We start from the raw sequence: 57671 nt of genomic DNA, 5'->3' as shown, positions 1-57671 counted from the left end.
GGCCGGGTGTCTCCGTAGCCAACAGCAATAAAGCGTTTACTGTCAAGGCCTGTGCCTGCCAGATACCGTATGACGCTGCTTGCCCGCGCGGCAGATAGCTCCCAATTTGACGGATATCGGTAGGTGGCGATCGGCCTGTTGTCCGTGTGCCCCTCTACCTTCACAAGGTTCGGCATGTCGGCCAGCAAAGACCCCACCTTATCGAGAAAGCCGCTGTCCTTGTCTACGATTTCCGCTTCACCCGATTCAAACAGCACCTGCTCCTGAAGGACCAGCACCACCCCGCGCTCTGTCCGGTTGGCCACAATAACATCCTCAAGGCCGTTCTTTTCAAGATAGCCTTCCACTTCCTGCAGAAGGTTCTCCAGCCTCTCCTCTTCCTGCCTGTCCGATTCAGGCCCCTGATTCACGACATTATCGTCATTTTCAGTAGGATTTTCAAATGGGATGATCGATGGATAAAAATCCATGAACTGCTTGTCCTGAAACGATTCAGAAACCGCCTTGAATTTGACGATATCGATCTGTGACATTGAGAATAACAAAATAAAGAATACGAGAATCAGTGTGACAAGATCGGAGAATGTCACCATCCACCTCGGCGCACCCTTCGGCTCTGTTCTGGGGCGTCTATTAATCGCCATATTCTAAGGCCTCCGCTGATGCTTGAGCCTCATACTTCTCTTTTCTTTCCTGAGCAGAAAGGAAAGCGCCCAGCTTTTCTTCCAGCAGTCTCGGATTCTGCCCTGCCTGCACCCCCAGAACACCTTCAATGATGATTTGCTTCTGAAACACTTCCTTCTCCGTTTTCAGGAGAAGCTTGGCTGCCATCGGCAGGAAAACAAGATTGGCCAAAAGCGAACCATATAAGGTGGTGAGAAGGGCGATTGCCATATTCGGACCGAGGCTTGCAGGATCATTCAGATTCTTCAGCATCAGCACAAGTCCTATAAGAGTCCCGATCATCCCCCAGGCAGGTGCATATTCCCCCGCTTTATCCAGGATGCTCCTGCCCTTCCGATGTCTTTCCTCCATCGCCGCAATTTCGGCATTCATAATATCATTAATTACATCCGGCTCCAGCCCGTCGACCGCCAGCATGACACCCTTCCTGACAAAAGGATCTTCCATCTGTTCAATCTCGGGTTCCAGAGACAGCAGCCCTTCCCGGCGGGCCTTGTCCGATAGCTTGACAAATACATCGATGATCTCGGCCAAATTCTTTTCATCATTTGAAAAAGATTGGCGGACCACTGTAAAGGAATGCTTGATGTCCCTCAATGGAAAACTGACCAGCAGGCCGGAAACCAGTCCGCCAAGGACAATCAGTATAGAGGCGGGATCCACAAATGACAGAAAGCCGCTGAATCCCCCGTTTGTCATAATTCCAAAAACCAGCATTGCAAAACCGATAAACAAGCCAATCGGTGTAAGAGTATCGAGCTTTCTCATAATTCCTCTCCCTGGTCAGCTTATAATCCAATAACGCCTGTAGGCAGAATTTTCGGGCCCTGCCCTAATTCTGCCCGCTCTCTCTTTATATCGGCGCTATTATTATTTTGTTGAGTCGCGATATTCAATCCGGTGAGGCAGGACGACAATGTTTTCTGTTACTTTCTCTTTGTTCATGTATTTGGTCAAAAGGCGCATGGCAACCGCCCCGATATCATAAAGCGGCTGTACGACGCTCGTCAGCTGCGGCCTTACCATTAATGCAAGGCGCGTGTTGTCTGAGCTGATGACTTCAACGTCGTTAGGAACAGAAAAGCCTTTGTCCTCTGCACCATGGACGACGCCCAGCGCCATTTCATCAGAACCGGCAAAGATGGCTGTCGGCTTTGCAGATGCTTCGATCAGCTTTTCAAAAGCTTCTATTCCGGAATCGTACGTATAATCTCCTTCTGCAACGAGCTCTTCCTTATATTCAATGCCCGCTTCACTGAGTGCCCTTTTGTAGCCGGCAAGCTTTTTCGCCTCATTGATCGGTTCATGCAGCGGACCGATTGCAATCCCGATCTGCTTATGGCCTTTTTCAATGAAAGTCTGTACCGCATCATAAGCGGCCTGCTCGTAATTGATATTTACAGAAGGAATTTTCTCTGATTCCTCAATGGAACCGGCCAGAACGATCGGCACCGGGGATTTTTCGAATTCCTCCACATGTTCAGGCGTAATATTTCCGCCCATGAACACGATTCCATCCACTTGCTTGCCGAGCATTGTATTCAGCAGGTGAAGCTCTTTATCTTTATTCTGGTCAGAATTGCTCAGGATAATATTGTACTTGTACATCGTTGCAATATCCTCGATGCCCCTTGCCAGCTCTGCAAAGAAGGTGCTTGAAATATCCGGGATGATGACACCCACAGTGGTCGTTTTCTTGCTGGCAAGTCCCCTGGCGACAGCATTAGGGCGGTATCCGAGCCTCTCGATGACCTCAAGCACCTTTTTCCTTGTCGCTGGTTTTACATTTGGATTCCCGTTCACTACCCGGGAAACCGTTGCCATTGAAACATTTGCTTCACGGGCAACATCATAGATTGTTACATTCATTTAAAACACTCCTTTTTCACTTGAACATTCCTCTTTTATCACACTGTCTCGGTATTCTTTGCCAGTCAGCTTTATTAATAAAAGGCTTTGTTAAAATTGTTATTGATTTTGGGCTCATTTTAGCCAGATATTCATCCTGCAGCCAAGAAAGCGAGCTTTCTAGGCTGCAGGATGAATATCTGGCAGCATTTCAGCTGTGCTGAAATGCGTGTGAAACAAAGTTTCACACGAATGAGCCCAAAATCATCAAGGTACACTAACACAGCCTAATAAAAAGAAAAATATAATATAATTTTGCCATACATTTTTAAGTTCATTACTTATGTTGTCCTGATATTCCAAACAGTAACGCAATTTTCCTGCTTGTGAATAACTAAACTTGTCTAATTATGTCTTTAATCATACGACAGACAGGCGTTTGCCGCAATGTAAAGCCCTTTTATTTTACAAAAAAGCGGGGAATTATTCAAAGACATCACTCCGTAAATGCCAAAACCTCTTTATTTTGTGCAAATATTCTTCCTGTCATAGAAAAGGGCTCCCCTGAAAAAAATCAGAAGAGCCCTTTTTATATAGCCGGCTAAGGAATATCCCAGCAGCCTCTGCCTTATACTTTTACAAAGGATGAAGCCTTGAGCTGTGCCATGAAATCGTCAAACTGATTCAGGTCCATCTGCTGTGCTGAATCTGAGAGAGCCACCGCAGGATCAGGGTGGACTTCGGCCATGACGCCGTCTGCGCCGATTGCAAGCGCTGCTTTGGCAGTTGGAAGTAGCAGATCCCTTCTTCCTGTTGAGTGGGTGACATCGACCATAACAGGAAGATGCGTTTCCTGCTTCAGGATTGGCACCGCAGAAATATCAAGGGTATTTCTTGTTGCACGTTCATATGTGCGGATTCCCCTCTCGCAGAGGATGATCTGCCCATTGCCCTGAGCCATGATATATTCAGCAGCATTGATGAATTCTTCAATGGTAGCCGCAAGGCCCCTCTTAAGCAATACCGGTTTATTGGCTGCACCCGCTGCTTTCAGGAGCTCAAAGTTCTGCATATTCCTTGCACCGATCTGGATGACATCCAGATATTCTGAAGCCGTTTCGATATCAGCCGGATTGACTATCTCACTGATGACGGCCAGGTCATACTCATCTGCAACCCTCTTAAGGATTTTCAGGCCTTCAAGTCCCAGCCCCTGGAAATCATAAGGAGAGGTTCTAGGCTTGTAGGCACCGCCGCGGAGAAGCTTCATGCCTTTAGCCTTTACGGCTGCCGCAACTGTAGCCACCTGTTCATAGGACTCGACAGCACATGGTCCAAAGACAAAGTGCGGGTTGCCGTCGCCGATTTTTTCGCCTCTTAAATCGACAATGGTATTTTCAGGCTTTTTCTTCCGGGATACAAGGAGCGCTTTGCGGTGGTCATCTTTCTGCAGTTCAAGCCCTGCCTTAAAGATTTCCTTGAAAAGATGCTCGATCGTTGAGTTTTCAAACGGCCCTTCGTTATGTTCTTTAATGGAATCCAGCATTTTTCTTTCACGGACAGGGTCATAGCGGTTAACTCCTTGAGTTTCCTTAACCCTACCGATTTCCTGAACAAGGCTTGCCCTCTCGCTGATCAATGATAAAAGCTGAAGATTGATTTCCTCTACTCGTTCGCGCAGCTGATCTAATTCTTTATTGCTCATCATGTCCCGTCCCTTCTCTTTGGCTGAACCGAAGTATTGCGCCTTAAATTAGTATCCGCAACGGTTCTTCTTTATCGGCCTGTTAAAATATGATACATTTTTTATAATTAGGGATTATTATATATGAATTAACTGCCAATGTCACGTATTTTTTCTTTATTAGTTAAACGCTTTTAAGCATTAAAGAAATATATCTGTGCAGATGGGCTTAAGTTTCCTCTATCCTGTAAAAGAAGGTGCATCCTTTGCTTAAAAATAAAATATTTGCCCTTGATATCGGTACCCGTTCAGTGGTCGGAATCATCCTGGAAGAGCAGGACGGGCAGTTCAAAGTAATAGATATCCACACGAAAGAACATAAAGAACGCGCCATGCTTGATGGACAGATCCATGACGTCATCTCTGTATCCAAAATCATCACTGAGATTAAGGAAGACCTTGAAGCCGCCCACGGCCCCTTAAAAAAAGTCTGCGTTGCAGCTGCCGGAAGGGCCCTCAAAACTAAAAGGGCTCAGGCATCCGTCAACATCACCGGCAAGCCGATAATACAGAAGGATGATATCCTTCACCTTGAGCTGAGCGCGGTACAGCAGGCGCAGGCAGAAGTAGCGGAAGAGCAGAAGACGGATAAAAGCCACTATTATTATTGTGTCGGATACTCTGTGCTGCATTACAGGCTGGATGGTGAAGAAATTGGCAATCTCATTGATCAGCAGGGAGAAGAAGCTTCAGTCGATATCATCGCAACATTCCTTCCCAGAGTGGTCGTTGAGTCGCTGATTTCTGCCCTCCACCGTGCCGGCCTTGAAATGCAGGCTCTTACACTCGAGCCTATTGCCGCCATCAATGTCCTCATCCCGCCTTCCATGAGGAGGCTGAACGTTGCGCTTGTTGACATCGGGGCAGGTACTTCGGATATTGCCCTGACAGATACCGGAACTGTCATTGCTTATGGTATGGTCCCTGTAGCAGGGGATGAGATTACGGAATCGCTCAGTGATCAGCTTCTTCTCGATTTCCCTTTGGCTGAAGAAGCAAAACGGAGTCTGCTTGATCACAGTACGATCAAAACGACAGATATTCTCGGCTTTGAAACAGAATGGGCAAGTGAAGATATTATTTCACAAATTGAACCGGCAATCGAAAAGCTTGCAGATTCGATTTGTAATGAAATTCTGCAGCTCAATAATCATAAATCTCCCAAGGCCGTAATGCTTGTAGGGGGCGGGAGTCTTACGCCGCGCCTGCCGCAAATGGTGGCAGCCCGCCTGCATCTCCCGGAGAACCGGGTTGCTATCAGGGGAATTGATGCAGTCGCTTCCCTGGCCTTCGCCGATCATATATTAAAAGGTCCTGATCTTGTCACACCGGTTGGGATAGCGATAGCGGCCTTGCAGTCTCCTGTCCAATACAGGACAATCTATGTAAATGACCTGCCTGTCCGCCTTTTTGAAGTGAAAAAATTGACAGTGGGCGACTGCCTCCTTGCTGCCGGAATCAAAATGAGCAAGCTGTATGGAAAGCCTGGAATGGCCAAAATCATTTCCCTGAATGGCCTCAGCATTACGATACCCGGAGAGCACGGCAATCCGCCTGTTCTTCTGCAAAATGGCTCTGCCTGTTCTCTGGATGACGGGGTCAGGGATGGAGATATGCTGACAGTTGCCAGGGGAGCTGATGGAAGAGCATCTTTTCTTAAAGTTAAAGATCTGGTCGATACCATTCCGGATAAACACGTAAAAGTTAACGGGAAGGACTATACCGTCCAAGCAATCATTTCCAAGAACGGTATAGCAGCGTCTCCGGATGATTCTGTGGAGGACCGCGACAAAATTGAATGCAGAAGTGCTGACAGCATTGAATCGGTATTAAAGGCTCTGAGCTTGGAAGACTTATTAAAAAGCATAAAGCCATTCCATCTGAGAATTAACGGGAAAGAAACTTACATCCCTTCCCTTTCCGGAAGGCTCACCCGAAACGGGATCGATGCAAAGCCCGGAAGCAGCTGTGAGGACAGGGACGTAATCGAGGCCGCCGGAAGGAATCAGACAACAGTGGCTGAATTGGCTGAAAAGAAGCAGCTCTCACTGGAACGGACATTGCCAGTCTTCTTTAATGGAGAGCGCATTACCCTAAAGAGGGAGGCAGTCGAGATCTGGCGCGGAGATATGAAACTGGATGCTGAAAGTATCATCAGGAGCGGGGATTCGATCCTGATCAGGCAACTGCCTGAAGAACCATTCATTTTCCAGGATCTTTTCACTTATGTTGAAGTAAAGCCGCCCGCTCATGCAGCCGGCAGCTTTGAATTGATTAAGAACGGAAGGAAATGTTCCTTCCATGAACCGGTAAACGCAGGGGACACCCTCCATATCCACTGGCCTGAGCATATTAAGGTTAAATAAATCAGAAAGGCCGTCCCTTTACGGGAACGGCCTTTTTGTATTCAGCTGTTTTCACTTACAGCCTTTGCCAGTGAATCCTCTGTTATTTTCCAATGGGATGCATGCCATACAACGTCTTTGTTCGAGAAAAGGATCGCCTGGGGAGATTCATGCTTGATATGATACTCCTCAGCCACATGATTGGAAACCGGACGGGCACCCTGTACAGTCAGAAAATAAGCAGGAACGCTGCTGTTTGCAGACGTGAAGCTTTCATACTCTTCATACGCCGCCTGGCTGACAGGGCAGGTGGTGCTGTGCTTCAGCAGAAAGACCGGGCTCTTTTCTTCTAAAATGCTATTAAATTCTTCAATTGAATGTATTTGTTTCATCTTATTTCCTCCTGAAATTAAGAATGCGGCAGAGTCATTTTAACACTCCGCCGCCTGATTTCCTAATTATCGGTATTTCATTTCTGTTTCATCAAAAGCGTTCTTTGTTTCCTCCAGCTTCTGCTGTATGCTTTCCCCATCCTCTTCTGAAAGCATTGCAGCCGAGCCGGAAGGCACTGTTTCGGTGAACGCCTCCTCTTCTTCGCTGGAATCATCAGATTGGCTGCCGGACTTTCCTGACATGCCCTTCACCTTTTCAACCAGGCCTGAAGACTGCTTGGATACGCTCTGGGTGAGAGTGCTGGTCTTTTCTTTTGCTGCAGAAGCCAGCTCAGACCCTTTTGTCATAGCCGTCTCTTTAAGATGGCCGGTTTTTTCCTTCAGCACTGCAGCCTGCTCATTCAGGTCTGTCCTCAGCTCTTTCCCTGTCTTGGGAGCCAGGAATAACGCTGCTGCTGCCCCCACCATTCCGCCGACAAGGGCACCAATCAGAAAATCCTTGGAATTAATATTGTCTTCCTGCCTTGTTTCGTTTGCCTGCGTATTCATTCTTTCATTGTAAGCCATGTGGGATCCTCCTACACTTCCATTAATATTTTGCTCTTTCTCTTTCCCGGGCTCTCACAGCCGCTCTTTCTACTGCTCTCTCTGCGGGCGGTATATCTTCAATATGGTTTTGAAGCGGAGAAGACTGCTGCTTGCGGAGCTTCCACTTGTCTTTCAGCTCAAGGAATACATTGCTCCATTGCACCACCTGGGAGATTTTATCCTTGTTTTGTTCAACCTGCGTATTAACAGAAGAAGAAATAGACTGAATCGTGCCGTTGAACTTCCTAACAGAATCTCCGACATCCCTTACCGCGTTGACAACCCCATTAAGGCTTTCCGATTTCTGCTGAATGTCGCTTGCAAGGGCATTCGTCTTATGAAGCAGAACAGTGGTCTCACGGGTTACACCGTCCAGCTGCTGTTCAAGTCCATCTAAGGTAGTAGACACACTATCCAAGGTAGTCGCCAGGGATTTCAATGTCCGGGACAGGAAAATGACGAGCACTAAAAAGGCTACTGCTATTAAAGCCACGCTCAAATATAGAATAATTTCCAAAAGAAGCACCTCCATGATTGTTATATATTTATTCTATTACCCGGGGATAAGCACCCTAAACCAAGGGCGTCCTTGTAAGTAATTCCATTATGCGGCTTTAATCTCCTGCTTTTTACGGCATATTGCTTTTCAATTTTCAGGCTGTGTTAAACATTACTGCTGAATCTATGGCTCATTTAGCCAGATGTTTATCCATCCGCTGAAAGACGTGTGAACCAGAGTTAAACACCGATGAGCCCACAGAACACTAACAGAGCTTAATTCTAAGATAGACTATGTACGAAAAACATTATATCCATCAGCATGGAGCTTATGCAAGTCCCATCAGGTGAATAGCCTTCAGCGCAATCATTTACAGCAGAAAAAAACTTTTTCGGGTACAATAATAGCTGTACGAAGAAATGAAGGAGGAATCAGGATGAAAGATCCCCGGATTCAAACATTGGCAAAAAATTTGATTAATTATTCAGTGCGCCTTCAAAAAGGCGAGAAGGTCTTGATCGAGAACTTTGGTCTCCAGCGTGAGCTTGTTACTGCACTTGTTGCAGAAGCATATGCAGCGGGAGGCTATCCATTTGTGCTTCTGAAAGACCAGCAGGTTGACAGGGCGCTTTTACTTGGGGCTCAGGATGAGCAGTTCAATATGATGGCTGACTTTGAAGCGAACGTGATGGGCAAGATGGATGCTTATATTGGCCTGAGATCCGGAGATAACATCAATGAACATGCCGATGTGCCGGATGATAAAATGAAAATCCACGGCAGCACGATCGGCAAGAAAGTCCACAGGGAAATCCGCGTGCCAAAAACAAAATGGGTTGTACTGAGATATCCTAACGCTTCAATGGCACAGCTTGCGAAAATGAGCACAGAGGCGTTCGAGGATTTCTATTTTGATGTCTGCAATCTGGATTACGGCAAGATGGACAAAGCGATGGACAGCCTTGTAGAGCTTATGGACAAAACAGACAAAGTAAGGCTGACCGGCCCTGGGACAGACTTGACTTTCTCCATTAAGGATATTCCGGCAATTAAATGCTCCGGGCAGATGAATATCCCTGACGGCGAAGTCTATACGGCTCCTGTGAAAGATTCTGTTAACGGCGTTATTACATATAATACCCCATCGCCTTATCACGGATTTACTTTTGAAAATGTCAAACTCACCTTTAAGGATGGAAAGATTGTTGAGGCTACAGCAAATGATACAGACAGGATCAACAAGATCTTTGATACAGATGAAGGCGCCCGCTATATCGGGGAATTTGCCATCGGCGTGAACCCTTATATCCTCCATCCGATGCAGGACATTCTGTTTGATGAAAAAATCGATGGAAGTTTCCACTTTACGCCAGGGCAATGCTATGATGAAGCCTATAACGGCAATTCCTCCAATATTCACTGGGATATGGTCAACATCCAGCGCCCGGACTATGGCGGAGGGGAAATCTACTTTGACGATGTTCTGATCCGCAAGGACGGAAGATTCGTAATCCCGGAACTCGAAGCATTGAATCCGGAGAACCTTAAATAGAGCAAACAAAAAGGATGCAGCAAAATCTGCATCCTTTTTCTATGTAGCCAGCCGGACGGATCCGGAGAGCGCCGTGAGACAGCCTGCCCAGCGCTCCTGCACGGAACTTATAAGGTGCCCTCGTAGGCTTCCTGGAATTTCTGGATGTCTCCCGCTCCCATAAAGAGGATGACACTGTTTTCGTGCTGTTTCAGCGCACTTGTATCTTCTTCTTTTATGATCTCTGAGCTTGGGATCCTGTCCTGAAGATCTGTGATGGTCAGCTTTCCATGGTTTTCCCTTGCTGAGCCAAAAATATCGCAAAGATAAACTTTATCAGCTTTATTAAGGCTTTCCGCAAAGTCATCCAGGAACGTCTGTGTCCTTGTAAAGGTATGAGGCTGGAATACAGCCACTATTTCTTTTTCCGGATATTTCTGCCTGGCTGCCTCAACCGTCGCTCGTATCTCCGTCGGGTGATGGGCATAGTCGTCAATGATAACCTGGCCAGCCACTTTCTTCTCCGAAAATCTTCTTTTCACTCCCTCAAATGACAGCAGGAGATCTTTGACGATTTCCGAACCAATTTCTTCATAATGGCAAAGTGCGATAACGGCCAATGAATTCAGTACATTATGGTCGCCGAACTGAGGGATTGAGAAAGTATCATAAAAAGTGTTGCGCACAAAAACATCAAAGGTTGTTCCTTCCGTGCTTTTGACGACATTGCGGGCCTGGAAGTCATTCTCCTCGCCAAAGCCGTAGAACAGGACAGGAACCTTTGCCTGGATCTTTTGCAGCTGCTCATCATCTCCGCATGCAAAAATACCCTTATTCACCTGCCATGACATCTCCTGGAATGCAGAGAACACATCATCAATATTGGCGAAATAATCAGGGTGGTCAAAATCTATATTCGTCATGATTGCATAATCAGGGAAATATGAAAGAAAATGCCTTCTATATTCGCAGGCTTCAAAAACGAAATATTCAGCATCGGCATCCCCTCTGCCCGTTCCGTCCCCAATGAGGAAGGAAGTAGGTCTTGCTCCCTTCATAACATGGGCCAGCAGCCCTGTAGTGGAGGTCTTGCCATGCGCCCCAGTAACAGCTACACTGGTAAACTTCTTCATAAAGTCTCCAAGGAAGCGGTGGTAGCGGACGATCGGAAGGCCGAGCTTCATGGCTTCCTGGATTTCTTCATGCGTATCCGGGTACGCATTGCCTGCTATAACGGTCATTCCAGGCTGTATGTTTTCCTTTTGGAAAGGAAGGATCTTTATTCCTGACTGTTCAAGCGAAATCTGTGTAAAAAAACGCTTTTCTACATCAGATCCCTGAACATGATAATTCATATCATGAAGGACTTGAGCCAAGGCGCTCATTCCAGACCCTTTTATACCTACAAAATGGTAAATAGTCATATAAAGAACCTCCAACTGTCGTCTATCTGTAACACAGTATATGATATCTGAATATATTTTGCTCATAACTTCATTACGGACAAACGTTTCCTGCATAAGCAGATTAAAGTATTATATCATCTTTCAAGCACAAACACTATGTAGCACTTGGCCCAGCCAGCCATAAGAAGCGGTTAGCATGGGCTTAGGCCGGCATCATATGGATAAAATTAGCAGACATAGCAGCAGGGAAGGTCTCAAATAGCCCCCTCCCTGAACAGTAAAACAAGAGCAGACTTTTTTAAAAACGCCCTCCAGGTCATGCCTTCCCCAGAAGCCATCAATTCTTTGTACCGCTCAACAACGGCGTCTGCATTGTTCATTGGAAAAGCAGGACCAAAACAAAAATTCCGGGTGAAAACCGGTATGCACCTGATCCAATAGGAGCGCCTCTCCTCAAGATTGATGCTGTCTGCAGCCTTCAGCTGAAGCTTTTCCCCGCTCAGGATGTCAAAGGCAGCAAGATTCTCTCCTTCTGCCCTTTCAATCTTTACAGGCTGGAGGACAGAGCTGAGGAAAAGGGCTCCCTGAATGAGATCAGCCTCGGCCAATTGGCCGGAGTCCCGGCGGAGGAAAAGGTTAAACATCGTGGAGCCCCTGATGCTTATATAATCGAATAAGAACCAGTCCTCAAACACATCTTCCTGTTCACTGCTGAAAGGGATTCCGCCCGGGAGGCCCGCTGTTTCCCGGAAAATATGGCGGGCACGGACCTTTTCCCTAATGTTGGCATTCACTGCAGAATCCCTCTGTGCTTTCCTGTAAAGGGCCAGAGCATTCTCTTCGCCTATGGCCTGTTTTTGTTTGCGGTAGGCTTCCAAGTCTTCTATTGAATTCTCCATATCCGGCTCCTCCTCCCATTCCACAGGGCCGAAAATGAATCAGAGCTCTACCTTTTCCAGCCGCGGATTCGGCCTGTATCGCCTTCCTGCTTTTGCCGCATGCTTGCCATTGATCAGCACATTGTCTCCTGTGAAGCCGATATTGATTTTCAGCAGGCTGTTGCCGATGCCGTATGTATCGACAGGCACACCGTTTTCTTCAAAATCCTGGATTCTTGTTTCATTAAAGCCGCCGCTGACGACAATTTTAACATGATTGAACCCTTCATCATCCAGCGCTTTCCGCAATGCAAAAATCAGTTCTGCATTAACTCCTCTCGGATCAAAGGTCCCGAGAAGATGCTGATTCCTCAGGAAATATTGGTCGATCATTGTCCTGGAGGTATCAACACGGACACCCTTCAGCTCATCGCCGAATTCTCTCGCAACCTTCAGGGAATCTGTTATGGCATCATTATTATAATCAACAAGCGCAATCAGGGCATCCTCAGGGTATGTCTCCTGATATGCTTTGGTTGCTGCCACCAGATCCCCGTCAAACATCTGGATAAGGGCATGCGGCATCGTCCCCATCCCCTGCTTGCCCCACCATTCGTTCATGGCATGGGTAGCCTGGGCAGTCGCCCCGCCTATATGGGCGGCATAGCCGTCTCCGGCCTGGGTGATATAATGGTCATCCCGGTCACCCATGAAAATGACCTGCTTTTGCCTGCCTGACGTTCCTGCCGCCTTGACCGTGTTATACACATTAGTGGCAACAGAAGTCCTTCTTGCCAGGATGCCGTCAATGATCCCCTCAAGATAGCCGAAGCTCTGATAGGGACCGGTAATCGTCATGACCGTTTCGAATGGGCTGATTTTATCTCCGTCTTTTAAAGAAAAGATCTCCAGCTCCTCCGGATTTTCTGCAAAAGTATGGATCAGTGCAATCACTTCATCGGTGCCGCAAAGGACAGCATGGCTTTTCTGGAAAAATTGCATTGTCACGATATTATCTTTGTGATGTTTCCTGACAATTTCCCGTGTCTTTAAGAAATAGACAGCTGAAAACCAGCCGTCTCTTACTCTTTCATCAAATTTAAAAGTCTTATTTGTAAGCCGCTTGATCTTGCCTTGAATCTTTAGCTCAATTTCTTTCATCCTAAAGCTCCTCATACCAAATCAGTTATAACTACCGTTATTTTTAGTATTCTTTACATGCATGTAAAGAATACCACGTATTATATCATTGTACTAGTGTCTTGCATGGCTTCAAGGTCTGTTTCCGTGATCAGCACATCACGCGGCTTGCTTCCTTTTGCCTCAGAAATGTAGCCGCAGTCCTCCATCATGCCAATCAGCCTTGCAGCACGGTTATAGCCGATCTTAAAGCGCCTCTGGACACTTGAGGTCGATGCGCTGCCCTGATCGACAACATACTCGCACGCCTCGTAGAAAAGCTCATCTTCCTCCTCGGTTGCCTGTGCTTTTTTCAGGAGCTCTTCCTGTTCAAATAAATAATCCGGCTTACGCTGGCTCCTCGCATGGGCGACGACTTCATCAATCTCTGCATCGGACACATAAGTTCCCTGAAGCCTGACCGGCTTTGATGACCCATTTTCCAGGAAAAGCATATCTCCCCTGCCCAGGAGCTTTTCGGCACCGCTGATGTCAATGATGGTGCGTGAATCCACCTGAGAGGATACTGAAAACGCCACCCTTGTCGGAACATTGGCTTTAATCAGGCCGGTAATGACATCAACAGACGGCCTTTGTGTGGCGATGATCAAATGAATGCCGCATGCCCTCGCCTTTTGGGCGATCCGGCAGATTGCTTCCTCAACATCTGCCGGAGACATCATCATCAGGTCGGCAAGCTCATCAATGACAATGACAATGAACGGAAGCTTGTCAGAATAGCGCTTATGCTGTTCAGCCACCTGATTGAAGCGGTTGATATCCCTGACTCCTGCGTGGGCAAACAGCTCATAGCGGCGCTCCATCTCTTCCACCGCCCATTTCAGTGCTGCAGTGGCGGCCTTCACATCTGTAATGACCGGGCTGACGAGATGGGGTATCTGGTTGTATGGAGCAAGCTCGACCATTTTCGGATCGATCAGCAGCAGCTTCAGCTCATCCGGCGATGCCTTATATAGAAGGCTGACAAGAATTGAGTTGATGCAGACGCTTTTTCCGGATCCGGTTGCACCGGCAATCAGTCCATGGGGCATCTTCCTGAGATCAGTGACGATCGGGCTTCCCGAGATGTCCAGCCCAAGGACTGCCGTCAAAGGCGATTCGCCATCCCTGAACACAGGAGTGTTGATGATCTCACTGATCAATACCGGTCTGCTCTTCTGGTTCGGAACCTCAATTCCGATTGTATGCTTGCCCGGGATCGGCGCTTCCATCCGGATATCCCTGGCAGCCAGGCTGAGCTTGATATCATCAGTCAGGTTCGTGATTTTATTCACTTTCACGCCGGGCTCAGGCTGAACCTCAAATCGGGTAACAGAAGGCCCCTGGGTCACATTAACAACCTTTGCCCTGACATTGAAATTCTTCAGTGTCAGATTAAGGAATTCCTCCTGCTCCAGCAGCCACTCCTCATTGTCCTCAGGAATGACTGGGGGGGCAAGCAGGCTTTTTGCCGGGAATTCATAAGATTTGTATTTCGGCTCTCCTGTCTGTTCTAAAAGGGCAGGTTCCGCCGGCTGGCCATCCAGATGGAATCCGTCCGGTTTCTGATGGCTCCATGCTTGTGACTGTTCATCTGGCTCTTCAGCCTGCTGCTGTGATTGAACGGGTTCTGACGCTAACACAGTTTCATTGGACTGTGAAGCATATTTATAATCAGAAGCGCGGACATTTTCCTCCTGGCATACCTGTTCATTTGTATTTGCAGGTGCTTCATTCCCAATTGCTTCTTCTGTATTTTCCCGGGTGACAGGCATTTGTTTTACACCGGCATTTTGTTCTTTTATCTTTTGCTCTGCAATCCTTCTATCCTGCTTCAGCATAATCACATTGAATGGCAGGGGCGATCTTGGCTTTGGCTTAGGCTCTTCTTCAGCCTTGGCCGGTATGTCCCCGCTGGTTTCCCCGGCCCTTTCCTCTTCAGTTTCCGGCTCAGCCTCATACAGTTGCAGGGCAGATGCTGCTTCATGCAGGCCCGTTTCCCGGGAACCCTGTTCACCTTTCACAGAACCCATTTGGAGCTCAGCATTTTTTTCTTCATGGTTCTGGGACAGTTCTGCCTCTTCTGCTGACACCTCTTTAAGATCTTCTGCTCCTTTATCAATTTCAGCCTTATCCAGAGAATCCTCAGGATCGTCCGCAGATTCCGGCACTGCTGCCAAATTAAGCAGAGCCGGCTCTGTTCCGGCTGGGTTATATGGAATATTATATTCTTCAGTTTCTATTCCAGTCAGCTCAGCATCTTCGAGCAGAGATGCATCATTTCTGCCAGCCGCCAGCGGTCCACCGGCATCATCATCCAGCGGTCCACCGGCATCATCATCCAGCGCTTCATCCGCCTCAAAATCTAAATTGGAAGCCGGGGCAGTATTATAGCCGGCCACTGGAATGCTGCTGTCCGGAACCTCGGGGTTACTGCTGGCAATCCCTGTGTCAACGTCAGCCAGCGGCGGGGTTTCAAAGCTCCTGTCAGCTTCAATCCTGTTTGCTTTCACATCTGCGTAGGAATCCCCACTTTCAGGCATCACATGCTCCTGCCCAGCTTCTGTTGTCACGATATGTTCATCTTCCTGCAATTCTGCAGAAAAAGCTTTCTCAGCAGCTGGATTGAAAAGGCCGCCGGTATATGTGTCCTTATCCATGATCATACCAGGACTTTCTTCCGCCCTGCCTGGCACGGCAGATGCTTCTTCGTATCCTACCCGTAAATCAGGGCTGATGGTTCCCTTCAGGTCAGTGATGCCTTCCGGCTGCTCTTCAGGCACTGGCTCCAGCGTATGATCCAAAATTTTGCTTTCTTCTTCCCGGCCGCCGCCAAGGACCGTTTTCTTCAGGAAATCAATATCATCGAAAAATGGCGCGTTTTTCTCCTGTCCGAAGCTATTCATCTCATAGACTACCGATTCATCCTTTTTCTTTGGCCGTTCGAACCCGTATATCGGTGAAGGAATTTCCGTTGGCCTGAAGGGGCGCCGGTGGCGGTTGTCTATCGGCGCCTCGCTTTTGCTTTTTTTGGATGGCTCCGAAAAATATTCCTGCTGCTCCGAATAAGATTCCTGCTGCTCCGGCTGACGTTTATTTCTTTTTCCTTGATTAGGATTATCATTCAGCGGGCCGGACTTTTCCCGCTCATGATTCCAGGTTCCTGACGCCGGCCGCTCCCTTTGGCTACTCCGCGGATTTTGTCCAGGACTTTCCGGCTTTTCTCCGGGTCTCCTTTCCTTACCCGGGGAGCCTTCATCAGGGATAAGCGGAAATCTGAACTGACCCTTAGGGTACTGGTAGAGAATCCTGGCCTCGATCTCACGGCCATCTCTGTCTTTTTTCGGTTTTGCCGGTTCTATGTACGGCTGCTCTTCTTCCGTTTCTTTATACTCGTCTTCATTATTAAACACGCGGAATAGTTTTTTTATCCAACTCAATATTAATCACTCTTTCTTAAAGGCTGTTTAGGCAAAGCTGTCGGTGTATTTGGATGCTCAATTTCCTGGTACAAAGGCAGAATAACCCTTAAGCTGCAGATAAAAGAGCAGCTTATTTTTCCTACCCCTTTATTTTATCAGCTATTCATAAAAATTCGAGTCAAAAAGAGAGAATGAGCCTTTTTATAGGCTTTATGGGTTAAATTGCCACAGTTTGAACCCGCATGCTTATACTTTTGGCATAATCAGTTTAACATCGGGTTTACAACTGTTACAGGCAGTGTAACCTGCAGGCTTCTCCCTGTTAATCAGATATAAAAAAAGGACCACATTCTGTGATCCTTCCCCAGTCACTTTTTCTTATTTTTGCCGAGTATGAAAATCGGCTCAAGCTCCCCGTTTTCATAAAGAAATGATAATGCCGTAATCGGCACCCTGCCGCTTGCAAAGAAGCTCATATTCATCTGGGCGAGGATATCATAGCCCGTATTATTCCGCACATCCGCTATGATCAGGACGTCCTGATGGGGAACGGCAAGTGCCATCTCACCGGTTATCTGCTGCTCCATCGTCTTCAGAAAAGCTTCATTGAGAATGCGGCTCGCATCATAGCCGTCATTTGCATTCAGAAAATAAAAGATATTGCCGGCCACTTCGTCCTTTTTAAACCCTGTGGACAGGGACCTGACATTAAATAAGGCAATCTCCCTGATCCTTTCAGCTGTCCAGCCCTCTTTTTTCATGAGCACTGAATCAATGAGCCTGTAGGTTCTGCCCTGGTCAAGGGCATAATAAATCCTTGTTTCTGCTGTATGTTCGTCAAACAGAAACTGAATTCCCTCTTCGGATTCCTGCGGAAAAGACGTTGACCTGATGACAGGGAAGATATTTTTTTCATGGCCTTCAAGCCCGGATTCTCCCGACATAGCCTTTAGGCCTTCTTCCACATAATAAGCCACCTCTTCAATCGCCTTGTCCTTCTGCTCCTGCCATTTAGCAATGATCCCAGGCAGCGAAATGGTGATCCCTTTGCCTGTTTCTTTATTTTCGATCCGAAGGGTATCTTTTTGTTTATCAAATAAGAAAGACCGATTCTCAGCATCCAGCCTCTTGGTTAATTCATTCTTCATTTTCCTGCTGTCCATTTTCATCCCTTTTCCCTCCTTACGGGAAATTTCTGCAGTTTCCATTGTACAATAGAAAGCCCTCCATCTCAAAGGAGACGGAGGGCGAAAGATATCAGCGGCTGAGGCCGGCGATGAAATTCTCGATTTCTTCCTGTGTTTTCCTATCCTTGCTGACAAAGCGGCCTGATTCCTCTCCATCCCTGAAAGCAATGAAGCTAGGGATGCCGAAGATATCGAGCTGCCCGCATAGATCAATATATTCATCCCGGTCTACATATACAAAGGTATAATCGCTGAACTTCTCTTCTACCTCTGGAAGGATCGGTTCGATGATGCGGCAGTCAGGGCACCAGTCTGCTGAAAACATAAAAATATGCTGTCCCTCATTTTTCATTTGCTCAAACTGGTCCATTGATTCAAGCTTTTTCATTTCTTTCTCCTCCTGTCTGGATCAGCATATCGCCATGTTTGATCCAGCCTTTTTTCCTCATATACTCAGATAATAACAAGCTTATTGCGGCTGGTCCAACAAAATGCAACATGACTATTTTCAGGAGGACAGCCGAGCTGAATCCCATCGCGGTCACTGTCATGATCTGCCCCACAAGGCCTGCAGTCCCCATTCCCGCACCAGCCGCATTGTTCTCGAGTACAAATAAAGTGGTACCGAGCGGTGCAAGAACAGCCCCCGCAATGGTCGGCGGAAGAAGGATCATCGGGTTCCTTATGATATTGGGCACCTGCAGCATTGAAGTTCCAAGCCCCTGGGCAATGAGGCCGCCTACCTTATTTTCCCTGTAGCTGCTGACTGCAAAACCGACCATTTGGGCCGCACATCCGATTGTTGCTGCCCCTGCTGCAAGCCCGTGCAAATCAAGCATCAGCGCAATGGCTGCACTGGAGATAGGCGCTGTAAGGGCGAGGCCCATCAGCACTGCTACAATGATCCCCATCAATATCGGCCTTTGCTCCGTCCCCCACATGATCATGCTTCCAAGACCCTTTAACAGGAAGTTTATTCCTGGTCCGATCAACATTGCTGTTCCATATCCAGCCAGTATTGTAACAAAAGGGGTAACAATAATATCAATTTTCGTCTCCTTGCTGACAAGCTTCCCAATCTCTACAGATATCAAGGCAGCGGCAAAGCTTCCTGCCGGTCCGCCCAGCGCGGCCCCTGCTGCCCCGCTTGCAATCGCAGCGAACAGTACCAGGGGCGGTGCATTTAATCCAAAAGCAACAGCAACGCCGATTGCCGGCCCCATGAGCCCCATCGCAAGCGTCCCCATCTCTATGAAGAAACTCCCGCCATAACCTGCCGGCAGCTGTTCTCCCACTGTCTTGATGATCAGTCCTATAATCAGTGAAGAAAACAAGCCTAATGCCATGCTGCTCAATGCATCTATAAAGTAAACCCTCGCAGACAGGCTGACCCCTTTTCTCTTCAAAAATTCTCTCATGTAAAATCCCCCGTTCATTCTTCATTGTCATGTGTCAAGACAGATGTTACAACCTATATTGTAAGCATGGCTGGGGTAAAAAGGAAGGAAAAAATACCGGAACCCTCCTAGTATGAGCTCATCATGCTCCGTGAAATCTGCTTTTCCCTGTTTTTTTGATTGGAAGCTGCTGCTGACCTTGTAGTAGTGTTAGCCAAGTATGCTGAAATAAGCCCAAGATCAATATAGAACACTACCCTGACATTTAATAAATATGCGCAAAAAAAATAGCAAAGGGTTCGCCCTTTGCTTGTTGTTAAGGAATTTATAAATTGTAAGATTTGTGGAGCTTGCGCTTTTGTTCGTTATTTTATCTGGACAGAGTTGACGATATCAATCATCATCGAAGCATCTGCTTTCAGGCTGGATGTCTTTGTTTCCGCTGTAATCTTGACCCCATCAGCTCCGACAATCAATTCGCTTCTGTCATCATCCAGCTTTTTAATAAGAATAAACCCGAATCTTCCATCATATTGGAAGGTTTCATCCACCTCATAGCTTTCGTTCTGAAGTTTAGCAGACTCATAAACCACCTTGCTGCCTTTGCCCTCATTCTGGTTATAAAACAGGATATATGTTTTGCTTCCATTTTTTAATATAAGATTGTTTGGGCTTTCTTCTTCAACCTCGACGCCAAAAGGCAAATAATAGTCTATCTCTTCATTTTTATTATTTGCATCCTTGGGCTTTTGGGTGAAAGCGGTCTCCGCTGCCCTCTTTGCTTCCTTCTGCTCTTCTTGGAAGGATGCAGAGCAGGCGCTCAGGAACAGAACGGAACACATCATAAGCAAGGCGGTGATGCTGATTTTTTTCATACTATTTTCCTCCCTGCTGGAAAAAATATCGGCCTTTTCTATCATAACTGTCTTTTTAATTATCTGACAACCCCCCTTGCCGCTTTTTCAGGACTGTGGACGGTTTGTTATTAACAGAAGTGGTAAAATGTAAGATATCTGCCAAAGAGGAGGAAATATGATGAAATTGACAGTTTATCTGGCAGGCGAGATTCATACTGACTGGAGAGGAGAGCTGAAGGAAAAAGCAAAAGCCCTTCAGCTTCCAGTCCATTTTGTCGGACCAATGGAAAACCATGAGCGCTCTGATAAGATCGGAGAAGAAATACTTGGGGAGCAGCCGGGCCCTGTTTACCTTGATCAGGCTTCTTCAAGCATCAACAATCTGCGGACCCAGCTGCTGATGGAAAAATCAGACCTGGTCATCGCCCTGTTCGGTGAGCAGTATAAGCAATGGAACACGAGCATGGATGCCAGCACTGCCGCTGCACTAAAAAAGCCGCTGATCCTGATCAGGCCCGAAAAACTGCACCACCCGCTTAAAGAGCTGTCACAAAAAGCAAACGTGACAGTCGAAACGGTTAACCAGGCCATCAAAATCCTTTCTTATGTCTTTGAAGAGAGCTGAAATGCGGAGGGCGCTTGCTCAGCCCCTACAAGCATAAGACGAGCAGGATGAAAGGTTGTTCTTTAACCTTTTAGCCTGATTGGCTTATGACTCGAGGCTCTAGCCGCTGGAGCTGGACAATCGATATGCGGAAGCGGCTTGCTTAATAAAAAGCAAGGGAGAGGTTCACAGCCTCTCCCTTTTCCTGTTCCCATACTCAAACTGTCCGGCCAGCAGTCTGACAACATGCGCAAACATTTCTGCCCTGTCGACCCTGCCATTTGTAAAAACACCGATGGCGCCTTCTTTTTTCCGGATGTTTTCTTTTTGGGCATATGCATCCATGACAGGCCCAAGCTCACGGCCTGCGAGCAGCTCTTCGGAAATCTCCTGCGGAAGAGGGATCCTGGCCCCGCCGGCGACGATTGTTTCTTTGCCTTTTTGCGCAAGCGCCCCCCAATTGCAGAGAAATAAACCTGCTGCTGTGTTCTGGACCCCGCCTTCGAGACCGATCCCTATATCCCCGCTTCCTTCTCTCAGTGCCAGTTCCGCTCTTTGTACAGCCCCTTTGATCGTTTCGTCATCTGTAAAAGGCTGGTCGCTCACACCGGAAGGTACATCAACAGGAATGACTTTAAAGCTGCTTTCATTGAAAATAGCTTCCACCGCGCTAATTTTCGCCGGATTTTTAGAACCTATTATAATTTTCATAGAGCTGCCCTCCTTTTTTCACTGCTTGTTTCTATATTGCCCGAATGGCACACTGAAAAGAGGCAGCACTGCTGCTGCCCCCTCGCTTTTGTTTTTACACGTTTTCGCGGATGGATGCGACAGTGGTTTTGTCGCAGGATTTAACAAGCTTGACCAGAAGCTCCTTCGCTGCCGCATAATCATCCACATGGATAATGGAAGCGTGGGTATGGATATAACGGGAGCAAATGCCGACTACCGCACTTGGGACTCCTTCATTTGAAGTGTGGACACGCCCTGCATCTGTTCCGCCCTGGGAAACAAAATACTGGTAAGGCACATTATTCTTTTCAGCTGTATCCAGTACAAATTCCCTCATGCCGCGGTGCGTAACCATGGAGCGGTCCAAAATGCGGAGCAGCGCGCCTTTCCCAAGCTGGCCGAATTCCCTTTTATCGCCTGTCATGTCATTCGCAGGGCTTGCATCAAGTGCAAAGAAAATATCAGGCTTGATCATATTGGCGGCTGTCTGCGCACCTCTTAATCCGACTTCTTCCTGGACTGTCGCACCGGAATAAAGGATATTCGGCAGTTTTTCGTCTTTCAATTCTTCCAGAAGCTCAACCGCGAGACCGCATCCATAACGGTTATCCCAGGCCTTTGCCATTATTTTCTTTTCATTTGCCATTGGTGTGAACGGACAAATCGGCAGGATCTGCTGGCCTGGCTTAATGCCGATCCTTTCTGCATCTGCACGGTCATCTGCACCGATATCAATCAGCATATTTTTAATATCCATTGGCTTGCTGCGCTTGGCTTCATCCAGCAGGTGTGGAGGGATGGATCCAATGACGCCTGTGACTGGCCCATTATTGGTCATGATCTGCACCCTCTGGGCAAGAAGAACCTGGCTCCACCAGCCGCCAAGGGTCTGGAAGCGGATCATACCGTTATCGGTAACGGAGGTGACCATGAAGCCAACTTCATCCATATGGCCTGCAACCATTACAGCCGGCCCTTCCTCATCTCCCCTCTTTACTCCAAATACTCCCCCAAGCTTGTCCTGGACCACTTCATCTGCATACTGGCCAAGCTGCTCACGCATAAACTTGCGGACCAAATGTTCATTTCCCGGCGCTCCCGGCAATTCTGTCAGTGTTTTAAAAAGCTGTAATGTTTTATTGTTCATTGTACCTGCTCCTTTAATGGGTTTTATCTCTTTCTTATTATGTATACATTTATTTTACAGAACTTTCATACCTCTTACCACCTTTTCCTCTTACCTTGGCCCGGCATGCGGCCCCAAGTACCATCACTTTATGTGAATCGCTTTAATATATCCGGTTACATTTGGTAGAATGGAATAATGAACAACTATGCTGGAAAAAGACGGAGGGGCAGACTATGAACTGGAAATCATTTTTGCTTGGTGTTGGAGTCGGAGTAGCAGGCGGCTTGGCTGCAAAGGAATTATTGGCAGATAAAACAGCGGTATCTCCAGAAAAAGCGCTTGATCAGGCTAAAGCCGCTTTCAAGAAAAATGGCCCAATCAGCGGATCATGGATACATATGCAGCCTGAGCCTTATGAAAAGCACGGTCTTAGCTATACTGTCTATAAAGGCGGCATCTCACGGACTGCTGACGGAGCGGTATCACAATACGAATTTGTCTCAGACAGCCGCACCGGAACGATATTGGATGCCTACCCGCTGTCTTAGAGATTGCAAGCATGTAAAAGGCCGGATTCTTTTGTTCCGGCCTTTTACATGCCTTTTTTATCTGGTTCGTTTCAGCTCTTCCTTCAGCTGTTTATCTCCACCCCATTTTATCGCCCGGTAATAGGCATCATGATAAAACGTGAACCATGCATCCCTGCTGATTCCGTACTCAAGCCACTTCTGCTTTGCAGCGATTGAGTCCATCGGATAATCGTCAAAAGCAAGCACCCATAGAACATTCTGGTGGGCATGAGTCGGCATGATGTCAGCCATATGAACGATTGTTTCCCCTTCTTCCTCGATGAGAATAATGGAATGCCCATCACTGTGGCCGCCTGTGTGGACCATTCTTACTGGGCCGAAGCTCCATTCATCTTCAAATGTGACTACCTGGCCCTCTATTCCGCTCCAGTTCTCTTTCCAGTATGTATTCCTGGACCGGATGTTCGGATTGCGCATCTCTTCCCATTCGGTTTCCGATACAATAATCCTTGCATTGGGGAACACAGATACAAATTCTTCCCCTTCAAGCCTGGTAAGGCCGCATGCATGGTCGAAATGCAGATGGGTCATCAGTACATAATCGATATCCTCCGGGCCAAGGTTAAGCTCTCCTAGAGATTTTTCAAGGCTGGATTCTTCTGTCACTCCGTAGTTCCGCTTTTGCTTTTCGTTAAGCTTGCCGGAACCTATGCCTGTTTCTATGAGCATCTTTTTCCCGTTAGCTTCTACAAGGATTGGATCTGTCCTAAGCTCGATCTGGTTTTTTTCATTGCAGGGGTATTTCTTTTCCCACAGTGCTTTTGGAACAACGCCGAACATGGCGCCGCCATCCAATTGTGTGACTCCTCCGTTCAGCCACGTAAGCTTAACCGTTTTCAATTTTAAAGTTTCCATGTGCACACTCCCTTTTTCAGCAGATTGTATGTATACTTGTTAGTTTATCATTTAGAGGGGAGTTGGTGGAATATTTGCTCAATATTCCCAGCATAAAATAAGTTACATCAGAATTATTGATATGTATTGAATTTAGGAAGATTCTTGGTTTTTATCTTTAAAAAACTTAGTTGCATACCCAAGGTTATTGAACCTGTTAATTGGAGTGGAAGGCACGCAGACTCCTGCGGGAAGTAGCGGCAAGGCTGAGACCCCGCATGAGCGTAGCGAAGAGGAGGCTCAGCGTCGCCCCGCGGAAAGCGAAGTGCCTGGAACGGAAATTAACAGCCCATTTAAAAAGCTAAACAAATGAACGATTGTTGTGGCCTTTCACAGTAAATCCTAAAAAACATAAACAAAGAAGGAGCACGAAATGTCCGTACTCCTTTTGTCTATACCAAAGCCGCCCGCGAGCAGCTTTCTGCAATTTTATTGATATCTCACTTCAGAGCGGTAGATTCTGCTGCCTCTGCCGGAGAATTTTTCTTCGTATTCGGTCATGATATTGCCTTCATAGCCGCTGTTGTGAAGGTCGAGGCTGACGTAAGTGAGGAGAAGTCCATATTCGGAGAAGCTTGTAAGTGAATATTCGAACAGTCCCTGGTTGTCAGTCTTGAAATGGATTTCCCCTTGATCCACAAGGATGCTTTTGTAGACATCAAGAAAACTTTTAAATGTGAGCCTTCTTTTTTCATGCCGGGTCTTTGGCCAAGGGTCTGAGAAATTAAGATAAACCCTGTCTACATCCCCTTTATTAAAATACTCCGCCAGGTTTTTGGCATTGGCATTCATCAGCTTCAGATTGGGAAGTTCTTCTTCAATAAGCTTATCAAGGGCAGTAACGATAACGCTTTCTGCCAATTCTATTCCGATATAGTTGATATGAGGATTGGCCTTAGCCATCCCGGTGATGAACCGGCCTTTCCCTGTACCTATCTCAATATGGAGAGGCTGGTCTGCCCCAAATACTTCAGCCCATTTTCCTTTATACTGATCCGGCTCCAGGATGACATATTGCGGATGCTGCATTAATTTATCTTTAGCCCAAGGCTTGTTTCTTTGTCTCATGAGGACACCCCTAAATAATAATATCGTTCAAACAATACCATGCCTTCCCAAACGATGCAACCCTCGTTCAGGAAGGATCGGGGAGCATATGGCCGCATATGTAAGGGCACTGTCTGTTAAAGCGTGTTCATCTTATGATACCGGAAATATCTCCTGTATATCACACGAGAATGCATTTTTCATTTATGGGATGTTTTGTTAAGGTTTTAAGAGTGTACGCGAACGGGAAAACGCTGCCTGTCAGGCTTTGCCTTCAGGCATAAAAAGGAGCTGAATTAGCATGAAAAAATTGATTGAGACAGGATTGGAAATAGCCGTCCTTTTAGTTATAGGCATTATGTTCCTTGGCTACAGTGTGACTGTCTATCCTTATGAGAAGCTTAAAAACAGAAAATGGACTCAGAAAGTCAGATCAAAGAGGCAGAGCCTTTATATCGGCAAGCCTGTCAACCATGCATAAGCGCTAAGCTGATGAATAATAAAAAAAAGGAATTCACATGATAAATGTGAATTCCTTTTTTTGTTGGTCCCTCAATTCCATTCATGTACAAATAGAAAGGATGCTGAATCATATGCCGCTGTGCCATACAGATCAATTAACCCTGCTGAGGGATATATTAAGCAGCCATCAGACAGACTGCTGCGGATCGGTTTCAGAGTGTGAACAATTGGAGCGTTTGGTGAAATCCCTCATGGTCAACGCAAACATCGGCCAGGAGGTCAGGACAGTGTTGGAGCAGGTTTACAGCTACAGCCAAAACGGCGCCGGCTCTTCCAATCTCGACGGCCATATAGAGCTGCACCAGCAGGAGCTCTCCCAGTGGGTAGAGAGTATTGACCAGCTTTCCTAGCTCAGCTCAAGCTCCTTGAGGAACTGGATCCACCTATCCATTTCTTCATATCTTCCCTTGCTTTTATGCCATTGAATTGAAGTCAGAGTTTGGGCAGCCACATACCATTTCATGCGAAGGGCAAGGGAGGATGTCAATTCCATGCCATAGCGCTCCAGCCAGGAATGCCACTTTTCGCGGGGGATGTACCAGTATAAGAGCATTCCGAGATCAATGGCGGGATCGGCAATCATCGCTCCATCCCAATCAATCAGATACAGCTGGTCGTTCTCCGTGAGCAGCCAGTTGTTATGGTTGACGTCGCAATGGCAGACGACCATATCTTCACAGCTGATATTCCCCTTCTCTTCTTCAAGGAACCCGAGGGCCTTCCTGACAGCATCCAGTCTGCTGATTTCTTCATCCAGCTCTTCTGTGACCGCGTTCAGTATGGCCACTGGCTTCAGCGGGGACTTTCCCAGCCTGCTGAGCATCCCAAGGAGCGGCCTGGAGTCATGGATTTTCTTGAGAAGCCTGGCTACCCGTTCATCTTCCATATCCCCCGGCTTCAATTCCCTTCCGGCAAGCCATTGCTGGGCTGTTATGACGTCCCCGTTTTCAAGCCTTTTTGTCCACACAAGCTTTGGAACAATTCCTTCTGCTGACAAAACAGCGAGAAATGGCGAAGAATTCCGCTTCAAGAATAATTGCTGCTCTTCATGCTGGGCAAAAAATGCTTCACCTGTCGCTCCTCCGGCAGGAACTATCTCCCAATCTTGTCCAAATAAATGTTCCAAAATTGTTCACCTACAATGTTTTTCTGCAAATTAAATGCGAGTAAGGAAAGTGCAAGGCCCGCATCTCAGCCAGGCCTCTGCAGTCTCCCATTTATATATGCGTATCTGCACAAGAAAGCAAAGTCTGCTCCCTGTCCATTCCGCCGCTAATTGATTAAAGGACTTTTGTATAGAAAAGCAAAGTAAAATAAAAAAAAGCTATTGAAGCAAATGTCCTGCAATAGCTATCTTATAAATTTTATCTCTTAGCGTGTTTTCTAGTCAAGTCAATCAGAGATAAAAACAGTATTTTATTATAATGATTTCTCTTTTAATTTTATTGGTTAGATCCCGAATCAGCCCCGGGCCGGCAAATGGGCAGCTTCTTTCACCTTCTGGCAAGAATCAGCAGGCTGCATGGGGCCATTCTTGCAGTTCCCGAGTTCACAGTATTCACCGGTTCTGCACCCGCCCCATCTCCGTCCGCCAAAACTTCCCATTCTCCTTCTGCAGGGATCATACGCTCTTCCCAGAAAGGATTGAAACATACCCTGATGGAATCATAGCCCCCGAATTCCCTGATATCCTGCAGTTCATATGCAATCATCGGCTCTTCTGCCTGGATGAACTGCATATGCTTCCTGACCAGGTCTGTGCTGTGGAAGCGGAAAGCTTTGATTTTTTTCCTTATGTCAATCAGCCCTTTTATATAGTCCACATTATCCTGATAGTAAAGGCGGCGCTCCCAATCAAGCCAGTTGATCTCATTTGGCGACCGATAGCTGTTGCCGTCCCCGTTTTTTGTCCTGAAGAACTCCTGTCCGCTGTGAAGGAAAGGAATCCCCTGTGCCAGGATGACCATTGCCGTAGCAAGCCGGTGGTGCTTCTGCCTGAACTCCTCTCCCTCTTGAGGGAAACATGCGCCAATCTTATCCCATAATGTATGGTTATCATGTGATTCGGCATAGTTCACAGACTGCCCCGGTGAACGAAAGAGGGCCTTTTTGCCCACTCCGATGCTTCCGGCAAGAACCTGTTTCGCATCCTCGCGGTAATGTGCATTTCCCAGTGCATACCCTTTATCATAAATATTGAATGTGCTTCCCTTAATAGAATCCCTGAACCAGTCATTGAATTGGCCGATCCTGTCGAGCTTGGCCTGGTTGCGCAGATTGGCCTTCTGTTCATGCGGCAGAGGGGTGTTAAGGTCCCACCCCTCTCCGATGACGAGGATATGCCTGCCGGCTTCATCTGCAGCTTTCCTGACCTCTTTCATCGTCCCGACATCCAGGATTCCCATCAGATCAAAGCGCAGACCGTCAATTTTATATTCATGCAGCCAGAACTTTACGGAATCAATGATGAACTTTCCTGCCATTCTCCTCTCAGAGGCAAAGTCATTGCCAACCCCGGTTCCGTTTGAAGGCATCCCGAACTCATCATGCCGGAAGTAATAGCCTGGCACAAGCTTTTCAAAATCAGATGTTTCCCTGATATAAACATGGTTGTACACAGCGTCCATTATGACCCGCAGCCCCTGAGAATGGACCGCTGAGATCAAGTCCTTCAGTTCGCGGATCCGCAAATACGGGTCTGCCGGGTCCTCGGAATAGCTGCCATCAGGCGCGTTAAAGTGGAGCGGGTTGTAGCCCCAGTTATAATCCGACTTTCCCCCAAGCTCATCCACCCCCGCAAAGTCATGGAATGGGAGGAATTCGATATGAGTTGCCCCAAGCTCCTTCACATAGGAAAGGCCGGTCGAACAGCCGTCAGGCCCCTTTGTACCCAGCTCTGCCGCGCCCCGGTATGTGCCTTTTTTATCCGCACCGCTTCCGGGATGGATGGTAAAGTCCCTGATATGGGTTTCGTATATGACCGCATCTGTATCATGTTCCAGCTGCGGAAGCTCATGTTCAGATATCTTTATTTTCCCGGGGTCTGCAACGACGGCTTTCTCCCCATTGGCCGTAAGGGCGGCAGCATATGGGTCTGCAGCCTCCCGCCACTCAAGATCGATGCATACTTTATAAGAATAGGCATGAAGCTCAAGATCTCCCTCGGCACAATAGGACCAGACCCCATAATCCCCTCTTTCCATCGCATATTCCGTGATACCCTTCCCGGGCTCCTCTATCGACAGCCTGGCTTGAGTGGCAGTAGGGGCCCATAGCTTGAACAACGTCTGTTCTTCTGTATAAAAGCAACCAAGGCTCCCGCCATAATAATATTTCTCATCAAATGCCTTTGTCCGGATAACAGATCCGATCTGAAGGTCTGTCTTCCCCCCGTATTCATCATGAATCCAGCAGGTTGTTCCGAGATCCAGATCACCTTCGAAGGTGCAAATATATTTAGTCTCCTCTTCCAGTTCCTGCCGTTCTTTAATGATTAGCTCCTTCTTCCCGTCCAGTTCTGAAAGAGCAAATTCAGTACAGCTGCCATTGTAATAAGAACGGGGAAGCAGGATGGCAATGATATTCAATTCATCAAGATACGCATGGTACATCCGTTCCACTGTGATCATCGTCTCACTCCGCTTCTCTTCTCGGCTACCCTCCGAGTACTTCCTTATTACCTTTAATACAGGCTGCCCCAAACCTTGCCAAGGGCATTTTTTAAAGGGTGTCTTAACAGCGTTTTATACGAATGGGCCCAATTTCGATATAAAACGACCTTCTGCCTTATTCCGATTCTCCCCATTCCGGGCGTTTCACACAAGTTGTCTGGCAATATTGCAGGAGGATCTGCGCGCTTTTAAGCTGAATATGCTTGATGGGAGATGTGTTTTTTCTCATACCTTCAAACCACTCCTCGAATCCCCGCTTCTCAATCAGATCCACCCCATACGGTACATTCGGAAAATCAAAATAGCCTTTCCGGCTTACTAATACTTTATGTACCGGGAAATCGATTTCATACATTTGAAAAATGCTCTTCACAATTTTTTCTGTCCGGTCCAGGGCGATGAGCGGATTCAGTATTTTCTTTTCTTCCTTTCCTGTCCTTTTTAACCAGAAATGCTCCTTGGAACCGATGAAAACAGCCTGCTCATCTTCTTCCATAAAAGAAAGGCAATATGCCCCAGTCGGCGTAATAAAGACCGACTCTGCCTCCACAGGCGCCTTTTTCAAACGGAATACAGGCTTATAAAGGAGCAGATAGGTGTCCGGAAAACGCTGAAGGAGGAAGCGGAGCTCAGGGTCATAGAAAAAAGATCTCTGCACAAATGATTTTTCCATGATGGTCGAGCTCGCCCATTTCATTTGAAATTTAAAAAGCTGATCCAGGAATTGCTGCTTCAATTCGTCTGCCGTATCCGGCCTTGAGGCAAACTGAGGATCAAAATCGAGCTTCTCCTCCACTGCCTTTTCTGGAACCGGCAGCGGCTCAGGTTCCTCTGGCCTCCTTTTCAGGCTGAATATTCCTTTGATCCTCTCAGACAGGGGCTGCTTTTCTTCCAGCTTCCAATCATCTGCTGCTTCTCCCGGTTCAGGGCCGAAAAACCGCCCATCGTTTTTTTCCCAAGCGTCCAAAAGCTGTTCCCACCGCTGCTTTTTCAATCGGACATATCTGGAAGGATATAAAAAGATATCCTGTTCATAGCGTGAAATATAATCCTGTAGCTTTATTAACTGTCCCATTCCCTCTGCCTTCCTTGTTTCCTAGTATTTTATTTCAGTGTATAAACTTCGATTGCTTCGTATTTAGGACTTCTATCCATATGCGTCTGATATAAAACCACTTCTGCCGCAGGAAACGAAATTGTTTCTGTTAAAAGAGATTCATTTTCCAAAAGGGCGGGGTCAAAAGGGCTGCTGCCTGCCCACCTCCTTGCCAGAGTGATATGCGGCTTAAAAGGCCTGAGCTCCAGCTGAAAGCCTGCTTCTGTACAGGCATCAAATACTTTCTGCCTTACCTCCGCAAGCCTGGGCTGGGCAGCTGTGTCCGCCCAAAATATCCTTGGCTGTTCCGGCTTTCCGAAGACACCGAACTTTGAGGTGGAAAGGCTGAAGGCCTCTTCTTCCAGAAGCGCTTTCCCGACAAGGCCTGCTGCATGCTGCAGCTTGTCCTTCCCTGCATTGCCAAGGAAAGCCAGAGTAATATGATAATCCAGATAATGGACCCATTTCTGAAATTCAAGCATTTCTGCTGCCGCCCCGCATTTCAGCTTCAGTCTTTCTTTAGCATCCTCAGGCAGCCGTACAGCAAAAAAATAATGTGTTTGCATCCATAAAACGTCCTTTCACGACATTTCTATCTATTTTAACAAAATTTGTACATCCGGGAACATAAAGCTGCCGGATAATCCTTAAGATTTGATAGCCTTCCCTCCTTTTAGGTATGATTATGGGGCACAGAATTAAAAGAAAATCATTTCGTTTCCCTCCTTTTGCATGAGATTTGCTGAAGGAATGCAAAATAGCTTTATTATTATTTTTGGAAAGGAAGAGTTTTATGAAGGTTGTAGACAACCTGTCTGACTTGATTGGCGACACGCCGCTCGTGAAGCTGAACAGGCTGGCTCCAGAGAATGGGGCAGCCATTTATGCTAAGCTCGAATTTTATAACCCGAGCAAAAGCGTCAAAGATCGGGCAGCTTTTAATATGATTATTAAAGCAGAGGAAGAAGGAAGGCTGAAAGAGGGCTCGACCATCATTGAGCCTACAAGCGGGAATACGGGGATCGGCCTTGCGATGAATGCAGCAGCACGCGGCTATAAGGCCATCCTTGTCATGCCTGACACAATGACCCTCGAACGGATCAATCTGCTGAAAGCGTACGGTGCGGAAGTGGTCCTCACACCAGGTGATGAGAAGATGCCCGGATCGATCAAAAAGGCGCTGGAGCTTGCAGAGGAAATCCCGGACAGCTTTGTCCCGATGCAGTTTGATAACGAAGCAAACCCTGATGCCCACAGAACAACAACGGCACTCGAAATCATTGATGGGATGGAACAAATCGGAAAACCCCTGGCTGCTTTCGTCGCAACTGCAGGCACAGGCGGAACGATCACCGGAACCGGAGAGGTGCTGAAAGAGAAATATCCGGGTCTTGGGGTCCACGTTGTCGAACCGAAAGGCTCTCCAGTCCTTTCAGGAGGCAAGCCAGGGAAGCATAAGCTTGTAGGTACCAGCCCCGGCTTTATCCCTGAAATCCTTAATCAGGATGTTTATGATGAAATCCACCAGATCAAGGACGAAGAAGCTTATGACACAACAAGAAGGCTCGCCAGGGAAGAAGGTATCCTAGTCGGCCCTTCCTCAGGGGCAGCCTGCTTTGCGGCCATTGAAGTCGCCAAAAGGCTCACACCCGAAGATGCTGTCGTCTTCATCGTCTGTGATACCGGGGAAAGATACCTTTCCAGTGACCTGTTCCGATTTGAGTAGGATGGAGTAAATGACTGAAACAGCTTTATATGAAAAGAAACCGGCCAAGCCTCCCGATCTGGAGTGCCTGGCCGGTTTTTATCAGCTGTTCAAAGCACCGGTTTGAATGCTTCCGCATTCCTTTTCAATTTCTTCAAGGAAAAGGCCCTGCAGCTTCTGTGTCAGCTCTCCTGGCTTTCCGTCCTTCACAGGGCTGCCGTCGATCCCGACGACCGGCATCACTTCAGCTGTTGTGCTGGAAATGAAGATTTCATCTGCACCCAGGAGCTCATCAATCGTGAATGGTTTCTCCTCATATGGGATATCGTTCTCACGGGAAATCTCGAGCACTTTTTGCCGTGATATCCCGTTAAGGATGAAATGGTCAGCCGGATGTGTCACCAGTTTGCCTTCGCTTACGATGAAGACATTAGATGAGCTGCCCTCGGTCACTATATCTCCCCTGTGCTGGATGGCTTCAAAGCATCCGGACTGGACCGCCTTCTGCTTGGCCAGCAGATTGCCGAGCAGGTTAAGGCTTTTAATATCGCAGCGGAGCCAGCGGATATCTTCAGTCAGGATAGCTTTGATTCCGGATTTCATATTATCCTCCGGCCGCGCCGCTTCACGTGTATAGGCCACGAAAGCGGCAGGGACATCATCGCCGGGAAAGGCATGGTTCCTTGGTGAAATGCCCCTTGAATACTGAAGGTAGACTGTTCCGAAATCGATTTTGTTTTTCCCGATCAGCTCCTCCAGTTTTGTTTTGAGCTCTTCCTTTGTATAACCAGGGTTCAGTCCGATCTTTTCACAGCTTTCAGACAGCCTGTTCAGGTGGCCCTCGGCTGTAAACATTTTGCCGTTATATACTCTGATTACTTCATAGACACCATCGCCAAACTGATAGCCTCTGTCTTCAATGTCAACCTTGGCATCCTTGCGTTCGATCAATTCCCCATTCAGGATTGCATATTCCACTTCAGTTCCTCCCCTATACAATATTAAGCCTATGCTTTTTCTTTTTACTTCGCCAGCTCGTAAATAGCCTGGGCATAGATGGCTGCAGCTTTCACCAGGTCCTCAATAAACATATATTCATCCTTTTGGTGGGCAATGTCCTCCCTGTCAGGGAATAATGGGCCAAAAGCGACACCGGCCTTTAGTGAACGGGCATACGTTCCTCCGCCGATCGAAATGAGCTTGGCCTCATCTCCAGTCTGCTCCTCATACACTTTTTTCAGCGTCTGGATAAGGAAAGTATCTTCATCCACATGATGCGGCTTGGAATCTGTAAAGTTTTCGAGGCGGAAACCTTCTTTTCCAGCGGCAGCCATGACGGTTTCCTTGGTTAAGGCCATATCATTGGTGACAGGGTAGCGGAGATTCAATCCAAGCCGTCCGCCTTCTGCCTGTGTATAGCTCATCTTCCCAAGATTAATGGTCAGATCGCCTGTGATATCGTCAGAGTAGGCCGCTCCCAGCTGCCTGCCGCGTGAATCCTTAAAGAAATAGCGGTCAGCAAAGCTGAAAAATTGGGCTGCCTTTGAATCAATCGAAAGCTCTGAAAGGAATTTCGCTAAGTATAAGCCCGCATTCTTCCCATTATCCGGCTCCATTCCATGTGCAGAAATTCCTTCAACCTCAAGAATCAACTCACCATTATCTACATGATAGCTGCCCTTCAGGTCATGCTGCTTCTGGAAATCGACAAACCGCTGCAGCACCTCTGTCTGTTCATGATGGACAAGCAGGGATACTTTAGCATAGTCAGGGACCATGTTGTATCTTCGGCCAGACTGGAAAGAGGCAACTTCTGCTTTGACATCGCCATCCTGGTTCTCTGCCGTGCTTTCCTGAACAAGGTCAAAGTCGGAAATCCCTTTTTCTGCATAGATGATCGGAAAATCAGCATCAGGGGCAAAGCCGATATCGGGCATCTGCTCGTGCTTAAAATAATGGTCCACACAGCGCCAGTCGCTTTCTTCGTCCGTGCCGACAATCATCCGCACTTTTTTTCTTAGCGGCAGTCCCAGCTCCTTGACTATTTTCATAGCATAATAAGCGGCCATCGTAGGCCCTTTATCATCAAGCGCCCCGCGTGCAAATACCTTTCCATCCCTTATTTCTGCAGCAAAAGGATCGCTTGTCCATCCGTCACCTTCAGGGACAACATCGACATGGCAAAGGATCCCGACGATTTCTTCTCCATTTCCAAATTCAATATGTCCTGCAACATTGCCGGTGTTTTTCACAGAGAATCCGTCCTTGCTGCCCAGCTCCAGCATAAAATCCAGTGCTTCTTTGACTTCTTTTCCCAGAGGGGCTTCTTCAGTCGCATTTTCCTCATCAAGGACGCTCCTGATTTGCAGAAGCTTCTGGGTGTCAGCCAGGAAAGCCGGCTCCCGTTCTTCTATTTCTTTCTGCCAATCAATGTTTTTCATCGTAATCCTCCTTATGTATATTCCGGAAACAGCCCGGCTGCTGCCGGAATAATAAAACCACTTTCGCTCTTCTATTATAAATCATCTCAAAGAAAAACCTTAAATCAAAGAGAAGGGCTGCCAGCAGGCATCTGGCCTGTCAGCCAAAGTCCTCCCGCTGCCGCCAGTATAACAAGAATGATGGACAGAAGAAAGAGAACCCATACCGCTTTGGACCGTGCCGAAAAATAAGCATCCCTTTCACCATATTTCTTTGTGAGAGGATGGGAGATAGTGATTTTCCCCCAGATCATCTGCAGCCATGAAAACATCATGATGAGGAAGCAGATGGCTATGAGCGTTTTTAACCAGATAGGCGGAATGATGATGATCGCTGCCACTGCAGGTGATATGATTTTCAGATAGTTTGACCAATAAGACGGGCTGCGCAGGAATACTTTAATGAACACTTCCAGAAATCCGGCGGAGACTGTCCTATTCTTGAATATCCTTTTTGAATGCCGGAACAAAAAAGGCTTTTTTCTTACTGTGGAAGTCGAAGGCATCTCTACCTCATAGGAAAGCTGGAAAATCAGACCTGTATATTTGACTCTTTCTTCCCTCTCAAATGCAGCTTCACTATCAAACGTAGACGTTTTTGGCAGAATCCTGCTATACAGGAATATTCCCAGGGCAAGCAGCAGGATCGCAGACATATTAAAGAGCAGCAGATTTCCCCCGATCCACAAGGCAAAAATCAGCTGGACCACCCAGCTTAGCAGTACAAAGCTTCCAAGATTGGATAATATCCTTAAAAACTTCCCTTCTATCTTTCTCAGTTTTTGCTTCAGCCACATAATAAACACTCTGCAGGAAAAGAAAAACAGGAAATAGGAAGCGGCATATGCCATTGTAAAGCCGTAATGCCCCATTAAAAAGGGAAGCAGCAGAATGGCTATCAAGGCTGCCTGACTCGCTCCGGCCAGAAGAGAATAGAAGAAAGCTCCTTTTTTAAGTCCAAAATAAAGCTTCCTGTTTTTAATAAGAAATACCTTATCCGCCTCTTGGATAAAGGTTCGGTAATGGCCGCCCCATGAGGCTATATATCCCGGAAGGAACAGGAAAACTGCCGGCACCATTGAGATCCACTCGGGCATTTCTGTCCACCAGGACCTGTATATGAAAAAGGAGATGAATGCTGCAGGAACCGCCACATAAAGAATGATGGTCCAGTCCGCAATTGATTTAAAGACGCTGTACTGGTATTTCCATTCTGCCGAAAGCCTTTTAAAAAGGAGCTTGCTGCTATTCATTTTCATGCTCCTCTGAATACTTGTGGAAGCAGTCAAACAGCGACCCGCCCGGCAAACCGCATTTCTGCCTGATTTCATCTATGGTCCCTGATGCCGCGAGCCTGCCTTTATTAATGATCACAAATCTGTCGCAAACCTTTTCGGCAGTGTCCAGAACATGGGTCGACATCAAAATGCCTGCACCCTTTTGACGCTCCTTTTCGACTGATTCCAGAAAAAGCCTGGTTGCATTAGGATCCAGGCCGATGAAAGGCTCATCAATGATATATACAGAAGGATTAATGATCATGGAGAGGACCAGCATGGCCTTCTGCTGCATCCCTTTTGAATATGTATGGGGATAATCATGTGCATAGTCTGCCAGCTTATAAATCTCCAGCAGCCCCTCTGCCTGCTTCCTGTATTCCTGATCGCTGAGCCCTTCTACTGCAGCGATAAAGTCGAGATGTTCCCATAATGTAAGTTCATCATAAAAGATGGGCCGCTCGGGAACATAAGAGTACTTGATCCCTTCTTTAAAAACGGATTCTCCTTCTGTATATTCCATCAGGCCAAGGATTGTTTTGATGGTTGTGCTCTTTCCCGCACCATTTGCCCCGATAAGGCCGATCAGCTCTCCTGAATGGACTTCAAATTGAATATCCTGCAGATATGGCGCCTCTTTGCTGTATCCAGCCTGTTTTATTTGCGCTGATAATAGTTTCATTGTTTTCCCTCCCGATATATATACGGAGATAAGAAGGAAAAAGTTTCCTTGATCAATCTGCAAGATAGATTGCATCACCTGTTCGGATCAAGCCTGTACGCAATACTGAAGCATAGACACCGAAATGATTGTTCCTTTCTTTGGCAACCATTTTCAGAAGGCTGGCATCCTTACCGGCATCCACCGGATCCACTGTAATGATCTGGCATCTTTCACAATGGCGCTTAATCCTGATAGCCGATCCTCCGCTCCCAATGATCAGCTTTTTCCCAAACCAGCTTTCCTCTGCAAAGGGAACAGATCCTTCAATATCAACGATTATATTAGGCCGGAAGCGCCGGTGGTCCACTTCCCTGCCCAGCATTTCACCGAGCTTTTTCAATGAAGAAACGGAAACGAGCTGCAGATGCTCCTCTTCTATGGGACCTAAAGGTACACTCTTTGGCGAGTATTGGATCTGCTCAGTTTTTTTGCCTGTAAGGTTTTCTAAGTATTCCCGTACGCGAGAATCGCCCCATTTGACACTGCTTCCATCAGGCATTCTGATGATGACTGCCGGAAACATGTTATCCTGTTCCTTTCCTGCAAAACACGCCGAAAATGTTGCCATTTCGGGGGCCTGGGTAATGGTCAGGAATTTTCCAGGCCTCGTTTTATCCAGGAAAGCATGGCTCCTGTCTCCATATAACCCGTAAGACATCAGCCGCGTCTCTGCCACGCTTTCACCGCCAAAGGATTTGACAGGGTGCCTGATGATTTCTTTAATAGTGCCCACTTTCATGCATCTCTCCCCTTTCCCGTGCTTTTTCCATATTATAGCACGGTGTTTGTTCAGACAGCAGAGAGCGCTTAATTGAAAGATTCATGGATAAGCAGAACAAAAGCACAAGCGCCTTGATCACCCTTAAGGAACGCAGACTAAGAACGCCACGTCCTGTGGCAACTTCTGCATGACCAGCTTCCTGGGGGCCTCAAGACGAACCTCCCGGAAAGGCGTTCTTTGCCTTTTTCGGAGGTTTGGCTTGTGACCTCGGCGCAGCTGCTGGACGTGGATCAAGAATTGATAATAATCCACAAGGCTTACAATTTATAATTTCTAAACAACAAAAAAACGCTGCTGAATTTTCAGCAGCGTGCATTTTTTATTCATAATATGGCTTAAGCACTTCCAATATATCCGGATTTCGGTATTCCAGAGCGTAATCATAGGCTGTCAGACCCTCCGCATCTGTAAATAACGGGTCTGCCCCATATTCCAGAAGCAATTCAGCCATACTGGCATCATCTGCAAAAACCGCGCTCATTAAAGGCGTTGTGTCATAGGCATCCACAGTATTCGTATCAGCTCCGTGTTCTGCCAGGAGCCGGGCGGCATCGGCCTGTCCGCTGTACACGGCCCAGTGCAGGGCAGTGGAGCCTTCACTGTCAGCAGCATTAATGTCAGCCCCATCGCCAATCTGGCTTTCAATAGAGGCGAGGTCATTTGTCTCTGCAGCTTCCATTAGAGGTGTAATTCCTTCCACGTCTTCTGCTTGTCCATCAATTGGAACATCTGAGAGTAAAGCAAGATTTTCGATTCCTTTAAAGCCGAACCAGAGCCCGGTTCCGGCAAGGACCAGAAAGAGCGCAGCAGCGATAGAACCAATCCAGACGGTACTTCGCTTCTCTTTAAGCACCAGTGCAGTTTCCGGGTCAAAAAACTGTGCCAGTGCATGCAGCCTTTTCGGAAGATGCGGATGGGTGGACAGCTTTTCATTCAGCCAGATGAAAAAGCCCTGCTCCGACTCGATCTGTTCCATATAAGTTTCCTGGTCGACCTTCTTATATAATTCTTTCCCGATGGCAAGCATTGTCAGCGCGTTCCTGGAAGCTTCATAAGACTCAGTATAGTAGGCAGCATAGCGGTCACAGGTATACTCGCAAGCTCTTAAATACGCATTTCCCAAGAAGGGCACCCACAGGGCAGGCAATAGGAGGAAGCTTACAGTCACATGCCTTCGTTTCAGATGGGCAAACTCATGGGCCAGTACAAACAGTACCTCCTTCTCCGCTTTCTGCTCAATTAATTCAAAAATACCCGAATACAGCACCACCATATTTTTTCTGAAAAACCTGGATGCAAAAGCATTTAAAACCCCTTCGGATTCCACAATATAAATATCAGGAACTTTCGCCAGCCCCATCTTCCCCGCCACTGAAACCGCCTTTCCATACAGCTCAGGGAATTGCTTTTCCCCGAGCTTTACACCGTTCCTGCGGATCCCGCCCATCATCAGCCCATGTAGAATGATTGTGGCAGCCAGCAAAATGGCCAGCATGATAATGCCAATAATAGTTATAGATAATAGCAAATACGTAAGAATGCCGAATAAAATAACAAAAGCAAAATACAGGCCTTCTTTTCTGTGAACGAGCTGTTCACGCAATGACTGATCCAATAGTTTTCCAATCCTTTCGGTTATCTATATGAAGTACTCATTGATTATAATGAAATTTCCCCATTGGTAATACAGGCAATAAGACCTATTCAGCAAAATACCGATATATACATATGCCACTGCAATAAAGCATAAGGTTATAAGGAAGCCAGGCAGCCTGCGGACTCTTATATGGAACCCATGCCCCGATGAAAATACGGCCAGCTCCGCCCAAGTTGTATTAATCTTTTGTAAATTCAAGTATTAAAGTAGCATTATCAAGCAAGAAAGAGTACAATTATTGTAGAAGTATGACATCTAGAACATTCTTTAATGATTAGAAAAGGAGTTGTCTGGGGAAAAGAAAACTACATACCTTGAAGACATGTTTCTTCATCGAAGCTGTCGGTTGCAGGAATTTGCCAAAGGTTTGAAAAAAGGATAGGGAGTGGTTCTTTGAAACCTTCGACTAACCGGATGTTAAACCGCATTAAAGCCGTCTACATGTTTATTTGTAAGCGCGGAACTGTAACAACTCAGGAGCTTGTAGAGGAATTTGGTATTACTCCTCGCACCATACAACGAGATTTGAATGTCCTGGCCTATAATGATTTAGTCATCAGTCCAAGCAGAGGAAAATGGACGACGACGCAAAGAAAAGTTAAGTTATCATCGTAAATACAGTCTCCCGGGGTCCGGGGGATCCATAAACAAAAAAATCGCCTTATAAGGCGATTTTTTTGTTACTTCACTTCATAGTCCATCAGAGATTGCAGCTCTTCCTCTGTCAGCTCCCTGTATTCACCAAGCTCAAGCGTCTCATCCAGCTGCAGCGGGCCCATCGAAAGCCTCTGCAGATATACCACTTTCTTCCCCACAGCCTCAAACATTCTTTTGACTTGATGAAACTTTCCTTCTGTAATCGTCAGTTCGATATCAGACCGCTCTCCGGACTTCAGAATATTGAGCTCTCCCGGCTTTGTCGCATAGCCGTCATCAAGGATGACTCCTTTGCGGAAGGCAATGATATCTTCTTCTGTCACTTCCTGGTCTATGACTGCAAAATACGTCTTCGGCACATGCTTCTTTGGGGAGAGCAGGCGGTGGGCCAGCTGGCCATCATTCGTAATCAAGAGCAGACCTTCAGTATCCTTATCAAGCCTTCCGACCGGAAAAGGCTCAAAAATGAGATCTTCTGCCTCAAGGAGATCGATGACCGTTTCATCTCTGTTATCCTCTGTTGCTGAAATGACGCCAGGCGGCTTGTTCATCATCAAATAAATAAATTCCCGGTATTCGACGATTTCACCGTTTATACGGATCAGATCTTTTTCAGGATCGACATGCTGCTTGGCATCCTTGATCTTCTCCTCATTGACGGTCACCGAACCGTCCTTCAGCAGCTTTTTAACCTCTTTCCTGCTCCCGTATCCAAGATTGGCCAGCACTTTATCAATTCTCATCCTTCTTCCTCCTTATAGATTTCAGTCCCGGAACCATTGCTTTTATCATAGACTGCACTATCTGGTTTTTTTCCTGAGTATAGTAGAACTTTTCACAAAATGAAAGGAGCGCTGCTTATGCACCATATTTCCGTTTATCCATATTCACTGCACCCGGCTTTTCGCACATCCCCTGCCCTGCTTCCACCAGGGGATGGCCAGATTTTGCAGCGCATCATCGAGCTTGAACGCACTGTCGGGCAGCTTAGCAAACAATGCAGCCGGTTTAACAGGAGGATGAACCGCATTGAGCGGAGGCTAGGGATCGGCGGATCCTCACCAGTCTATTATAATCCGGAGCTCTAGCGCCTGTCCGGAAAAAACGAAAGGCCCCGCTTTGTGCTGCGGCGGCCTTTCGTTTTGCTCTATTAAAAACGGAGGCGGAGCATCTGTTTGATTTTTTCCACTCTCTGCCCAAATAGGAAATAGATAAGCCTCGTCCTGAAGGCCAAATAAAAATAGATGGCCGCTCCAATCCCTGCGCAAATGAAAATGATGATCAGCGACTGGATGGTAGAAGCCGGAGACAGGAATAAAGTCAGCAGCTTATAGGATAGTGCAGTGCCTGCAAACATGAATGCCGTAAACAGGATGATCAGCAGGCTTCTTCGGACGACAAGGCGGAATGGATATTCTGCATAGGTCCTGATGACATATAGGTTGATCAGGATAGCTGCAGTGTATCCAAGGGTCGTAGCCAATACTGCCCCCTGTGTTTCCATCAGCTTGATGAGCGGAATATTCAGGCTCAGCTTGACGAGCAGGCCGACCAGCAGGCTCAGAATCGTGAATCTCTGCTCATTGATCCCCTGCAGGATCGCCGCTGTAACTGAGAACAAGGAAAACAGCATCGCCACCGGCGCATATGTTCTCAAAACCTCTGTACCCAATTCCTTGTGTTCATAAAAGACCGTGAAAACCGGCTCAGCCAGCAGTGAAAGCCCGGCTGCAGCAGGCAGTGTAAGAAAAAGGAGCACCTGGAACGTCTGGTTCAGCTGCTTGTTCAGGCTGGTGCGGTCATTATCGGTAAAAGCCCTTGTAACGGCAGGCACAAGTGTAAGCGAAAATGCTGTCGCCAGAGATACAGGGATGATCACAAGCTTATGGGTCTGGAAATTCAGCACGGCAAAAGCTGTCTCAGCCTGGTCCGCAAGGCCGATGCCTGACATCGCCCGATTAAATGTCAGCTGGTCTATGAACTGGAAGAGCGGATTGGCCAGGCCGACAAACACAAAAGGCGCCGCATAAATGATAATTTCCTTATACATTTCCTTCAGGGAAATATCCATCGTCCCTTTGTCCTGGAGGAGGAGCTCATCCAGATGGGATTTTCGTTTATACCAGTACCAGATCAGAATGGCCAGGCTGCCAATCGCTCCCACAAAAGCTGCAAAGGTGGCTACACTGACAGCTGTAACCAGACTTCCGCCCATCCATTCAAGAACAATATAAGCACCAGCAAGGAGGAACACGATCCTGACAATCTGCTCGATCACCTGGGAGACGGCTGATGGCCCCATTGATTGATGTCCCTGAAAGAATCCTCTGATTAAACTCATAAATGGGACAACTATCAGTGCAAAGCTGACAGCCCTAATGACCGTTGTTACATCCTTGACGCTTGAATCCAGGTCATTATCAGGTATGCTGATTTCTGCAAGGACAGGCGCCGCAAAATAAAGAACAAGAAAAGAAACAATCCCGCTGCAGAGCATCACGATCAGCCCGGATTTAAAAAGCTTCCTGCCGACTGTATACTCTTCTAGGGCATTATATTTAGAGATGAATTTGGAAACTGCCAGAGGGATCCCCGCTGTGGCAATGCTGATGAAGATCGTATATGGCACATAGGAGTATTGGTAAAGAGCATTTCCGTGGTCCCCAACAATCCGGTAGAATGGTATCACATAAAACAGGCCCAAAACCTTTGATATAATGGTGCCGAGGGTCAATATAAAGGTACCTCTTAAAAGCTTAGATGACATATAATCCCTTCCTAAAAAGAAAAATCTTGCTTAACGCATCAATGCAGCCAGTCTATGAACAGCAGACCGCCGATCTTATCAGTTTCTGTCGAAATGTAAACACACTATTAGTAGTTTACCTTTCTTTAGCCCTCAATGCTACTTTATTGCGGGCCCTGCCGTTAGAAAAAAAGCAGATTCCTTTGCTGCCGCCTGATTGGAGGGTTTTCCCCTGAAAAATTTGCCTTTCCCATCTGTTTGTACTAATGTTAGAAAAGCAAAAAGTAAATAAAGTTGGTGAAAAAATGTACGATGTAATTGTAATTGGAGGCGGCCCCTCCGGCCTGATGGCTTCGATTGCTGCGGCAGAAAAGAAGATGAAAGTCCTTCTTATCGACAAAGGAAATAAACTTGGCAGAAAGCTTGCCATTTCAGGCGGCGGCCGGTGCAATGTCACGAATCGCCTGCCAATAGATGAAATCATAAAACATATTCCCGGCAACGGGCGATTTTTATACAGCGCTTTTTCAATTTTCAGCAACGAAGATATCATAAGCTTTTTCGAGGATATGGGCATCCAGCTGAAAGAGGAAGACCATGGCCGGATGTTCCCTGTCACAGACAAGGCCCAGTCGGTCGTTGATGCGCTCCTTTCTAAAATGAAGGAGCTCCATGTCGAGGTGAAAACCGATTCACCGGTGGAGGATATTTCCTATGGGGAGAATGGCCATACAGTGTTCCTGAAAAATGGGGCAGAGTATGAAGCGAGGTCCCTGGTTATTGCGGTGGGAGGCAAATCAGTCCCGCATACCGGTTCTACAGGGGATGGCTACGCATGGGCGGAAAAAGCCGGACACACGATCACTGATTTATTTCCGACAGAGGTGCCTGTCACTTCTTCTGAGCCATTTATAAAGAATAAAGTTCTGCAGGGGCTCGCACTCAGGGATGCAGCTCTAAGTGTCCTGAATCCTAAAGGCAAACCCCTCATCACCCATAAGATGGACATGCTCTTCACCCATTTCGGCGTAAGCGGCCCTGCGGTCCTGAGATGTTCGCAGTATGTCGTGAAAGCGATGAAGAAATGGGATCTGAAAGAAGTCGTATTAAGCCTGGATGCTGTTCCGGACCGGAAGGAAGAGCCGTTATTCCAGGAAGTGTCCTCTATGATAAAGGCAGATCCGAAAAAGAGCATTAAAAACATCCTGAAAGGGCTTTTGCCGGAACGCTACCTGCTGTTCCTGCTCGATTGGAATGAAATCGATCCATCTGCACAGGGCGGCACCATTTCTAATGAAAAGATCCGCTTGTTTGTAAAAAGCTGCAAAGCATTTCAGTTTAAAGCCGATGGCACCCTTCCGATCGAAAAAGCATTTGTCACAGGCGGCGGTGTATCCACAAAGGAAATCGAACCGCAGACAATGGCTTCCAGGCTGATGCCCGGCCTTTACTTTTGCGGTGAGATCCTGGATATTCACGGCTATACCGGCGGCTACAACATAACCTCTGCACTGGTGACAGGGAGGCTTGCCGGAACCAATGCGGCAGAGGCTGCAGCGTATTAATGAAAGGCTCTTTTGGTAAAGAATGTTTCCTTTAATTATAACAAGGGAAATTTTACATTTTATGTTAATTGATAAAGAGAGGCTTACAGCTAACAAGAAAGATAGTGAAGGAATGTTTTAAAAACAGGAAGTCTTAACCTTATTTGAGTGACCAGCAAGCCTTAAAATAAAAGGAGATTTTCCGGTTAAGCGGAGTGAAGTTGCCCATTTTCCTATTTTTTGAGTCGATAATCGGAATTTCTCCGTCTATTTGAGCTATTTTTAGAGCTTCTTCGAAAGTAGGGGGAATTTCTCCGCTTATTTTTCAGCCTGTCACTGATTCCCTCAGTCAGGTCCGCTCTTTTATGGCTAGGCGGGGGAAAAATTGCTCTTAAATAGCAAAACCGGCCCTTCTGTTCAGGACCGGTAAACAACCATAGCGGAAAAGCAGTAGATCTGATCTTCTTCCTCTTCCTGGATGGCTGCAACATTATATTTAATATCAATCAGCCTGTTTTCATCAATCCGTTCCAGGAAATGGTTCATATCCTTTTCAAGATCTTTTTCATGCTCATGGTCAAAGAGCTTCACTTTAATCAATTTCGCCCCTCCTCAATTGCTTTTTTTAAAAGTATGGACGAAATATTCAGAAATTATAACCATGATAAAAAGCTGCCTGCGACAGGCAGCTTTTTTCTTTACTTTGTTTCGCCTTTCCATTCGAGCATTCCGCCAGCCATATTGCGGACCTTGAAGCCCTGGTCCTGCATGTAATAGCAGACGTTCTCACTGCGGCGGCCGGAGCGGCAGATGAAAATATATTCTTTCTCATCATCAAAGTAATCCATATTGGCAGGAATATCTCCCATCCTGATATGCTTGGCGCCGGGAATCATGCCCTGCTCCACTTCTTCATCTTCCCTTACGTCTACAAGCTCCAGCTTTTTGCCTTCCTTCAGCAATTGCTCAAGCTCTTCTGTAGTGATGATTTCAATATTCTCCATCTATGACACCCTCTCATGAATTCGTCTACCCAATATGATTAGTATAAACAAAGGAAGTAAAATAAGGCAAAAAACTGGTTCCATTGATGACAGTTTCTATCGCAATCATCTTCCTTGCCTTAAAAAAATCCCCTGTCTCTCACTGAAACAGGGGATCATTGGCTTTAGTTGGCTACTATATTGACAAGCTTTCCTGGGACGGCAATGACCTTGCGGATTGTTTTGCCATCAATCTGCTCCTGGATTTTATCATCACCCATTGCAATCTTCTCCAAGGCTTCACGTCCCGCATCGGCAGGCACCATAAGCTTCGCTTTGACCTTGCCGTTGACCTGGATCACGATTTCAACTTCATCATCGACCAATTTGGCTTCATCATAAGCAGGCCATGCTTCATAAGAAATTGTGCCGCTGTGCCCAAGCTTTTCCCAAAGCTCTTCCGCAATATGCGGAGCAATCGGCGACAGCATTTTGACAAATCCTTCAATATAGCTTACCGGCAGTGTCTCTGCTTTATAAGCTTCATTGATGAATACCATCAGCTGGGAAATGGCTGTATTGAACCTCAGCCCTTCATAATCTTCTGTTACCTTTTTAACTGTTTGATGGTAGGCTTTTTCCAGGCCTGATTCCGGCTCTGCATCCTTTATTCTGCTGTGCAGGTTTCCATCAGTGTCGATCAGCAGCCTCCACACACGGTCAAGGAAGCGGCGGGCTCCGTCCAAACCGTTCGTTGACCAGGCAACAGAGGCTTCGAGCGGCCCCATGAACATTTCATACAGGCGCAGTGTGTCGGCCCCATGTGACTCGACGATTTCATCCGGATTCACTACATTGCCTTTTGATTTGCTCATTTTTTCATTATTTTCACCAAGAATCATCCCCTGGTTGAACAGTTTCTGGAACGGCTCCTTGGTAGAAACGACACCGATATCGTACAGGAACTTATGCCAGAATCGTGCATACAGCAAGTGAAGCACCGCGTGCTCGGCACCGCCGATATAAATATCAACCGGAAGCCATTCTTTCAGCAGATCGGCATCAGCGATCGCATTTTCGTTTTTAGGGTCGATATAGCGCAGATAATACCAGCAGCTTCCCGCCCATTGCGGCATTGTATTCGTCTCTCGGCGCCCTTTTTTGCCGGTTTCAGGATCTGTTACATTGACCCACTCATCAATATTGGCGAGCGGTGATTCTCCTGTTCCGGATGGCCTGATTTCAGTTGTTTTCGGAAGCATCAGCGGCAGCTCTGACTCCGGTACGGCAGTCATCGTGCCGTCTTCCCAATGGATGATTGGAATCGGCTCTCCCCAATAGCGCTGGCGGCTGAACAGCCAGTCGCGGAGGCGGTAAGTTACCTTCTTCGTCCCGATGCCCTTTTCTTCAAGCCACTCGATTGCTTTGGAAATGGCTTCTTCTTTCTGAAGGCCATCAAGGAATCCGGAATTTACATGCTCCCCATCGCCTGTATATGCTTCTTTTTCAATATCTCCGCCTGCTACAACTTCCTTGATCGGCAGGCTGAATTCCTTCGCAAATTCATAGTCGCGCTCATCATGCGCAGGAACGGCCATGATAGCCCCGGTTCCATAGCTTGCAAGCACATAGTCGGCAATCCAGATCGGCATTTTATCGCCGTTAACAGGGTTGATGGCATAGGCGCCGGTAAATACGCCTGTTTTTTCTTTCGCCAGATCTGTACGCTCAAGGTCGCTTTTGCTCTTCACTTTTTCAAGATAAGCTTCGACCGCCTCAACCCGGTCTTCAGCCGTAATGCTTTCAACAAGAGAATGCTCTGGCGCAAGTACCGCATAGGTCGCCCCAAAGAGCGTATCAGGACGGGTTGTAAAGACTGTGAATGTCCCTTCATGGTTCTCAATGCTGAAGGTCACCTCTGCTCCTTCAGAACGGCCGATCCAGTTCCTTTGCATGTCCTTCAGGCTTTCCGGCCAGTCAAGCTCTTCCAGATCCTCAAGCAGCCTGTCGCCGTAAGCCGTGATTTTCAGCATCCATTGCTTCATCGGGCGGCGCTCCACCGGGTGCCCGCCGCGCTCGCTCTTGCCGTCGATTACTTCCTCATTGGCCAGGACTGTTCCAAGTGCCGGGCACCAGTTGACAGCCACCTCGTCAATATAAGCCAGCCCTTTTTCATAAAGCTTAGTGAAAATCCATTGTGTCCACTTATAATATTCCGGATCCGTCGTGCTGATTTCCCGGTCCCAATCATATGAAAAACCGAGCGATTTGATCTGGCGGCGGAATGTATCGATATTTTTCTTCGTGAATTCTGCCGGATCATTGCCTGTATCCAGGGCATATTGTTCTGCCGGAAGCCCGTAAGCATCCCAGCCCATTGGATGGAGTACATTATAGCCCTGCATCCTTTTTACACGTGACAGAATATCTGTCGCTGTATATCCTTCCGGATGCCCGACATGAAGTCCGGCGCCTGAAGGATATGGGAACATATCAAGCGCATAAAAATTGCTTTTTCCCTTTTCCTCGCCCATTTTAAATGTTTTATTGGCTTCCCAAGACTTTTGCCATTTCTTTTCAATCTCCCTGTGATTGAAGCTCATCGCGCTTTCCTCCTGCAATATATGAATTTTCTTTTGGGGAAAGGTTTTTGCCGGTCTGCTTTTTCTGCTTTACAGCGAAAAAGACCATAAAAAAACCCCTCATCCCAAAAACAGGGACGAGAGGATATGTATTCTCCCGCGGTACCACCCACATTAGCGGCATTGCCGCTCTCTTCATTCATCCTTAACGCGGAAAACGGCAGGCATTACTGTGGTTCACACCTGCAACTCCAAGGCGAGTTCATGACAGTCCCGGCTGGCTTGCACCTCCCGCCAGCTCTCTAATGAGCGGAACGACATCATTACTATTCCTCATCATAGTTTTTGCTTAAAAATATATAAAGCTATTGTATTAAAATTCTCCTTGGTATGCAAGTATGCGCTTGAATAAGAAAAATTATACTTTTCAGTGTATGCAAATGCTGTACTTGAGTGCAAACGGGCTTAAGTTCTCTCCGGTTACGGCAAATAAAAACCGCACCAGCCGGCAGGCTGGCTGCATCTTTTTCATTGGACTGTATATCCGCCATCAATAACTACGGCCTGCCCGGTTATGCCTTTCGCTTCTTCTCCAGCCAGGAAAACGGCATAGGCGGCGACTTCTTCTACTGATAAAAGCCTTTTCTGGGGAACCAGCGGGTAAATCACTTCTTCAAGGACTTTTTCCAGCGGAACCTTCCTTGTGCCAGCCAGGTCTTTAAGCTGGTTTCGGACAAGCGGGGTATCCACATAGCCCGGACAGATGCTGTTCACGGTGACTCCATAAGGAGCAGCTTCAAGGGCCGCGACTTTTGTCAGCCCGATTACCCCATGCTTGGCGCTGTTGTAGGCCGCCTTCCCTGCAAACCCGACCAGACCATTGATCGAGGCCATATTGATGATCCTGCCGAACCCCTGCTTTTTCATGATAGGTAAACTGTGCTTGATAGCGGTGAATGGAGCAGTCAGCATAACCTTTAAAAGAAACTCAAATTTCTCTGTCGGGAAATCTTCGATCATGGATACATGCTGAAGGCCCGCGTTATTGATCAGTATATCCAATCTCCCAAATTCATCCACGGCAGCATGAATGGATCCTGCCATTTCATCTTCAGCCGTTACATCACATTTCAGGCCAACTGTCCTGAACCCCTCTGCCCTCAGCTGCTCAGCAGCCTTTTCCACCTGTTCTTGCTGGATATCAGTCAGGACAAGATTGGCTCCTTGCCTGGCAAACCTTTTTCCTATCTCATATCCTATCCCCTGGGCTGCCCCGGTGATAAGTACTGTTCTTCCTTGCACCATTTCTTTTCTCCTTCCATCAAGGACAGGAAGGGGTTGGAAACCTCCTTCCTGTCCCGAAAATGTTATATGCCCAGCCCAAACGAGAATAAAAAAATTGCCAATGCCAGGCCGAGCAGAGGGACGATGACTGTTACAATGCCGACAGCTCCGTATGCATCCTGGTGGGTCTCTCCGCAGATAGATCTGACCGTAGTAACTACATAGCCATTATGCGGCAGGGAATCCAGTGCACCCGATGATATGGCCGCCACACGGTGCAATGCCTCAGGGTTGACACCCATATCCATATAGTGCGGCGCAATCAGCGGCAGGGCGATTACCTGGCCTCCGGATGCGGAGCCAGTCATCCCGGCGATGACACTGACCGCGATTGCTCCCCCGATCAGAGGGCTTCCGGGGATATCTGTCATAAAGTCGACCGCTGTCTGGAACGCAGGCACTGCCTTGGCCACCCCGCCAAACCCGACGACCGCGGCAGTATTGCCGATGGCAATAAGCGCTCCAAGCGTCCCCTCGGAAACAGCATTCCAGAAATTCCTGAAGTACTTCCTATTCAGCAGATAAGTAGCGATGACTCCACCCAATAAAGCTATAATAAGTGCGGATTGTGCGAGTGAGTCATGAAAAATAAAGGCAATGACCAGCACGACTGCCAAAGGCAGGACTCCCATTACAGGATGCGGAAGCTCTTTTTTCTCTGCCACCGGATCTGTTTCCCTGGAAATAAAGGTTTCACCCTTGTTGACGGCTTTCGTAATGATCCTTTTCAGCCACCAGTATCCGAAGATCATCATAAAGGCTGCAACGATAAGGCTGACCTCCCAGCCGGCGTACGGGGATGTCCCCAAGTGTTCGATCGGGATCCAGTTCTGGATTTCAGGAGATCCCGCAGAAGTCATAGTGAAGGTGACCGACCCAAATGCAAGAGCAGCCGGAATGAAGCGGCGCGGAAGATTGGCCTGCTTAAAAAGACTCAATGCCATCGGGTAGACAGAAAATGCCACGACGAACAAACTTACGCCTCCATATGTCAAGACCGCACAGGATGCAACTATGGCAAGGACCGCATATTTCATTCCCAGCTTTCCAACAATCAATTCAGCGACACTGTCGGCTGCACCGCTGTCCTCCATCACTTTTCCAAAAATGGCGCCGAGCAGGAACATCAGATACCAGGATGTTACAAACCCGGAAAAGCCGGTCATATAATTCCCTACCAGGTTGGCCTCCCCTTCGCCCGCCAACTGCGGAAACAATGGCATCCCGCTCAATACAGCAACAAACAGAGCTGAAAGCGGCCCGACAACAAGCAGGTTCATTCCCCTCATCGTCAGGAATATCAGGAGGGCAAGGCCTCCTATCAATCCAATCATACTGAGCATTCGTTTTCCCCCTTATTCATTCTCTTTTTGAAATCGTTTACATTTATATGAAAGCTTCCTCCCTTCTCAAAAATTTGTCTGCATATAATCCAATGCAAGATGTGTGCCAGGTGTCCGAAAAAAGCAACTGCGTTGAAAAGATGGTTATTCTGTGAACTATTTTTCCGGATTCCCGGAAAAATAGTTTTCCTATAAAAATTCCAAAGGTTCTAGATTACTAGATTAATGCCTTCTTTAAACAAGCATGAGGAACCTATGTCTCCTTTTCATAAAAAAACAAAAGTCCGGAAACCCGGAATGCTTTCCGGTTTTCCGGACTGCTAGATTTCCAGTCCGTATTTTTTCACCTTTTCATAAAAAGTCGACTTGCTGATGCCTAACATCTCAGCAGCTTTCAGTTTATCATCCTTATACTTATCCAGGCTCTGCGCCAGTACTCTCTTCTCTGTCTCTTCTAGGATTTCCTTCAGTTTTCTCGTCCCGATCGGGAGAACGGCCCTTTCCCGCAAATATTCTGGAAGCGATTCCTTCTGGATTCGTTCATCGCTGGTCAGGTAGATGGATGCTTCCATTACATTTTCTATTTCCCTTATGTTTCCCGGCCAGCTGTAGGCCCGGAAGATCTGGCGCACCTCTTCATCTATGCCCGTTATTCTCTTGCCGGACTTTTTAGTAATTTTTCCTGTAAAATAGTCGACCAGCTTATCAAGGTCTTCCAATCGTTCTCTAATGGGCGGAATGAAAAACGGAACAACATTTATTCTGTAAAACAAATCCTCCCTGAATCGTTTTTCCTCCATCATTTTCTCCAGCGGCCTGTTTGTCGCGGCAATGATCCGGACATCAACTGAGATGGGCTTAACAGAACCCACAGCCTCTACCTCACCTTCCTGAAGAACGCGAAGAAGCTTAACCTGCATATTGGCCGGCATATCGCCGATTTCATCCAAAAATAAAGTCCCTCCGTGCGCCAGCTGGAACTTCCCCTTCTTCCCGCCCTTTTTCGCTCCGGTAAAAGCTCCCTCCTCATATCCGAAAAGCTCGGATTCAAGAAGATGCTCAGGTATCGCACCGCAATTGATTTTGACAAAAGGCTGATGGCTTCGCGCACTGAGCTGATGGATACTGTGGGCAAAAAGCTCTTTTCCAGTCCCGCTTTCACCCCTGATCAAAATGGAGATATCGCTGGAAGCGATCATTTTGACTTTTTCCTTCAGGCTGGCGATCTGCTTTGATTCTCCCAAGATGTCCTCAAGGCTGTATTTCACCCCGCTGTCGATATGCTGGATATAATTCTGGATTTTGTTCAGCAGGCTTTTGACATGGCTGTTCATCTTCATCCATTCCTGTGTATCACGGAAAAAGACAGTTCCGAATGCGCCGATGATTTCTCCGCCTGACAGTATCGGCATTCTGTTGGCAATCATATAATTCCCTTTTATATACTGAAGATCTGCCACTTCTTCCTTCCCGGTTGCTGCAACGATATGCATTCGTGTATTTTCAATCACACCTGTCACATGCCGGCCGATCACTTCATCACGTTCACAGCCGATAAACTCGCAATAGTTGCGGTTGATGTAGATGATATTGCCTTCCTTATCGACCACAACCAGCCAGCCGAAGGCATTTTCAACAATCGTTTCCAGGACTTCGTATGGAAGCTCCATTAATGTTTTGTTCATCTGCTTCTCCCTTTAACTCTAATCTTACTTCGGATTTTATCACATTTTTCTGATAATAAAGGAAGGAGATAAAAATAATTGGAAAAGCTGGTTTGGCGTATCTTTTTGATAAAACAATATTTTTGTTCTTTCAAAATGGTTCTAATTGCCATCAAAGTGTAAAAAGCCTGTTCATTGGAGTGCAAGGCACGCAGACTCCTCATAAAATGCATGCGCATTTTTCTCGTGCGATGAAAATACAAGGAAGAGTATTCAACGTCCTGCGGGAGTGCAGCGGCAATGCTGAGACCCCGCAGGCGCGGAGCGATGAGGAGGCTCAGCGTCGCCCCGCGGAAAGCGAAGTGCCTGGAACGGAAATGAACCCCCTGTCTTACCGCCCTCCTTTGTGAATAAAAATTTCAAAGGACACGTGGAAGAAGGCTGTCCAGAAATGCGTGAAACAGAGTCTTCCACGGCTGAGACCAAATCCATATGGGCACTAACACAGCCAAATAGAAAAAAAGCGCCGGAATCCGGCGCTTAGGATGCTCGAACAGTCATTTCTTCCGACTGCTTCAGCTTTTTATCATACATAATGGTTGTAAAGATGGAAATGACCAGGAGTCCAATCAATACGGAGAACAGCATGCCCATCCCATTCATATCTACAAGGGTTCCTCCAAGAAGCGGCCCAATCATGCGGCCGCCGGTCGCCGTACTGTTGACGATTCCCTGGTAGAAGCCTTCCCGCCCTTTTGGGGCAAGGTCATTGGCGATAGTCGGCACAGCCGGCCAAATGAGCATTTCGCCGATTGTCAGGATGACCATGGAAGCAATGAATGCAGAGAATTGCTCAGCAGAAGCAGCCAGGGCAAACGAAACGATGAATATAATGATCCCGGTAATGATCTGGGTCTTCAGATTCTTGCCGAGTTTTTTCAGAATTGCATTTAAGAACGGCTGTCCAAGGACGATAAGCGCTCCATTGATGGTCCACAGCAGGCTGTATTGCTTCAGGGAAATATTAATTTCCTGTGTATATGCCGCAATCGTGGACTGCCACTGGACATAGCCGACCCAGCACAACAGATAGCCTGCACAAAGGATCAATAATGCGTATAGCTTGGCATGGTTCTTGATCCTTTTATTCTCCTTCAGGACAGATGTCTGGTTTCCGGTAATTGTCTGAATCCCTTTATAGCCAAAGACAGCTATCAGAAGGAACAGTATATACATCAATGCATTCGCAAGAAAAATCAATTGGAAAGAATAGGAGGCGACAAGCCCCCCAAGAGCTGCTCCAACCGCAACCCCCAAATTCTGTGCCACATAAATGGCGTTGAAGGATTTCCTGCCGCCTTCCTTCCAAACCGATCCGGCCATGGCATACATTGACGGAAAGACAATCCCGGATCCGAATCCGATGACAGTCAGAAAGATCACATAATGCGGCCATCCATGCCAGATGGTTAGGCCAGTAAGAGACAATAAAGTAATTCCTATTCCAAGGAGGATCGATTTATATCCCCCGATTTTATCAAAAAGATATCCGCCGTATAAATTTCCGGCAACACTGGCTGCAGAATTGAGCATCAGCACAATCCCCGCAACCGACAGCGACTTGCCCAGATGATCGTGAATGTATATGGCATTAAGAGGCCACAAAAAAGAAGAGCCTGTTACATTCACCGCCATCCCTATAATTAAAAGCCAGAGGGCACGAGGCATGAAAAACGCTCCTTTGCTTAAATGATATTTCGAACACCAAAACAATTCTAGTGGTTTTTACCCTTCCCTGCAATAGAAAAGTTTCATGTTTTTTCGCCTAATGCTGCCAGGAAATGAATAAAAATAAATAGAAGAAAATAACGTCCGGTCCAGCGGCTGTTTTCCTCAATGAAAAACAGGCGGAAAACCTGTATAGTCCATGGGTTTATATTCACTTTTCATCTGAAAAATAAAGGAGGATTTTTCATGCCAAGGGCAGCCATCAGCGAATCACTTGAATTATATTATGAGGAGTCCGGCAGCGGGACGCCTGTCATTTTTATACATGGCGTCTGGATGAGCAGTGCTTTTTTCCAAAAGCAGATTGGAAGGATTTCCGGTGCGAGGACTATTGCAGTCGATATGAGGGGACATGGCAAATCAGGCCAGCCTCATTCCGGCCATACCATTTCTTCGTATGCCAGGGATCTCCACGGCTTTATGGAGAAGCTTGAATTAAAGGATGTGGTCCTTGCCGGCTGGTCAATGGGGGCATTTGTCGTCTGGGAATATATTAAGCAGTTCGGCGAGGAGAACCTCAAGGGTACGATCATTGTGGATGAATTGCCATCTGATTTTAGATGGCCGGATTTTCCGATGGGCGCATTTGATATGCCAACCCTAATCCATTTCATGCAGGAAATTCAAAATAACAGAAGGGAGTTCGTAAGCGGATTTCTGCCATTGATGTTCAAGGAGAGCATTAAAGAAAACGATTTAGAATGGATGATGGATGCTGTTACAGCGATGCCTGAATCAATTGCATCAAGCATCTTATTCGATCAATCAATCGTTGACTACCGGCCGCTCTATCCCACCCTGAAAAAGCCGTCCCTGCTCTGCTATGGCAGGGAAGAAAAACTGATTCCGGTGGCGGCTGGCCAATATATACAAGAGCATAGCACTGATTCTGAGCTGATCATCTTTGAAAACAGCTGCCATTGCCCCTTCCTTGAAGAAGCTGATTTATTCAATAAAACGGTGGAACGTTTCCTTGCCAGGATTGGATAACAGGTTAAGCCGGCTCATTCAGGATGAGCCGGCTTATTTTTATGAAAGCTGTTCAGGTTCGGGATGCTGCTTCGACTTAATGGGCTGGCTCCCAAGATTTTTTTCATATTTCTTTTTTGATTCTTTTACAGGATCATAATCCCTGCCAATCTCAATATCCTGGTTATTGATGCCGTTTCGTGTCTTTTGTTCGGGATTATTCTGCTTTGAACGTTTTTTCATCATGCTTCCCCCTTAATGCCTGAGCAGTGTCATGCTGTTCTGAAGCTGCTGCAGCTGAAGCCTCATCCTGTGGAGCTGCTCCCGCTGCTGTGCATTGGCGCTATGGGCAAGATCTGCCATATCATTGAAAGCAGCCTCCAGCCCCTGCATCGCATCAGCATATTCATGGTTGTTATAGTGTTCCTGCATGCTCGCCTGCTGGTATTGCTCATTTGCATTTCTTATCGCATCTTCACACTGCTGAAGAAATTGCTCTACAGATTGACGGGTAGCCATCATATACCCTCCTTATAAATCTCAGTGGAGAAGCTTAAGCTTCCCTTATAGTGTGTTTCACGGGCACATTTCTATCACAGACTTAAGGCGGGAAATCATGGCAGCCAACTCCTCCCAAACGGCTGACTGGCAAAAATTTTTTAACAGTTGCTTTGGTAAACATTGTTGTTGATTTTGGGCTCATTTATCCGGAAAATCACTGCTGAAAGGCGTTGAAACAAATTTTCACACGTATGAGTCCAAAATCCACCACAGTAAATACTGCATGCCTCTTCAATTTGATTTATGGTAAAATCCATTATAGAAAAGCGGATGTCCGCGTTTATCAAAGGAGGTGTCTGACATGAATCAGGCCAATCCTTTTTCATTTGCCTCAGACAATAAAAGATACCACACGTGGAATTACCATCTCCGCCAGGTTTTTGGCCATAAAGTCTTCAAGGTGGCTCTTGACGGAGGTTTTGACTGCCCGAACCGTGACGGTACACGTGCCTTTGGCGGCTGTACATTCTGCAGTGCCGCCGGCTCCGGCGACTTTGCCGGCAATCGGGCTGATGATCTGGAAAACCAATTTAATGAAATCAAGCAGAAGATGCATCATAAATGGAAGGACGGCAAGTATATGGCTTACTTCCAGGCCTTCACCAACACACATGCACCTGTCGAAGTATTGAGAGAGCGCTACGAAAAGGTGCTTGCACAGGAAGACGTAGTCGGCCTGTCGATAGCAACGCGCCCTGACTGCCTTCCTGATGATGTCATCGAATATCTGGCTGAACTGAACGAAAGAACTTACCTGTGGGTGGAACTTGGCCTGCAGACAGTGCATGAGAAGACGGCCCTGCTGATCAACAGAGCGCATGATTACCAATGCTATATCGACGGTGTCAGCAAGCTCCGCAGGCATGGCATCCGCGTCTGTTCACATATCATTAACGGCCTTCCGCTTGAAACGCCGGACATGATGATGGAGACGGCCCGAGAGGTATCCAAACTTGACGTTCAGGGAATAAAGATTCACCTGCTCCATCTGCTGAAAGGAACGCCGATGGTCAAGCAGTATGAAAAAGGAATGCTGGAATTCCTCTCCCAGGAAGACTATATCCGGCTCGTCTGCGATCAGCTTGAAATCCTTCCTCCAGAAATGATTATTCACCGGATAACAGGGGATGGCCCAATCAATCTGATGATCGGCCCGATGTGGAGCGTCAATAAATGGGATGTCCTTAATTCCATTGATGCCGAGCTTAAGCGCCGCGGCAGCTGGCAGGGGAAATATTATAAACAGCCTTCAGAAACCGGTGCTTTACAGTAAATTCGTGTTCACATCAGCTGCACCGGCAATTCATCGGTGCAGCCTGTTTTGTCTTTATAGCTTATACCAATAATACATACTGCTATGCAATTGGAGGTTTGTCATGAAACTTGAGAGAATTCTTCCCTACGCCAGAACCATCCTTGAGAAAGCGGTAAGTCCCGGGGATGTCGTTGTTGACGCCACTCTTGGCAATGGCCATGATGCCCTTTTCCTGGCCAATCTGGTCGGTCCGAATGGGCGGGTATATGGGTTTGACATCCAGGAACAGGCTATACAAAATAGCAGGATCCGCTTATCCGGGCATGGCATGGAAGAGCGCGCAACGCTTTTCCACAGCGGCCATGAACAGCTCCTGGAATGCATACCGCCTGTCCATCATAAAAAAATAACTGCAGCCGTCTTCAATCTGGGCTATCTGCCAGGAAGCGACAAAACTGTGGTCACCCGTCCGCGAACAACCATTTCTGCAATTGAACAGCTCCTGGAAGTCATGCCGCCAGAAGCGGTCATCGTCCTGGTGATCTACCATGGGCATTTTGAAGGGGCTGTTGAAAGGGACTATCTCCTGCGATATGTTAAAACAATTGAGCAGGAGCGCGCCCATGTCCTGCAATACCAATTCATCAACCAGGCCAATAAACCGCCTTTTATTATTGCCATTGAAAAAAGATGAAAGCCTGCCGCTGTGCAGGCTTCTTTGTTATATCGCTGCAATGAACGGGCGGAGAAACACTGCGGAGCATGGCAAGACGGGGCCAGTTTTATTATTCTCCTGATTCAATGAAAACAGCGCTGCCTAAGACAGCGCTGTACGATGACAATTTTATAAAAGCAGCCTGGCCAATCCTGCAGGCACCCATTTCTGTACGGTCCGATAGGCCCTTCCATTTACATAAAAGAAATAGCTGACTGGACCGCCTGTTTTTATGATATGGCGGGCCAGGCGGCGTACATGCTTTTGCCTGCGCACTTTTTCATCGGAAAGGTAAATGCCGAGCAGCCCCCTGTTGATAAGCCGGTGGAAGCTTTTGTGCGGCAGTCCTTCAATATGCTTATCCGCCTCGGCAATAAAATGCTGCAATCGTGCAAAAAGCTGCTGTTCATCCTGATAATAGAAGCAGAAATTCAAGTCTCCGCCCTCCAGGTCTTCCTCCTGGTCGATCAGGTAATCGAGGAGGATATGAAGTCCCTGGATATAAGGGAAATAGCCGTGGCGGATCTTTGCTGCATCCTCCTCGGCAAATTCATCAGACAGGGCGAAGGACACAAGACTGAAAATGCCGAGTGTAGAGCCGGAACAGGCTGAAAATTCATACCATTCCATTTCAGGCACAAGTCCCCTGTATTC

At 47.1% G+C, this 57671-nt stretch carries 55 protein-coding genes and 1 other annotated feature (2 of these 56 only partly in view); of the genes, 14 read left to right on the top strand and 41 right to left on the bottom strand.

Features of this window, described 5'->3' with window-relative positions; genetic code table 11:
* The 4 genes from motS to ACQCVH_RS00625 all read right to left on the bottom strand — a co-directional run.
* A protein-coding gene (motS, locus tag ACQCVH_RS00640) for a flagellar motor protein MotS (RefSeq protein ID WP_426834017.1) crosses the window boundary here: on the bottom strand, window positions 1-644 show its 5' portion. Its footprint begins 94 nt before the window's first position; the window shows 644 of its 738 coding nt (coding positions 1-644); its start codon is at window positions 642-644; the stop codon falls past the left edge of the window.
* Window positions 634-1452, bottom strand: coding sequence for a flagellar motor protein MotP (motP, locus tag ACQCVH_RS00635; RefSeq protein WP_426834016.1), 819 nt, complete (start codon window positions 1450-1452; stop codon window positions 634-636). Before motP ends, motS begins: the two co-directional genes overlap by 11 nt.
* Window positions 1453-1554: 102 nt before the next feature.
* Window positions 1555-2553, bottom strand: a complete 999-nt coding sequence (gene ccpA, locus ACQCVH_RS00630) for a catabolite control protein A (protein ID WP_426834015.1) — start codon at window positions 2551-2553, stop codon at window positions 1555-1557.
* 607 nt (window positions 2554-3160) lie between these two features.
* Complete coding sequence (locus ACQCVH_RS00625) at window positions 3161-4237, bottom strand: bifunctional 3-deoxy-7-phosphoheptulonate synthase/chorismate mutase (protein ID WP_035403260.1); 1077 nt, start codon at window positions 4235-4237, stop codon at window positions 3161-3163.
* A gap of 245 nt (window positions 4238-4482) precedes the next feature.
* Here ACQCVH_RS00625 and ACQCVH_RS00620 point away from each other — a divergent pair, with 245 nt between their 5' ends.
* Window positions 4483-6642 carry a cell division protein FtsA gene (locus ACQCVH_RS00620; RefSeq protein ID WP_426834014.1) on the top strand — a complete coding sequence of 720 codons (2160 nt, stop codon included), beginning with the start codon at window positions 4483-4485 and terminating at the stop codon, window positions 6640-6642.
* 41 nt (window positions 6643-6683) lie between these two features.
* On the opposite strand, the gene ytxJ is transcribed toward ACQCVH_RS00620, so the two are convergent.
* The 3 genes from ytxJ to ACQCVH_RS00605 all read right to left on the bottom strand — a co-directional run bounded on the left by ytxJ (window position 6684) and on the right by ACQCVH_RS00605 (window position 8118).
* The gene (gene ytxJ / locus ACQCVH_RS00615; RefSeq protein ID WP_224898355.1) at window positions 6684-7013 is read right to left on the bottom strand and encodes a bacillithiol system redox-active protein YtxJ; all 330 of its coding nucleotides are present in this window, start codon (window positions 7011-7013) and stop codon (window positions 6684-6686) included.
* A gap of 66 nt (window positions 7014-7079) precedes the next feature.
* Window positions 7080-7580, bottom strand: coding sequence for a YtxH domain-containing protein (locus tag ACQCVH_RS00610; RefSeq protein WP_426834013.1), 501 nt, complete (start codon window positions 7578-7580; stop codon window positions 7080-7082).
* Window positions 7581-7602: 22 nt separating this feature from the next.
* The gene (locus tag ACQCVH_RS00605) at window positions 7603-8118 is read right to left on the bottom strand and encodes a DUF948 domain-containing protein (RefSeq protein ID WP_426834012.1); all 516 of its coding nucleotides are present in this window, start codon (window positions 8116-8118) and stop codon (window positions 7603-7605) included.
* A 418-nt stretch (window positions 8119-8536) separates the two neighbouring features.
* Here ACQCVH_RS00605 and ACQCVH_RS00600 point away from each other — a divergent pair, with 418 nt between their 5' ends.
* A complete protein-coding gene (locus ACQCVH_RS00600; protein WP_426834011.1) occupies window positions 8537-9652 on the top strand; it encodes an aminopeptidase in 1116 nt (371 codons plus the stop codon).
* A 107-nt stretch (window positions 9653-9759) separates the two neighbouring features.
* On the opposite strand, the gene murC is transcribed toward ACQCVH_RS00600, so the two are convergent.
* The 8 genes from murC to ACQCVH_RS00560 form a co-directional block, all read right to left on the bottom strand.
* Window positions 9760-11055: a UDP-N-acetylmuramate--L-alanine ligase gene (gene murC, locus ACQCVH_RS00595; protein ID WP_426834010.1), complete on the bottom strand. Its 1296-nt coding sequence runs from the start codon at window positions 11053-11055 to the stop codon at window positions 9760-9762.
* Between the two features lie 236 nt (window positions 11056-11291).
* Window positions 11292-11936, bottom strand: coding sequence for a hypothetical protein (locus ACQCVH_RS00590; RefSeq protein WP_426834009.1), 645 nt, complete (start codon window positions 11934-11936; stop codon window positions 11292-11294).
* 39 nt (window positions 11937-11975) lie between these two features.
* Entirely contained in the window at window positions 11976-13076 is a 1101-nt protein-coding gene (locus tag ACQCVH_RS00585) for a nicotinate phosphoribosyltransferase (protein WP_426834008.1), read from the bottom strand.
* An 80-nt stretch (window positions 13077-13156) separates the two neighbouring features.
* On the bottom strand, window positions 13157-16534 hold the full coding sequence (locus ACQCVH_RS00580) for a DNA translocase FtsK (protein WP_426834007.1): 3378 nt from the start codon (window positions 16532-16534) through the stop codon (window positions 13157-13159).
* Window positions 16535-16884: 350 nt separating this feature from the next.
* Window positions 16885-17685, bottom strand: a complete 801-nt coding sequence (locus ACQCVH_RS00575; RefSeq protein WP_426834006.1) for a DUF1444 domain-containing protein — start codon at window positions 17683-17685, stop codon at window positions 16885-16887.
* A gap of 88 nt (window positions 17686-17773) precedes the next feature.
* On the bottom strand, window positions 17774-18091 hold the full coding sequence (locus ACQCVH_RS00570; protein WP_426834005.1) for a thioredoxin family protein: 318 nt from the start codon (window positions 18089-18091) through the stop codon (window positions 17774-17776).
* Window positions 18078-19121, bottom strand: a complete 1044-nt coding sequence (locus ACQCVH_RS00565; protein ID WP_426834004.1) for a PTS sugar transporter subunit IIC — start codon at window positions 19119-19121, stop codon at window positions 18078-18080. The genes ACQCVH_RS00570 and ACQCVH_RS00565 overlap by 14 nt, the downstream gene beginning before the upstream one ends.
* Before the next feature lie 344 nt (window positions 19122-19465).
* Complete coding sequence (locus ACQCVH_RS00560) at window positions 19466-19975, bottom strand: hypothetical protein (RefSeq protein ID WP_426834003.1); 510 nt, start codon at window positions 19973-19975, stop codon at window positions 19466-19468.
* 160 nt (window positions 19976-20135) lie between these two features.
* On the opposite strand from ACQCVH_RS00560, the gene ACQCVH_RS00555 reads away from it, so the two are divergent.
* Complete coding sequence (locus ACQCVH_RS00555; protein ID WP_426834427.1) at window positions 20136-20582, top strand: YtoQ family protein; 447 nt, start codon at window positions 20136-20138, stop codon at window positions 20580-20582.
* Between the two features lie 165 nt (window positions 20583-20747).
* Here ACQCVH_RS00555 and ACQCVH_RS00550 read toward each other — a convergent pair whose 3' ends face one another.
* A complete protein-coding gene (locus ACQCVH_RS00550) occupies window positions 20748-21272 on the bottom strand; it encodes a DUF84 family protein (protein WP_426834002.1) in 525 nt (174 codons plus the stop codon).
* 94 nt (window positions 21273-21366) lie between these two features.
* Complete coding sequence (locus tag ACQCVH_RS00545) at window positions 21367-22440, bottom strand: M42 family metallopeptidase (RefSeq protein ID WP_426834001.1); 1074 nt, start codon at window positions 22438-22440, stop codon at window positions 21367-21369.
* 215 nt (window positions 22441-22655) lie between these two features.
* Between ACQCVH_RS00545 and ACQCVH_RS00540 the strand changes: the two genes are divergently transcribed.
* Window positions 22656-22970 (top strand): PepSY domain-containing protein, encoded by a 315-nt coding sequence (locus ACQCVH_RS00540; protein WP_426834000.1) that lies wholly within the window; start codon window positions 22656-22658, stop codon window positions 22968-22970.
* Between the two features lie 57 nt (window positions 22971-23027).
* Here ACQCVH_RS00540 and ACQCVH_RS00535 read toward each other — a convergent pair whose 3' ends face one another.
* Together ACQCVH_RS00535 and trmB are read right to left on the bottom strand one after the other, a co-directional pair.
* Complete coding sequence (locus ACQCVH_RS00535) at window positions 23028-23867, bottom strand: YtnP family quorum-quenching lactonase (RefSeq protein ID WP_426833999.1); 840 nt, start codon at window positions 23865-23867, stop codon at window positions 23028-23030.
* Window positions 23868-24335: 468 nt separating this feature from the next.
* Window positions 24336-24974: a tRNA (guanosine(46)-N7)-methyltransferase TrmB gene (trmB, locus tag ACQCVH_RS00530; protein WP_426833998.1), complete on the bottom strand. Its 639-nt coding sequence runs from the start codon at window positions 24972-24974 to the stop codon at window positions 24336-24338.
* 280 nt (window positions 24975-25254) lie between these two features.
* On the opposite strand from trmB, the gene ACQCVH_RS00525 reads away from it, so the two are divergent.
* Both ACQCVH_RS00525 and ACQCVH_RS00520 read left to right on the top strand, forming a co-directional pair.
* Window positions 25255-25434, top strand: a complete 180-nt coding sequence (locus ACQCVH_RS00525; protein ID WP_426833997.1) for a hypothetical protein — start codon at window positions 25255-25257, stop codon at window positions 25432-25434.
* 112 nt (window positions 25435-25546) lie between these two features.
* Window positions 25547-25825, top strand: a complete 279-nt coding sequence (locus ACQCVH_RS00520) for a YtzH-like family protein (RefSeq protein ID WP_426833996.1) — start codon at window positions 25547-25549, stop codon at window positions 25823-25825.
* Here ACQCVH_RS00520 and ACQCVH_RS00515 read toward each other — a convergent pair.
* The 4 genes from ACQCVH_RS00515 to thpR all read right to left on the bottom strand — a co-directional run bounded on the left by ACQCVH_RS00515 (window position 25822) and on the right by thpR (window position 30808).
* A complete protein-coding gene (locus tag ACQCVH_RS00515; RefSeq protein WP_426833995.1) occupies window positions 25822-26601 on the bottom strand; it encodes a phosphotransferase in 780 nt (259 codons plus the stop codon). The two genes, ACQCVH_RS00520 and ACQCVH_RS00515, sit on opposite strands and share 4 nt — an antisense overlap.
* A gap of 367 nt (window positions 26602-26968) precedes the next feature.
* A complete protein-coding gene (gene pulA, locus ACQCVH_RS00510; RefSeq protein WP_426833994.1) occupies window positions 26969-29104 on the bottom strand; it encodes a type I pullulanase in 2136 nt (711 codons plus the stop codon).
* A gap of 157 nt (window positions 29105-29261) precedes the next feature.
* A complete protein-coding gene (locus tag ACQCVH_RS00505) occupies window positions 29262-30221 on the bottom strand; it encodes an NERD domain-containing protein (RefSeq protein ID WP_426833993.1) in 960 nt (319 codons plus the stop codon).
* A 29-nt stretch (window positions 30222-30250) separates the two neighbouring features.
* A complete protein-coding gene (thpR, locus tag ACQCVH_RS00500; protein ID WP_426833992.1) occupies window positions 30251-30808 on the bottom strand; it encodes an RNA 2',3'-cyclic phosphodiesterase in 558 nt (185 codons plus the stop codon).
* A 227-nt stretch (window positions 30809-31035) separates the two neighbouring features.
* On the opposite strand from thpR, the gene cysK reads away from it, so the two are divergent.
* The gene (gene cysK / locus ACQCVH_RS00495; RefSeq protein ID WP_426833991.1) at window positions 31036-31968 is read left to right on the top strand and encodes a cysteine synthase A; all 933 of its coding nucleotides are present in this window, start codon (window positions 31036-31038) and stop codon (window positions 31966-31968) included.
* A gap of 81 nt (window positions 31969-32049) precedes the next feature.
* Here the strand turns inward: cysK and dat are convergent, their stop codons facing one another.
* The 6 genes from dat to ACQCVH_RS00465 all read right to left on the bottom strand — a co-directional run bounded on the left by dat (window position 32050) and on the right by ACQCVH_RS00465 (window position 38824).
* A complete protein-coding gene (gene dat, locus ACQCVH_RS00490) occupies window positions 32050-32925 on the bottom strand; it encodes a D-amino-acid transaminase (protein ID WP_426833990.1) in 876 nt (291 codons plus the stop codon).
* Window positions 32926-32969: 44 nt separating this feature from the next.
* Entirely contained in the window at window positions 32970-34388 is a 1419-nt protein-coding gene (gene pepV / locus ACQCVH_RS00485; RefSeq protein WP_426833989.1) for a dipeptidase PepV, read from the bottom strand.
* 104 nt (window positions 34389-34492) lie between these two features.
* Window positions 34493-35680 (bottom strand): ABC transporter permease, encoded by a 1188-nt coding sequence (locus ACQCVH_RS00480; RefSeq protein ID WP_426833988.1) that lies wholly within the window; start codon window positions 35678-35680, stop codon window positions 34493-34495.
* Entirely contained in the window at window positions 35673-36386 is a 714-nt protein-coding gene (locus ACQCVH_RS00475) for an ABC transporter ATP-binding protein (protein ID WP_426833987.1), read from the bottom strand. Before ACQCVH_RS00475 ends, ACQCVH_RS00480 begins: the two co-directional genes overlap by 8 nt.
* 52 nt (window positions 36387-36438) lie before the next feature.
* Entirely contained in the window at window positions 36439-37167 is a 729-nt protein-coding gene (locus ACQCVH_RS00470; RefSeq protein WP_426833986.1) for an MOSC domain-containing protein, read from the bottom strand.
* Between the two features lie 361 nt (window positions 37168-37528).
* Window positions 37529-38824 carry a M48 family metallopeptidase gene (locus ACQCVH_RS00465; protein WP_426833985.1) on the bottom strand — a complete coding sequence of 432 codons (1296 nt, stop codon included), beginning with the start codon at window positions 38822-38824 and terminating at the stop codon, window positions 37529-37531.
* 435 nt (window positions 38825-39259) lie between these two features.
* On the opposite strand from ACQCVH_RS00465, the gene ACQCVH_RS00460 reads away from it, so the two are divergent.
* The gene (locus ACQCVH_RS00460) at window positions 39260-39481 is read left to right on the top strand and encodes a DeoR family transcriptional regulator (RefSeq protein WP_009795247.1); all 222 of its coding nucleotides are present in this window, start codon (window positions 39260-39262) and stop codon (window positions 39479-39481) included.
* A 65-nt stretch (window positions 39482-39546) separates the two neighbouring features.
* Here ACQCVH_RS00460 and ACQCVH_RS00455 read toward each other — a convergent pair whose 3' ends face one another.
* Complete coding sequence (locus tag ACQCVH_RS00455) at window positions 39547-40266, bottom strand: pseudouridine synthase (RefSeq protein ID WP_426833984.1); 720 nt, start codon at window positions 40264-40266, stop codon at window positions 39547-39549.
* Between the two features lie 117 nt (window positions 40267-40383).
* On the opposite strand from ACQCVH_RS00455, the gene ACQCVH_RS00450 reads away from it, so the two are divergent.
* Window positions 40384-40611: a hypothetical protein gene (locus tag ACQCVH_RS00450; RefSeq protein WP_426833983.1), complete on the top strand. Its 228-nt coding sequence runs from the start codon at window positions 40384-40386 to the stop codon at window positions 40609-40611.
* Window positions 40612-40673: 62 nt separating this feature from the next.
* Here the strand turns inward: ACQCVH_RS00450 and ACQCVH_RS00445 are convergent, their stop codons facing one another.
* Entirely contained in the window at window positions 40674-42290 is a 1617-nt protein-coding gene (locus ACQCVH_RS00445; protein ID WP_426833982.1) for a putative polysaccharide biosynthesis protein, read from the bottom strand.
* Between the two features lie 284 nt (window positions 42291-42574).
* On the opposite strand from ACQCVH_RS00445, the gene ACQCVH_RS00440 reads away from it, so the two are divergent.
* On the top strand, window positions 42575-43834 hold the full coding sequence (locus ACQCVH_RS00440; protein ID WP_426833981.1) for a BaiN/RdsA family NAD(P)/FAD-dependent oxidoreductase: 1260 nt from the start codon (window positions 42575-42577) through the stop codon (window positions 43832-43834).
* Window positions 43835-44230: 396 nt separating this feature from the next.
* On the opposite strand, the gene ACQCVH_RS00435 is transcribed toward ACQCVH_RS00440, so the two are convergent.
* From ACQCVH_RS00435 to ACQCVH_RS00410, 6 genes are all read right to left on the bottom strand, one after another.
* The gene (locus tag ACQCVH_RS00435) at window positions 44231-44413 is read right to left on the bottom strand and encodes a sporulation protein Cse60 (RefSeq protein ID WP_224898285.1); all 183 of its coding nucleotides are present in this window, start codon (window positions 44411-44413) and stop codon (window positions 44231-44233) included.
* A 98-nt stretch (window positions 44414-44511) separates the two neighbouring features.
* Entirely contained in the window at window positions 44512-44817 is a 306-nt protein-coding gene (locus ACQCVH_RS00430) for a rhodanese-like domain-containing protein (protein WP_224898283.1), read from the bottom strand.
* Window positions 44818-44981: 164 nt separating this feature from the next.
* Window positions 44982-47399, bottom strand: a complete 2418-nt coding sequence (gene leuS / locus ACQCVH_RS00425; protein ID WP_426833980.1) for a leucine--tRNA ligase — start codon at window positions 47397-47399, stop codon at window positions 44982-44984.
* Window positions 47400-47508: 109 nt separating this feature from the next.
* Window positions 47509-47727: a binding site (T-box leader), on the bottom strand.
* A 179-nt stretch (window positions 47728-47906) separates the two neighbouring features.
* A complete protein-coding gene (locus ACQCVH_RS00420; RefSeq protein ID WP_426833979.1) occupies window positions 47907-48683 on the bottom strand; it encodes a 3-hydroxybutyrate dehydrogenase in 777 nt (258 codons plus the stop codon).
* 62 nt (window positions 48684-48745) lie between these two features.
* Entirely contained in the window at window positions 48746-50065 is a 1320-nt protein-coding gene (locus ACQCVH_RS00415) for a GntP family permease (RefSeq protein WP_426833978.1), read from the bottom strand.
* A gap of 320 nt (window positions 50066-50385) precedes the next feature.
* Window positions 50386-51750 (bottom strand): sigma-54 interaction domain-containing protein, encoded by a 1365-nt coding sequence (locus ACQCVH_RS00410; protein WP_426833977.1) that lies wholly within the window; start codon window positions 51748-51750, stop codon window positions 50386-50388.
* Window positions 51751-51842: 92 nt separating this feature from the next.
* Here ACQCVH_RS00410 and ACQCVH_RS00405 point away from each other — a divergent pair, with 92 nt between their 5' ends.
* Window positions 51843-52139 carry a hypothetical protein gene (locus tag ACQCVH_RS00405; protein WP_426833976.1) on the top strand — a complete coding sequence of 99 codons (297 nt, stop codon included), beginning with the start codon at window positions 51843-51845 and terminating at the stop codon, window positions 52137-52139.
* A gap of 130 nt (window positions 52140-52269) precedes the next feature.
* Here the strand turns inward: ACQCVH_RS00405 and ACQCVH_RS00400 are convergent, their stop codons facing one another.
* Window positions 52270-53457, bottom strand: a complete 1188-nt coding sequence (locus tag ACQCVH_RS00400) for an MDR family MFS transporter (protein ID WP_426833975.1) — start codon at window positions 53455-53457, stop codon at window positions 52270-52272.
* 246 nt (window positions 53458-53703) lie between these two features.
* On the opposite strand from ACQCVH_RS00400, the gene ACQCVH_RS00395 reads away from it, so the two are divergent.
* Window positions 53704-54507, top strand: a complete 804-nt coding sequence (locus ACQCVH_RS00395) for an alpha/beta fold hydrolase (RefSeq protein ID WP_426833974.1) — start codon at window positions 53704-53706, stop codon at window positions 54505-54507.
* Window positions 54508-54546: 39 nt separating this feature from the next.
* Here ACQCVH_RS00395 and ACQCVH_RS00390 read toward each other — a convergent pair whose 3' ends face one another.
* A complete protein-coding gene (locus tag ACQCVH_RS00390) occupies window positions 54547-54729 on the bottom strand; it encodes a glycogen biosynthesis protein GlgD (protein ID WP_224898268.1) in 183 nt (60 codons plus the stop codon).
* A 12-nt stretch (window positions 54730-54741) separates the two neighbouring features.
* Window positions 54742-55005 carry a YtzC family protein gene (locus ACQCVH_RS00385; protein ID WP_426834426.1) on the bottom strand — a complete coding sequence of 88 codons (264 nt, stop codon included), beginning with the start codon at window positions 55003-55005 and terminating at the stop codon, window positions 54742-54744.
* 343 nt (window positions 55006-55348) lie between these two features.
* Between ACQCVH_RS00385 and mnmL the strand changes: the two genes are divergently transcribed.
* Both mnmL and mnmM read left to right on the top strand, forming a co-directional pair.
* A complete protein-coding gene (gene mnmL / locus ACQCVH_RS00380; RefSeq protein ID WP_426833973.1) occupies window positions 55349-56320 on the top strand; it encodes a tRNA modification radical SAM protein MnmL/YtqA in 972 nt (323 codons plus the stop codon).
* Between the two features lie 103 nt (window positions 56321-56423).
* A complete protein-coding gene (mnmM, locus tag ACQCVH_RS00375) occupies window positions 56424-56996 on the top strand; it encodes a tRNA 5-(aminomethyl)-2-thiouridylate-methyltransferase MnmM (protein ID WP_426833972.1) in 573 nt (190 codons plus the stop codon).
* Window positions 56997-57146: 150 nt separating this feature from the next.
* Here the strand turns inward: mnmM and ACQCVH_RS00370 are convergent, their stop codons facing one another.
* On the bottom strand, window positions 57147-57671 hold the final stretch of the coding sequence (locus ACQCVH_RS00370; protein ID WP_426833971.1) for a tetraprenyl-beta-curcumene synthase family protein. It continues 567 nt past the right edge of the window; 525 of the gene's 1092 nt are visible here — the last part of the coding sequence; its start codon lies off the right edge, out of view — the gene reads right to left on this strand; the stop codon is at window positions 57147-57149.

Origin of the sequence: Bacillus infantis (genome assembly GCF_050107595.1) — a bacterium.
In the GTDB taxonomy this organism is placed as follows: Bacteria; Bacillota; Bacilli; order Bacillales; family Cytobacillaceae; genus Bacillus_AB; species Bacillus_AB infantis_C.
The sequence above is the reverse complement of the archived record's forward strand: the minus strand, read 5'-3'. Positions and strand labels throughout refer to the sequence as shown.

Excerpts from the sequence above, each read along its gene's own strand:
- ACQCVH_RS00395 (WP_426833974.1), top strand. The coding sequence starts at position 53,704 with ATGCCAAGGGCAGCCATCAGCGAATCACTTGAATTATATTATGAGGAG.
- motP (WP_426834016.1), bottom strand. The coding sequence starts at position 1,452 with ATGAGAAAGCTCGATACTCTTACACCGATTGGCTTGTTTATCGGTTTT.
- ACQCVH_RS00590 (WP_426834009.1), bottom strand. The coding sequence starts at position 11,936 with ATGGAGAATTCAATAGAAGACTTGGAAGCCTACCGCAAACAAAAACAG.
- trmB (WP_426833998.1), bottom strand. The coding sequence starts at position 24,974 with ATGAGACAAAGAAACAAGCCTTGGGCTAAAGATAAATTAATGCAGCAT.
- thpR (WP_426833992.1), bottom strand. The coding sequence starts at position 30,808 with ATGCAAACACATTATTTTTTTGCTGTACGGCTGCCTGAGGATGCTAAA.
- ACQCVH_RS00535 (WP_426833999.1), bottom strand. The coding sequence starts at position 23,867 with ATGGAAACTTTAAAATTGAAAACGGTTAAGCTTACGTGGCTGAACGGA.
- cysK (WP_426833991.1), top strand. The coding sequence starts at position 31,036 with ATGAAGGTTGTAGACAACCTGTCTGACTTGATTGGCGACACGCCGCTC.
- ACQCVH_RS00420 (WP_426833979.1), bottom strand. The coding sequence starts at position 48,683 with ATGGTGCAAGGAAGAACAGTACTTATCACCGGGGCAGCCCAGGGGATA.
- ACQCVH_RS00480 (WP_426833988.1), bottom strand. The coding sequence starts at position 35,680 with ATGAATAGCAGCAAGCTCCTTTTTAAAAGGCTTTCGGCAGAATGGAAA.
- ACQCVH_RS00555 (WP_426834427.1), top strand. The coding sequence starts at position 20,136 with ATGAAATTGACAGTTTATCTGGCAGGCGAGATTCATACTGACTGGAGA.
- ACQCVH_RS00600 (WP_426834011.1), top strand. The coding sequence starts at position 8,537 with ATGAAAGATCCCCGGATTCAAACATTGGCAAAAAATTTGATTAATTAT.
- ACQCVH_RS00525 (WP_426833997.1), top strand. The coding sequence starts at position 25,255 with ATGAAAAAATTGATTGAGACAGGATTGGAAATAGCCGTCCTTTTAGTT.
- ACQCVH_RS00475 (WP_426833987.1), bottom strand. The coding sequence starts at position 36,386 with ATGAAACTATTATCAGCGCAAATAAAACAGGCTGGATACAGCAAAGAG.
- ACQCVH_RS00385 (WP_426834426.1), bottom strand. The coding sequence starts at position 55,005 with ATGGCTACCCGTCAATCTGTAGAGCAATTTCTTCAGCAGTGTGAAGAT.
- ACQCVH_RS00450 (WP_426833983.1), top strand. The coding sequence starts at position 40,384 with ATGCACCATATTTCCGTTTATCCATATTCACTGCACCCGGCTTTTCGC.
- ACQCVH_RS00440 (WP_426833981.1), top strand. The coding sequence starts at position 42,575 with ATGTACGATGTAATTGTAATTGGAGGCGGCCCCTCCGGCCTGATGGCT.
- ACQCVH_RS00415 (WP_426833978.1), bottom strand. The coding sequence starts at position 50,065 with ATGCTCAGTATGATTGGATTGATAGGAGGCCTTGCCCTCCTGATATTC.
- ACQCVH_RS00445 (WP_426833982.1), bottom strand. The coding sequence starts at position 42,290 with ATGTCATCTAAGCTTTTAAGAGGTACCTTTATATTGACCCTCGGCACC.
- ACQCVH_RS00470 (WP_426833986.1), bottom strand. The coding sequence starts at position 37,167 with ATGAAAGTGGGCACTATTAAAGAAATCATCAGGCACCCTGTCAAATCC.
- pulA (WP_426833994.1), bottom strand. The coding sequence starts at position 29,104 with ATGATCACAGTGGAACGGATGTACCATGCGTATCTTGATGAATTGAAT.
- ACQCVH_RS00400 (WP_426833975.1), bottom strand. The coding sequence starts at position 53,457 with ATGCCTCGTGCCCTCTGGCTTTTAATTATAGGGATGGCGGTGAATGTA.
- ACQCVH_RS00570 (WP_426834005.1), bottom strand. The coding sequence starts at position 18,091 with ATGAAAAAGCTTGAATCAATGGACCAGTTTGAGCAAATGAAAAATGAG.
- ACQCVH_RS00550 (WP_426834002.1), bottom strand. The coding sequence starts at position 21,272 with ATGAAAATTATAATAGGTTCTAAAAATCCGGCGAAAATTAGCGCGGTG.
- ACQCVH_RS00390 (WP_224898268.1), bottom strand. The coding sequence starts at position 54,729 with ATGAAAAAACGTTCAAAGCAGAATAATCCCGAACAAAAGACACGAAAC.
- murC (WP_426834010.1), bottom strand. The coding sequence starts at position 11,055 with ATGACTATTTACCATTTTGTAGGTATAAAAGGGTCTGGAATGAGCGCC.
- ACQCVH_RS00545 (WP_426834001.1), bottom strand. The coding sequence starts at position 22,440 with ATGAACAATAAAACATTACAGCTTTTTAAAACACTGACAGAATTGCCG.
- ACQCVH_RS00575 (WP_426834006.1), bottom strand. The coding sequence starts at position 17,685 with ATGAAAATGGACAGCAGGAAAATGAAGAATGAATTAACCAAGAGGCTG.
- ACQCVH_RS00610 (WP_426834013.1), bottom strand. The coding sequence starts at position 7,580 with ATGGCTTACAATGAAAGAATGAATACGCAGGCAAACGAAACAAGGCAG.
- ccpA (WP_426834015.1), bottom strand. The coding sequence starts at position 2,553 with ATGAATGTAACAATCTATGATGTTGCCCGTGAAGCAAATGTTTCAATG.
- pepV (WP_426833989.1), bottom strand. The coding sequence starts at position 34,388 with ATGAAAAACATTGATTGGCAGAAAGAAATAGAAGAACGGGAGCCGGCT.
- ACQCVH_RS00540 (WP_426834000.1), top strand. The coding sequence starts at position 22,656 with ATGAACTGGAAATCATTTTTGCTTGGTGTTGGAGTCGGAGTAGCAGGC.
- ACQCVH_RS00560 (WP_426834003.1), bottom strand. The coding sequence starts at position 19,975 with ATGAAAAAAATCAGCATCACCGCCTTGCTTATGATGTGTTCCGTTCTG.
- mnmL (WP_426833973.1), top strand. The coding sequence starts at position 55,349 with ATGAATCAGGCCAATCCTTTTTCATTTGCCTCAGACAATAAAAGATAC.
- ACQCVH_RS00565 (WP_426834004.1), bottom strand. The coding sequence starts at position 19,121 with ATGAGAGAATTTTTGAAGAGAAAAGGGGTCAGCCTGTCTGCGAGGGTT.
- leuS (WP_426833980.1), bottom strand. The coding sequence starts at position 47,399 with ATGAGCTTCAATCACAGGGAGATTGAAAAGAAATGGCAAAAGTCTTGG.
- ACQCVH_RS00410 (WP_426833977.1), bottom strand. The coding sequence starts at position 51,750 with ATGAACAAAACATTAATGGAGCTTCCATACGAAGTCCTGGAAACGATT.
- ytxJ (WP_224898355.1), bottom strand. The coding sequence starts at position 7,013 with ATGAAACAAATACATTCAATTGAAGAATTTAATAGCATTTTAGAAGAA.
- mnmM (WP_426833972.1), top strand. The coding sequence starts at position 56,424 with ATGAAACTTGAGAGAATTCTTCCCTACGCCAGAACCATCCTTGAGAAA.
- ACQCVH_RS00505 (WP_426833993.1), bottom strand. The coding sequence starts at position 30,221 with ATGGGACAGTTAATAAAGCTACAGGATTATATTTCACGCTATGAACAG.
- ACQCVH_RS00520 (WP_426833996.1), top strand. The coding sequence starts at position 25,547 with ATGCCGCTGTGCCATACAGATCAATTAACCCTGCTGAGGGATATATTA.
- ACQCVH_RS00455 (WP_426833984.1), bottom strand. The coding sequence starts at position 40,266 with ATGAGAATTGATAAAGTGCTGGCCAATCTTGGATACGGGAGCAGGAAA.
- ACQCVH_RS00430 (WP_224898283.1), bottom strand. The coding sequence starts at position 44,817 with ATGGAGAATATTGAAATCATCACTACAGAAGAGCTTGAGCAATTGCTG.
- ACQCVH_RS00585 (WP_426834008.1), bottom strand. The coding sequence starts at position 13,076 with ATGAAAGAAATTGAGCTAAAGATTCAAGGCAAGATCAAGCGGCTTACA.
- ACQCVH_RS00625 (WP_035403260.1), bottom strand. The coding sequence starts at position 4,237 with ATGAGCAATAAAGAATTAGATCAGCTGCGCGAACGAGTAGAGGAAATC.